The following is a 57,671-nucleotide window of genomic DNA, read 5'->3' as shown; positions in this document are numbered from 1 at the left end:
CTACGAAGGCCCGTGCTCGGAGCTGATGTCGGGTGGTGGCCCCGGCCCGTCGTGCACCAACGCCAATCCGAACGCGACCGAGGCGTCACAGGTGGAATCCCTGTGGGCCAACGGCTTCACCGGCGCCCGCAAGGCCGCGACCCGCGTCTACGAAGTGACGATGCCGGTCCGGTAGCACGTCCGGTCACCGCAGCGGGCCGACCACCGGCCGACGCCGGTGGCCGGACCCGCTCGGGCGCCGCCGAACCGGATAGGTTCGGCGGCATGCTCACCACGCTCGCCGTCGCGAACTACCGCTCACTGCGTGACCTGGTCCTGCCGCTGTCCGGGCTGACCGTCGTCACCGGGCCGAACGGCAGCGGCAAATCGAGCCTGTACCGGGCGCTGCGGCTGCTGGCGGACGCCTCCCGCAACGGTGCCGTGGCGGCACTGGCGCGGGAGGGCGGCCTGCCCTCGACGCTGTGGGCCGGCCCGGAGAACGGCGTCCGGCGGGGCACCACGCGGGTACAGGGCAAGGTGCACACGAAGGCCGTCGGGCTCCGGCTCGGCTTCGCGGGCGACGAGTTCGGCTACGCGCTCGACCTCGGGCTGCCGGTGCCGGGCGCGACGCTGTTCAACCTCGACCCGGAGTTCAAGCGGGAAGCGGTGTGGTCGGGGCCGGTCCTGCGGCCGTCGGCGTTGCTGGCGGACCGGGCCGGCCCGTCGGTGCGCACCCGCGTGGCCTCCGGGTCGTGGGGCGACGAGCGGTTCAAGATCCGGCTGACCGACAGCATGTTGAGCGAGTTCGCCGATCCACGGGCCTGCCCGGAACTGCTGGTGCTGCGCGAACGCATCCGGTCGTGGCGGTTCTACGACCACTTCCGCACCGACATCGACGCCCCGGCCCGCCAGTCCCGCATCGGCACCCGCACCCCGGTGCTGGCCCACGACGGCGCCGACCTGGCGGCGGCGCTGCAGACGATCATCGAGGTGGGCCGGGCCGCGGAGCTGGCGGAAGTGGTCGACGCGGCCTTCCCGGACTCGACGGTGGAGGTGCGGCGCTCCGAGGACGGCCTGCTGTCGGTCGAGTTCCGCCAGCACGGCCTGCTGCGGCCGCTCTCGGCGGCGGAGCTCTCGGACGGGACACTCCGGTTCCTGCTGTGGGTGGCGGCCCTGCTGACCCCGCGCCCGCCGGAGCTGCTGGTGCTGAACGAGCCCGAGACGAGCCTCCACCCGGACCTCCTCCCGGCACTGGCATCGCTGATCGCGACGGCGGCGAAGGAGACCCAGCTGGTGGTGGTGTCCCACGCCCAGCCCCTGATCCGCGCACTGGCGGCGGTGACGGACGTGGGCACGGTGGAGCTGGAGAAGGAGTACGGCGAGACGAAGGTGACCGGCCAGGGCCGCCTCGACCGCCCCTCCTGGCACTGGCCCTCCCGCTAGCCCGCCCGGAACGCCGCCCCGCGAACCCGAAGGGCCGCCCCGCGTACCCGGAGAGTCGGCCCGCGTACCCGAAGGGTCGGCCCGCGTACCTGGGGAGTCGGACCACGAGCCGACCGTCCAGGTACGCAGGCCGACCGTCCAGGTACGCGAGTCGTCCGGCTGGGTACGCGAGTCGTCTGGCTGGGTACGCGTGTCGTCCGGTGGGGTCAGCGGCCGCGGGTGCTTTCGCGGATCTCCAAGGCGAACGGGGTCTGGATGTCCTGCGGCGGGGACGTCTTGTCCCCGGTGATCCGCCGGTGCACGAGGTCCACCGCGGCCTCCGCCAGCGCCGTCTTGTCCGGCGCGATCGTCGTCAGCGAGGGCAGTGAGAATGCGCTCTCTTCGTTGTTGTCGAACCCGACGATCGCCACGTCCTCCGGCACGCGCAGCCCGAGTTCGGCCACCGCGCGCAGGGCGCCGATGGCCAGCAGGTCGTTGAAGCAGAACACCGCGTCCGGCGGCGAAGGCAGGGCCAGCAACGACTTCATCGCCGCCGCGCCCACCGAGCGGTGCCACTTCTCCGCCGGGGCCACCAGAGCGTCCGAATAGGACAAACCGGCCGCGTCCAGCGCGGCCCGGTAACCGGCCAGCCGCTGGGACGACGTCCCGCGGGACGGGTTCCGCCCGATCGCCGCGACGCGGGTGCGGCCCAGCGAGGCCAGGTGCGACACCGCCGTGCGCGCCGCCAGGACGTTGTCGATCGCCACGTGGTCGATCGGCACGTCCACCGCGTGCTCGCCCAGCATGACCAGTGGGATCCCGCCCGGGTCGGCCGGGAAGTCCGCCGCCTCCAAGGCTTCCGGGTGCACCAGCGCGCCGTCGACCAGGTGCGGCCCCAGCGACGAAAGCGTCTCCCGCTCCCGTGACCGCGTGCCCTGGGTCTGTTCGATCAGGACGCTCCAGCCGCGCTTCTGGGCCGCCGTGATGACCAGGCCGGCCAGCTCGCCGAAGTACGGGATCGACAGCTCCGGCACCATCAGCGCCAGGAACCCGGTCCGGCCGCGGCGGAGGTTGCGGGCCCCGACGTTCGGCCGGTACCCGGTCGCCGCCAGGGCTTCCTCGACGCGCCGCCGGTTTTCCGGCTTGACGAAGGCGTAGCCGTTCACGACGTTCGACACCGTCTTCACCGACACTCCGGCAAGCGTGGCGACGTCCTTGAGCGTCACGGTCACGGGCGGTCCCTTCAGAGAGTGAGCACGAAGTGTAGCGAGCCGCTGCCGGTTTACAACGTTGTTCCAACGATGTAAAAAGTACCCCAAGGCTCCCGTGGTGACTCCGATCACCCCGGCGAGCGGGCCACCGACGACGCTGCCCGAGGAGTCACCGTGCTCTTGTCCTCCCGCCCCCGACTGGTCTTGGTCACCGCAGCCGCCGCCGCGCTGACCCTCACCTCCTGCACGAGCAGGGAAGAAACCCCCGCGGCCCCCGCCAGTGGCGCCGGGCCTGCCGCCTCCGCCCAGTCCGCCGCGCCGTCCGCCGACGGCTGCACGCTCGAGAAGACCGGTTACCCCAAGGTCGACCTGAAGACCGCGGTGGTGGGTTTCTCCCAGTCCGAAAAGGAGGCCAACCCCTTCCGGATCACCGAGACGCAGTCCATCCGCGACGAAGCCGCCAAGCTCGGTATCGCGAGCGACAAGCTGCTCGTCACCAACGCCCAGAGCGACCTCAACCGGCAGATCAGCGACATCAAGTCGATGCTCGACCGCGGTGCCCAGCTGCTGATCGTCGCGCCGCTGAACTCCGACGGCCTCCAGCCCGCCCTCGACGCGGCGAAGGCCAAGAAGGTCCCCGTCGTCACCATCGACCGCAAGGTGACGTCGCAGCCGTGCAGCGACTACCTGACCTTCATCGGCTCGAACTTCGTCGAACAGGGCAAGCGCGCGGCGCAGGCGATGGTGAAGTCCACCGGTGGCACCGGCAAGGTCGCGATCCTGCTCGGCTCGTCGGGCAACAACGTGACCACCGACCGGACCAAGGGCTTCAAGGACGAGCTCGCGAAGACGCCCGGCCTGTCCGTGGTCGCCGAGCAGACCGGCGAGTTCGACCGGTCCAAGGGCCAGGCCGTGATGGAGCAGCTGATCCAGAGCCACCCGGACATCACCGCCGTCTACGCCGAAAACGACGAGATGGGCGTCGGCGCGGTCAACGCCCTCAAGACGGCGGGCAAGACGCCGGGCAAGGACGTCAAGATCGTCTCCATCGACGGCACCCGCAACGCCGTGCAGCTCATCGTCGACGGCAGCTACAACGCCGTGATCGAGTCGAACCCGCGCTTCGGCCCGCTGGCCTTCCAGACGCTGCAGAAGTTCGAGAACGGCGAGCCGATCCCGGCGAGCATCGTCATCACCGACGACCAGTACGACGAGACCAACGCGGCCCAGAAGGTGGGGAACTCCTACCAGTGACGGCCACCACCGAAGTGAGGACCGCACCGGTGCTCGAGGTGGCCGGGGTGACCAAGCGGTTCCCCGGCACCCTCGCGCTCGACGACGTCAGCTTCGCGCTGGCGCCGGGCGAGGTGCACGCCCTGGTCGGCGAGAACGGCGCCGGCAAGTCCACCCTGATCAAGGTGCTCACCGGCGTCTACCAGCCCGACGAGGGCGAGGTGCGCCACCTCGGCGAGCCGGTGGCGTTCAAGCGGCCGATCGACGCGCAGCGGGCCGGGATCTCCACGATCTACCAGGAGGTCAACCTCGTCCCGCTGATGAGCATCGCCGGCAACGTCTTCCTCGGCCGCGAGCCGCGCACCCGCGCGGGCCTGGTGGACTGGTCGAAGATGTACGCCGACGCCCGCGAGCTGCTCAAGGGCTACGGCATCGACGACGACGTCAAGCGGCCGCTGCACACCCTCGGTGTCGGCGCGCAGCAGATGGTCGCCCTCGCCCGCGCGGTCTCGACCGACGCCAAGGTCGTCATCATGGACGAACCGACGTCGTCGCTCGAGCCGCGCGAGGTCGAGACGCTCTTCGAGGTGCTGAACCGGCTGCACGCGCAGGGCATCGCGATCGTCTACGTCAGCCACCGGATGGACGAGCTGTACCGGGTGTGCGACAGCGTCACCGTGCTGCGCGACGGCCGGGTCGTCCACAGTGGACCGCTGAAGCCGCTGCCGCGCATCGAGCTCGTCTCGCTGATGCTCGGCCGGGAGATCAGGCAGATCCGCGAGGAAGGTGTCACGGCGTTCGGCGAGGAGCACGACGTCGAGCGCGAGCCGCTGCTCAAGGCGGAGCACCTCAGTGGCCTGCGGAAGCTGCACGACGTCTCGGTGAGCATCCGGCCCGGCGAGGTCGTCGGACTGGCCGGCCTCCTCGGCTCCGGCCGCAGCGAGACCGCGCGGGCCATCGTCGGCGCGTTCCCGCTCGACGGCGGCAGCGTGCTGCTGGCCGGGAAACCGCTCAAGAAGGGCAAGATCAAGGCCGCCATGCGGGCCGGGATCGCGCTGCTGGCCGAGGACCGCAAGACCGACGGGATCATCCCGAACCTGTCGGTCCGCGAGAACATCGTGCTCGCCGCGCTGCCGACGCTCTCGCCGTTCGGCCTGGTCAGCAAGGCCAAACAGGACAAGATCGTCAAGATCTTCATGGAGCGCCTGCGGATCAAGGCGGCCAGTCCCGAGCAGAAGGTGTCGGAGCTCTCCGGCGGCAACCAGCAGAAGGTGCTGCTGGCCCGCTGGCTCGCCACCGGCCCGAAGATCCTGCTGCTGGACGAGCCGACCCGCGGCATCGACGTCGGCGCGAAGGCCGAGGTGCAGGCGCTGATCGACGAACTGGCGCAGGAAGGGCTCGGCGTGCTGCTTATCTCGTCCGAACTCGAAGAGCTGATCGACGGCTCCGACCGCGTGGTCGTGCTGCGCGACGGCTCGGTCGTCGGCGAGCTGACCGGCGACCGGATCACCGAGGAGAACGTCCTGACCGCGATCGCCACCGAGGGTGACAACGATGTCTAGCGCCACCCTGACCAGAACCCCCGACCGCGCGAAGGTCACCGCGTGGCTGCAGAACTACGGCGTCTACCTGGCCGTCGTCGTGCTGCTGCTGTTCAACGTGGCCTTCACCGAGAACTTCCTGTCCGCGGCCAACTTCCGCACCCAGCTGGTGCAGGCGGCGCCGGTCTGCATCGTCGCGCTCGGCATGGCGCTGGTGATCGGCACCGAGGGCATCGACCTGTCGGTCGGCTCGGTGATGTCGATCGCCGCCGCGCTCATCCCGCTCTACCTCGGCGCCGGCCCGCTGATGGCGGTCATCGTCGCCGTCATCGCCGGGATCGTCTCCGGCCTGTTCAGCGGCTACCTGGTGGCCTACCTGGGGATCCAGCCGATCATCGCGACCTTGGCCTTGCTGGTCGGCGGCCGCGGGCTCGCGCTCGTGATCGCCCACGGCCAGCTCGTCCAGCTGCACAACCGGGACTTCCTGGAGCTGGGCACCGGCGACCTCTTCGGCGTGCCGATCATGGTCATCGTCGCGGGCGTGCTGTCCGTGCTCGCCGGGCTCGTCGTGCAGCGCACGACGTTCGGGCGGCACCTGGTCGCCATCGGCGGCAACCGCGCCGCGAGCACCCTGGCCGGACTGCCCGTGAAACGCGTGCTCGTCAGCGTCTACGTGATCTCCGGGGCACTGGCGGCGATCGCCGGCGTGCTGGCGACTTCGCGGCTGGCCGCCAGCGACCCGAGCGACGTCGGCCTGCTGATGGAGCTGTCGGCGATCACCGCGGTCGTCGTCGGCGGCACCCCGCTGACCGGCGGCCGGGTCCGCGTCCTCGGCACCGTGTTCGGCGCGCTGCTCATGCAGCTCGTCCAGGCCACCCTGATCAAGCACAACCTGCCCGACTCGACCGCGCAGATGGTCCAGGCGGCCATCATCGTCGTCGCGGTCTACGTCGCACGTGAGCGGAGCAGCAAATGACCGCGACCCAGACCCAGGCCTCGCGCGCCGCCTTCGCCGGGGTCCTGCAACGCCAGGGCGCGGCCGTCGTGCTCGTCCTCGGCATGGCCGTGGCGTGGTTCGCGTTCCCGCACTTCGGTACCGCGGACAACCTGCGCAACCTGGTGTTGCAGGGCTCGTTCCTCGCCGTGATCGCGCTCGGCATGACGTTCGTGATCATCTCCGGCGGCATCGACCTCTCGGTCGGCTCCAACTACGCGCTCGGCGGTGTCCTCGCCGCGTACGGCGCCCAGTACGGGCTGGTCGTCGCGATCCTGCTGCCGCTGGCGGTGTGCTCGCTGATCGGGTTCGTCAACGGCCTGCTCATCGCCCGCACCGGGATGGCGCCGTTCATCGTCACGCTGGCGTCGCTGCTGTTCGCCAGGGGACTGCTGCTGGCCCTGACCTCCGAGGGCGCGACGACGTACAAAGTGGACCCCGGCTCGGCGTTCCTCTGGCTGGGCCAGGGCACTATCTTCGGTGTCGGTGTCCCGGTGTACCTGACGCTCGTCCTGTTCGCCCTCGGCGGCCTGCTGCTGCGGCGCACCCGCTTCGGCCAGTCCGTGTTCGCCATCGGCGGTGCCGAGCAGTCGGCCGTGCTGATGGGCCTCCCGGTGGCCCGCACCAAGATCAGCCTCTACACGCTCAGCGGCGCCCTCGCCGGCTTCGCGGGCATCCTCACCGCCGCGTACCTGCAGTCCGGCGTCACGGTGATCGGCGTCGGCACCGAACTCGACGCGATCTCGGTCGTCGTCATCGGCGGCACGCTGCTCACCGGCGGGGCCGGCACCGTCATCGGCACGCTCGTCGGCGTGCTGCTGCGCACGCTGATCCAGAACGTCATCAACCAGATCGGCACCCTCGACTCCAACTACCAGACCGTGGTGAGCGGCGCCTTCCTGCTCGTCGTCGTGGTCATCCAGCGCCTGCTCGCGCGCTCCCGCACCCGCTGACCCCTGTCCCCTACCAGGAGGTTCGACGATGTTCCGCCCTGCCCGCCTGGCCGCCGTGCTGGCACTGGCCGTGACCGGACTCGCGGTCCCCGCCGCGCACGCCGCATCCCCGCCCCAGTGGCAGCGGCTCACCCCGCCGCTGTCCACCCCGTGGACGAACGACGTCTCCCCCGCCAACGCCCTACCGGACTACCCGAGACCGCAGCTGACCCGCGAGAAGTGGCAGAACCTCAACGGCGTCTGGGAGTTCGCCAAGGCGACCCCGGGTGAAGCCGCGCCCGTCGGCAAGACGCTGGGAGAGCGCATCCTCGTGCCCTACCCGGTCGAGTCCGCGCTGTCCGGGATCATGCGCCACGAAACGAACATGTGGTACCGCCGCACCTTCGAGGTGCCGAAGACCTGGCAGGTCGGCAAGAGCGGCCAGCGGCTGCTGCTGCACTTCCAGGCCGTCGACTACGACGCCACCGTGATCGTCAACGGCAAGACCGTCGGCCGCCACACCGGCGGCTACGACGCCTGGTCCGTCGACGTCACCGACGCACTGACCACCGCGAAGACCCAGGAGGTCGTGGTCGGCGTCGCCGACCCGAACGACCAGGGCGGGCAGCCGATCGGCAAGCAGCGCCAACCCGGGGACGGCATCTTCTACACACCGTCTTCGGGCATCTGGCAGACCGTCTGGATGGAACCGGTGGCGTCCGCGCGCATCGACCGGCTGGACGTCACGCCGGACCTCGGTTCGGTGACGGTGACCGCGGTGGTCGGCGGGCCGGTGAAGCAGCGCGTCGAAGCGGTCGCCTACGACCACGGCCGCCCGGTCGGGCGGGTGAGCGGTGACGCCAACCAGCCGTTGAAGCTCAAGGTGGACCGGCCGCACCTGTGGTCGCCGGACGACCCGTTCCTCTACGACCTGCGGGTCAAGCTCGTCCCGTCGGGCGACGAGGTCGGCTCGTACTTCGGGCTGCGCACGATCGGCCTCGGCAAGACCGCCGACGGCAAGCAGCGGATGCTGCTCAACGGCAAGTTCGTCATGCAGGTCGGCCCGCTCGACCAGGGCTTCTGGCCGGACGGCATCTACACCGCGCCGACCGACGCGGCCCTGAAGTTCGACCTCGAGCAGGAGAAGGCGCTCGGCTTCAACATGGTGCGCAAGCACATCAAGGTCGAGCCGGACCGCTGGTACTACTACGCCGACAAGCTCGGGCTCCTGGTCTGGCAGGACATGCCGGCGATGAAGGACGACGTCGAGCCGTCCGCGGCGTCGCGGGTCAACTACGAGTCCGAGATGAAGCGGATGATCGACCAGCACCGCAGCTTCCCGTCGATCGTCACGTGGGTGCCGTTCAACGAGGGCTGGGGCGACTACGAGGTCGGCCGTATCGCCGACGAGGTCAAGTCGTGGGACCCCTCGCGGCTGGTGAACGCGGAATCCGGCGTCAACTGCTGCCGGTCCGAACCGGACAGCGGCCGCGGTGACATCTACGACGACCACACCTACACCGGCCCCGGGACGCCGGCGCAGTCCGGGACCCGCGCGGCGGTCGACGGCGAGTACGGCGGCCTCGGCCTCAAGGTCGCCGGCCACGAGTTCGACGCGGCGGGCAGCTTCGCCTACGAGATGGAGCCCGACAGCGCGACCCTGACCCGGCGCTACGGCGAACTGCAGCAGCGCCTGCTGCTGGTCGCCCAGCGGTGCGGGGTGTCCGCGGGTGTCTACACGCAGACCACCGACGTCGAGAAGGAGGTCAACGGCTTCTTCACCTACGACCGGCAGGTGAAGAAGATGGACTTCGCGGCGGTCCGCGCGGCGAACCTCGCGGTGATCAAGGGCGCCACCGGCACCCCGGTTCCCGGGCCGTCCGTTCCCGCCGGAACACCCGGGATCGACGGGATCGCCGCGTACCCGTTCGACGAGAACGCGGGCACGGTGGCGAAGGACGTCGCCGGCAGCCACGACGCCACGCTCGTCGGCGGCGCGTCCTGGACCGCGGGCAAGAGCGGTTCGGCGTTGGCCACCAACGGTTCCGGCCAGTTCGCCGACACCGGCGCCGCACTGGTGAACACCGAAGGCAGCTACAGCGCGGCCGCGTGGGTCAAGTTCAACGCGGTCGGCGACGGCTTCCAGACGATCGTCAGCCAGGACGGCGACAGCAACAGCGCGTTCTTCCTGCAGTACTCGGGCCAGGACCACCGGCTGGCGATGAGCTTCGTCGGCACGCGGGCCCTGGCGCCCACCGCCCCGGAGGCGAACCGCTGGTACCACGTGGTCGGCGTCCGCGACGCGGCCGCGGGCACACTCAAGCTGTACGTCGACGGCCAGCCGGTGGCGACGAAGAGCGTCTGCCTCGGTGACGCCTCGACGGGCCACACGGTGATCGGCCGCGGCAAGTACGGCGGCGGCCCGGTCGACTTCCTCAACGGCGCGGTCGACCAGGTCCACGTCTACGACCGGGCACTGTCCGACGCGGACGTGAGCGCGCTGTACTCCAGCGGGAAGTAGGGCAACCGGGAACCTCGCCGGTGCGTGCTCGGCCCGGGGACCGCGATCGCGGTCCCCGGGCCCCACGTTTGCCGGGGGTGAGCCTCGCGGGCTCTCGAAGATCGGTTTTGCCCGCCAGAGCGGGCGTTCTCGCCGCCACCGCGGCGCTGCTGCCGGCCGGGACGGCGGTGCCGGCCTCGGCCACGCAGCTCACGTCGATCCAGCCGAAGTCGTGGTCGTAGGTCGACTCGGCGCAGCCGAAGAAGAGCTTTGCCGACCCGGCCGGCGACGCGCCCAATGGCGCGACAGCCGACCACGGCCGGAGGACCAGCCCCGCGAGCCGACCAAGCCGGCCGGGCCGGGCAGTCTCGACGTCTGCCCGTCGGACTACCTCGACCGGGACGCCGGACCGGCGCTGCAGCAGGCGATCGACGTCACGGTTCTCAGCTGTGACTGGCGGCCTCCCGCCGTCCCTTCACCCGCCGGTAGCTCCAGATCAGCAGCGCGAACAGGATCACCGACGACAGGATCAAGCTCGACCCGGTGCTCCAGCCGCTGAAGGGCAGCGACTTCACCGTGCCCCACACGATCCCCGCCGCCAGCAGGACCAGGCCGGCCAGCACCGAGCCGGCGATCCGCAGCGGTGAGGACACGCTGTCCTCGGCCGCCTTCATCGCGCGGTCGCGGACCGGGTCGACGTACCGCTCGAGCGCCGGGAACTCCGAGGCCAGCAGCAGGAGCCCGGCGAGCACCAACAGCAGCCCCGGGCCGGGGAGGACGAGCAGCACCACCCCGACCACCAGCAGGATCACACCCGCCACCGTGATCAGGATCCGCTTCGCCTGCTTGCCGATGCCCACTGGGCGTCTCCCCTCGTTTCACCCGATTCTTCCTGGTCCCGGCCTCGCGTGCCACTCACGAGGGCCCGCGCCCTGGCCACGGCCACGATCAGGCCCGCCAGCGCGACGACGCCGAGCGAGACCACGAGCCCCGGCCAGACGTAGAGCACCTGGGCGTAGGTACCCCGCCGTCCGGCGAATACCCATCCGAGCAGCTCGGGCAGGAACACCAGCGGGACGAGCGGCAGCAGCGGCGGCACGAGCCGCCACCAATGCCGCTTCCGGGCCCGGCGCACGCCGAGCACCGCCAGGCCCACCGCGGCCAGTGCCGGCGCGCCGAGTACCCGGTCGGCCACGACCCCGGCGGGCAGCGAAGGCTCCGGAGACCCGCCTTCCAGGACGCTCGCCAGGTCCTGGGCCAGCAGTTCCGCTTCGTTGTCCAAGGACAGGCCGGTGTTCGCCACCACGGCGACGGCGTACCCGCCGGGCAGCAGCACCTGCGCCGCGGTGTGGGAGAACCAGTCGCCGGTGTGGGACGCCCGCCCGTCCCGGACGCGCCAGCCGAGCGCGTAGTCGCGGCCGGGCGCGGGCGTGTGGGCGCTCCGGACCGACGCCGGGCTCAGCACCCCGCCGCCGTCCTGCTGCGCGCGCAGCCACTTCGCCAGGTCCTCCGCGGTGGTGAGCACGCCGTGGCTGCCCCCGGTGAACCAGTCCGGTTCGGACACCGGCAGCTCGATCCCGAAGGCCCGCACGTACCCCTCGGCCCCGGCGGGCGGGGTGTCCACCGTGGTGCTCGCCGTCATCCCGAGCGGGGCGAACAGCCGCGTCTTCAGGTACTCCGCGAACGGCTGCCCGGCCACGACCTCGACGATCCGCGCGGCCACCTCGTAGTTCGGGTTGTGGTAGCGGAACTCCGCGCCCGGCTCGCTGGCCAGCCGCGCGTCCTTCAGCCGGGTGACGGCCTCGGTGAGGCTGTGCGGCTGCGGCAGCCTCAGGTCGGGGAACGCCGAGTCGGCCATCCCGGACGTCTGGTCCAGCAGCATCCGGACGGTGATCTTCGCGCCGCGGGGGTCGGCGAGCCGGAAGTCCGGGAGGTACCGCGTCACCGGTTCGTCGAGGTCGAGCCGGTGGGTTTCGGCCAGCTGCAGGGCCGCGAAGGCGGTCATGGACTTGCTCAGCGACGCGATCGGGAGCCGGGTCGACGCGGTGATCGGGGCGCCCGCCGCGTCGTGGCCGTAGCCGGCGACGCGGACGACGTCACCGTTGTGGGTGATCGCTACCGCGGCGCCCGGGAGGCCGGTGTGGTCGAGGTGGGCGCGGACGTACCCGTCGATATCCGGCGGGGCCGCCGCGTGCGCCGGGGCCGGAGTGGCAGGCAGGAGGGCCGCGAGGACGAGGAGAAGCCTGATCATGACGGGAAAAGTAGGCGCGGGCCACCCCCAGCGGCTCCTGCCGGAGGGCGGGCACCGCCCCCTACTTTCGGCACCCGTCTTGACAGGCGGCCTATATTAAACTCGAAGGTTGATAAACCAGACGGTTGCAAGAGAGGTGCGGCTCATGCCGGGAGTGGTGGCGAGCTTCTGCATGTCGCTGGACGGGTTCGCGGCGCGGCCCGACGACAGCGTCGGACCGCTCTTCGACTGGTACCGGGCCGGGGACGTCGAGGTGCCGATGATCGGCTACCCGATGACGTTCCGCGTGGCCCCCGCCAGCGCGGAATACCTGAGCGACTTCCTCGATTCGATGCGCCACAGCGCGTTCGTCTGCGGCCGCCGCGTCTTCGAGTACACCCACGGCTGGGGCGGCAGGCCGCCGGGCGGCGGCGCGGCGTTCGTCGTGACGCACCGACCGCCGCCCACCGGCTGGCCCGCGGACCACTTGGCGGCCTTCACGTTCTGCGCGGACGTCGAGAGCGCGATCGACCGTGCCAAGGCGGCCGGCGACGGGACGGTCGGCGTGTCCGGGCCGTCGATCGCCCAGCAGTGCCTGCGCCTCGGGCTGCTCGACGAGCTGCGGATCGACCTGGTGCCGGTGCTGCTCGGCGAAGGCGTGCGCTACTTCGGGGATCCCGGCACCGGGAAGTTCGACCTGGAGCGGACCGAGATGGTGGCCGGGGCCGGCGTCACCCACCTGCGGTACCGCGTCCACCACCGCTGACGGGCGGCTACTGCGCCAAGAGCTGTTCGAACGGAACGAAGTCCGGCTCCTTCGGAGCGGCCACCCGCCCCTCGGCGGCCGAAGCCAGCTCCGCGCCCGCCTTCTCGATCCGCCGTTGCAACGCCCCCGAAGCCTCGCCACCGCCCCAGTCGGACGAAGCCGCGTACACGCCCGTCGCGACCGGATCCGCTTTCAGGTAACCGAACAGCGGCCGCAGCTGGTAGTCGAGCACCAGCGAATGCCGTTCCGTGCCACCGGTCGCCGCGAGCAGCACCGGCGTGCCCACCAGGGAATCGGTGTCCAGCACGTCGAAGAACGACTTGAACAGGCCGCTGTAGCCGGCCGTGAACACGGGTGTCACCGCGATCACCGCGTCCGCGCCGGTCACCGTCTCGATGGCCGTGCGCAGTTCCGGGCTCGGGAAGCCGGTCAGCAGGTTCTTCGTGATGTCGAGTGCGATGTCCCGCAGCTCCACCACGGAAACCTCGACCGGGGACCCGGCCGCGGCGACCGTCGCCGCGGCCAGGCGGTCCGCCAGCAGGCGGGTCGACGAGGGCACCGAAAGCCCCGCCGTCACCACTGCGAGCTTCATACTGTCGCCTCCACTGCGGCCGAAGCCGCCGCCTTCAGGGATTCGTGCGTCGGCGCGTCCGGGACGTGCGCCGGGCGCATCGCGTCCAGTTCCTTGCGCAGCACCGGGACCACCTGCTCGCCGAGCAGGTCGAGCTGCTCCAGCACGGTCTTCAGCGGCAGGCCGGCGTGGTCCAGCAGGAACAGCTGGCGCTGGTAGTCGCCGAAGTGCTCGCGGAAGGTCAGCGTCTTGTCGATGACCTCCTGCGGGCTGCCGACGGTCAGCGGGGTCTGGTCGGTGAACTCCTCCAGCGACGGGCCGTGCCCGTACACCGGGGCGTTGTCGAAGTACGGCCGGAACTCGTTCCACGCGTCCTGGGACTTGGGCCGGATGAACGCCTGGCCGCCGAGGCCGACGATCGCCTGGTCCGCCGAGCCGTGGCCGTAGTGCTCGAACCGCTGGCGGTAGAAGGCGATCAGCTGCTGGAAGTGCTCCTTCGGCCAGAAGATGTGGTTGGCGAAGAAGCCGTCACCGTAGTAGGCGGCCTGCTCGGCGATCTCCGGGCTGCGGATCGAGCCGTGCCAGACGAACGGCGGGACGTCGTCCAGCGGCCGCGGGGTCGAGGTGAAGCCCTGCAGCGGGGTGCGGAACTTGCCCTGCCAGTCGACGACGTCCTCGCGCCACAGCTTGCGCAGCAGCGCGTAGTTCTCGATGGCCAGCGGGATGCCCTGGCGGATGTCCTGGCCGAACCACGGGTAGACCGGGCCGGTGTTGCCGCGGCCCATCATCAGGTCGACGCGGCCGTCGGCGAGGTGCTGCAGCATCGCGAAGTCCTCGGCGATCTTCACCGGGTCGTTCGTGGTGATCAGGGTCGTCGACGTGGACAGGACGAGCTTGGACGTCTGCGCCGCGATGTAGCCGAGCATCGTCGTCGGGGACGACGGGACGAACGGCGGGTTGTGGTGCTCACCGGTCGCGAAGACGTCGAGGCCGACCTCCTCCGCCTTGAGCGCGATGCGGACCATCGCCTTGATCCGCTCGTGTTCCGTCGGCGTGGTTCCGTTCGTGGGATCGGTCGTGACGTCGCCCACCGTGAAGATTCCGAACTGCATGACCTGCTCCCTTCGCGAGCACCATCTTACATGCGCGTTCAACTACTTCCAAGCAAGAGATATTCCGGCCGACAAGCGCACTGGGGGCACCGGCTAAGGTCAAGGACATGGACGCGGAGCTCGCTCGGCTGGGTTTGGCAGAACGTTCGGTACGACTACTCGCCGGTCGCGACATCTGGGCCTCGATCACCCCCTTGCTCGCCCCGCGCCGGAACCTGGTGGCCGCCTTCGGTCACGTCGGGCCCGGCGCGGCGGCCCTGCTGCCCTTGCAACCCGGCGACACGCTGATCACGGACGCCAGCCTGGACACCGTGCTGTCCGGCGCGACGAGCCCGCACGCGCTGCTGCACTGGGTCAAGGCGGGTGTGATCGTGCACTCGCTGCGGGGGCTGAACGCCAAGCTGGTGATCGCGGAGGACGACCCGTCCTTCGTGGTGGTCGGCTCGGCCGACGTCACCGCGGCCGGCCCGCGGCAGCTGTTCGAGGCCGTCACCCTCTCCCACGAGCGGCACACCGTCGAGGAGGCCCAGGAGGCCTGGCTCGAGTGGTGCGACCTCGCCGGCCCGTCGCTGACCGCCGGTGACCTGGAGCCGCTCCTGGAGCAGTACGGCGCCGGCAAGCCGGTCACGGCCCGCCCGGCGACGCCCACCCGGTCCGCCGCCGCGCCCGCCCGGCCGGTGGTGACCAGCCGCCCGGCGACGCCGGTCCGGCCCGTGGCCGCGACGCCGCCGCCCTCGCCGGTGCGCCCGGCCACCCCGCCCGCTTCACCGGTCCGCCCCGGTGTGCCCGGCACCCCCGCCGCGGGCGCCACCACCGCGCCGGGCACCTCCGCAACCGGTTCCCCGGTGCCATCGCCCGCCGACCCCGCCCGCCCGGCGCAGCCGGGCGCGGAGCACGCGGCCGCCGAAGCCGGCTCGCCCGCGGCGCGGCCCGAAACCCCGGCCACCACCGAGCCCGCGGCGGCGGAACCGGTTGCGGCCGCGCCCGAAGCCGCGGCCCCCGAAGCTCCCGAGGCCACCGACGTGCCGCGGCCGGCCTGGCCGCGCCCGGCCGAGCTGTACCTGGTCAGCCTCGTCGAAGGCGGCGAGCCGTCCGCCGAGGCCGAGTACCGGCTCGAAGAGCTGCAGCGCGAGTACAACCACCCCGGCGAAAACGGCGAATCGCCGTTCCGGGTCGAGCTGCTCTGGGCCGACGACGGCCAGGGCCAAGACCCGCCGCGCACGCTCCGCGCGGGCGTGCACGTGATCCCCGTCTACAGCCAGAAGCAGGGCCGTCCCCTCGTCGGGTCCCGCATCGAGGCACCCGGTCTCGTCCTGCAGGCGCACATCGACGAGTTCGCCTACCCGCGGCGCACGTACTGCTACGTCCTGACCCGGCAGTCGGGCGCCAGGCCGGCCTTCGGCGACCTCCGCAAGGCCCTCGCCGCGATCGGCGAGAAGCCGAACTTCCGGAACAGCTTCCAGGTCCCGCGGAAGATCGAAGCCCTGCTGGGCCTGTGGCCCGACCTGGGCTACGACCCCCGCTAGGAGGCGGCGCCCGCCACTCCGGGGAGGGCAGCGCGCGAAAGTTGTCGGGGTCGGCGGATATCCTGCACTACGGTGCAGGCGAGTCCGCACCACCACCAGCACTTTCGCGAGCCACGATCCGGGAGAACGACCCTGTGACTGCCGAGACCTTGTACGGGGCCGACGACCTGACGCATCTCGAGGGTCTCGAAGCCGTCCGCAAACGACCCGGGATGTACATCGGCTCCACCGACAGCCGGGGCATCAACCACCTCTTCTCCGAGGTGGTGGACAACTCCACGGACGAGGGGGTCGCGGGCTACGCGACCAAGATCGTCGTCACACTGCACGCCGACGGCAGCGTCCAGGTCGACGACGACGGCCGCGGCATCCCGACCGGCACCCACGCCAAGTCCGGTTTGTCCGGCGTCGAGCTGGTGCTGACCCGGCTGCACGCCGGCGGCAAGTTCGGCGGCTCCGGCTACAAGACCTCCGGCGGCCTGCACGGCGTCGGCGCTTCGGCGGTCAACGCGCTGTCGCACCGCTTCGACGTCACGGTGAAGCAGGACGGCAAGGTCCACCAGATGTCGTTCAAGCACGGCGTGCCGGGCACGTTCGACGCGCCGGGCCCGAAGGCGAAGTTCACCCGCCGGTCCGGGCTGAACGTCGCCGGCAAGATGAAGCGCGGCGAGCGCAGCGGCACGTCGATCCGCTACTGGTACGACGCGCGCTACTTCGAGTCCGGCGCGGCGCTCGACGTCGAAGGCGTGCGCACGAAGCTGCGCAACACCGCGTTCCTCGTCCCAGGCGTCACGTACGTGCTGCGCACGGCGATCGAAGACACGATCAACGAAGAGACGTTCCACTTCCCGCACGGCCTGGCCGACATGGTCGACTTCCTCACCCCGTCGGGCGAGAAGCCGGTCTGCGGCACGCTGCTGATCACCGGCGAAGGCACGTACAAGGAGAACGCGGCCGACGCCGCGGGCGTCATGCAGTCCAATGTGGAGCGGCACGCCGAGGTCGAGGTGGCGCTGCGCTGGGGCACCGGCTACGAGCGCACGGTCGAGTGCTTCACCAACACGATCCGCAACGTGCACGGCGGCACCCACCGCCGCGGCTTCGACCGCGCGGTGACGAAGGCGTTGCAGGAGGCCATCTCCAAGACCCGCGGGCTGCTCAAGCCCAAGGAGGACATGCCGACCCTGGAGGACGTCCTCGAGGGCATGACAGCCGTGATCCACGTCCGGCTGCCGGAGCCGCAGTTCACCTCGCAGACCAAGGACGAGCTGTCCACCGCCGGGATCACCCGCGTGCTGCAGGGCATCGTCGACAAGCACGTCAAGGCCTGGACCGAGGATCGCAAGACGAAGTCCGAGGCCAAGGTCGTGCTGCAGAAGGTCGTCGACGCCTCGCGCGTGCGGCTCACCCAGAAGCAGCAGAAGGACGCCGCCCGGCGCAAGACCGCGCTGGAGGGCGCGGCGATGCCGCCGAAGCTGGTCGACTGCCGCACCACCGGCGTCTCCCGTTCCGAGCTGTTCCTGGTCGAGGGCGACAGCGCGCTGGGGTCGGCGCGGATGGCGCGCGTGTCGGAGTACCAGGCGCTGCTGCCGCTGCGCGGCAAGATCCTGAACGTGCAGAAGGCGTCGCTGGGCGACACGCTGAAGAACGCCGAGATCGCGTCGATCGTGCAGGTCCTCGGCGCGGGCACCGGCCGCACGTTCGACCTGTCGACCATGCGCTACGGCCGGGTGATCCTGATGGCCGACGCCGATGTCGACGGTTCGCACATCCGCACCCTGCTGATCACGCTGTTCGCGAAGTACATGCGCCCGGTGATCGAGGACGGCAGGCTGTATGCGGCCATGCCGCCGTTGCACAAGCTCGTCACGAAGGGCCGCAACCCGGAAACGCACTTCACGTACACCCAGCAGGAGATGGAGACGAAGTTCGCCGAGCTGGAGCGGGCGGGCAAGAGCATCGTCACCCCGGTGCCGCGGTTCAAGGGTCTCGGCGAGATGGACGCCGACGAGCTGTGGGAGACCACGATGAACCCGGCCACCCGCTCGGTCCGCCGGATCACCATGGACGACGTCGAAGCCGCCGAAGGCGCGCTGGAGCTGCTGATGGGCGAGAAGGTCGAGCCCCGGCGCAACTGGCTGGTCGCCTCATCGGACCGGATCGACCGCGAAGCCATCGACGCTTAATTTTCTCAGCTACCAAGGAGTTCTGCCGTGGCACGCCGCAAGGGCACCACCACCAAGGTCGATCCCAGCGCGTTCGACTCCCCGGGTGCGCACGTCTTCGACAACTCGCTGAAGACCGAGATCGAAGACTCCTACCTGGAGTACGCGTACTCGGTCATCCACTCGCGCGCCCTCCCGGACGCGCGGGACGGGCTGAAGCCGGTCCACCGCCGGATCCTGTACTCGATGAACGAGAACGGCTACCGCCCGACGCACGCGTACGTGAAGTCGTCCCGCGTGGTCGGTGACGTGATGGGCAAGTACCACCCGCACGGTGACGTCGCGATCTACGACGCGATGGTCCGGCTGGCCCAGGACTTCTCGCTGAACGTCCCGCTGATCGACGGCCACGGCAACTTCGGTTCACCCGACGACGGCCCGGCTGCCAGTCGCTACTGTGTGACCGGCGACACCCGGATCCGCCTGGCCGACGGCTCGAGCCCGCGTATCGCCGATGTCGTCAACCTGCCCGCCGATTCGGAGGCGGACGCCGACTTCGAGGTCCTCGACAAGGACGGCAAGGCCGTCCGGGTCGACAAGGTCTTCAACTCGGGTGTGCACCCGACGGTCCGGGTCACCACGAAATCGGGCTTCTCGATCCGAGGCAGCGAGAACCACCCTGTGCTGTGCCTCGAGGCGCCGATGGGTGTGCCGATGTTCCAGTGGAAGCAGCTGGACGAGGTGAAGCCGGGCACGATCGTGTGCCTCGCCCGCAACGCGTGGAAGAACGTGATCCCGACGGCCCGGGAGTACAACCTCGGCGTCCTTGCTGGCGCCTGGGCGTCCGAGGGCTTCGCCAGTGAGAACTCCGCAGGCTTCGCAAACTCGGACGAGCACTTCTTCGGAGAGGTGCTGCACGCCTACGACAAGGTCGTGCGCGGTGAACGGTATGTCCGCACCCGGCCCTCTCAGCCGAACCGGAAGCGTATCTTCGAGCTCGCCGTTCAGGGCCCAGCCCGCATGGAAGCCTTCCGCACGAGCCCCCTGGCCGAGTTGATCGGTCACCAAGCACGCGAGAAGTTCGTTCCCGCGTGTGTGTGGAACAGCGGCGCAGGGGTCAAGCGCGCCTTCCTGATGGCAGCGTTCGAAGGTGACGGCTGTTGTCGCAAGAATGGCGAGACCTACACGGTTGACTACACCACCTACAGCGAGCGGCTGGCCGCGGAGCTGCAGGAACTGCTCTCGGAGTTCGGCGTCATCGCAGTTCACCGGCGCTACACGCGGGCGAGCGGCTCGGTGGAACACCGGCTGGTCGTCTCCGGCTTGCGCAACGTGCGCGCGTTCGCCGAGCGGGTCGGGTTCCTGAAGACCAAGCAGGCGAGGCTGCAGGAGCTCGTCCAGCGGTCGGTCCGCCGCCCTCACCGACTCAGCTCGGATCACGTCCCGTTCGTGGCCGACTACGTCCGCGGAGCGCTCGAGTTCGACAAACGGGGCAGCGGGCGCAAGTGGCTGACCCAGCACAACTTCGATCGCATCGAGCGCTGGGAAACCGAGCGGCTGCGGATCATCGACCGGATCAAGGACACCGAGGTCTTGGCCACGATCCTGCCGATCATGGACTCGGGGTACCGGTTCGAAGAGGTCACCGAGGCGGTGGCCGCGGCTCCGGCCGAGGTCTATTCCGTGCGCGTCACGACGGATGACCACTCGTTCCTGGCCGGCGGGTTCGTCAACCACAACACCGAAGCGCGCATGTCGCCCGAGGCGATGCAGCTGGTCGGCGAGCTCGGCGAAGACACCGTCGACTTCCGGCCCAACTACGACGGCTCGCTCGAAGAGCCGTCCGTGCTGCCCGCCGCGTTCCCGAACCTGCTGGTCAACGGCACGTCCGGGATCGCGGTCGGGATGGCGACGAACATGATCCCGCACAACCTCGGCGAGGTCATCGCCGCGGCGCGGTGGCTGATCACGCACCCGTCGGCGACGCTCGACAAGCTGATGGAGTTCGTCCCCGGCCCGGATCTGCCCACCGGCGGCAAGCTGCTGGGCCTGGACGAGGTCCGCCGCGCCTACGAGACCGGCCGCGGCGTGGTCCGGATGCGCGCGAACGTCGAAACCGGGCCCCTGGAAGGCAGCCGCGGGCGGCAGGCGATCACCGTCACCGAGCTGCCCTACGGCGTCGGCCCGGAGAAGGTGATCGAGAAGATCACCGACGAGGTCAACAAGTCCAAGCGGCTCACCGGCATCGCCGACGTCAAGGACCTCACCGACCGCGAGAACGGCACCCGGCTGGTCATCGAGTGCAAGGTCGGCGTCAACCCGCAGGCCCTGCTGGCCGACCTCTACCGGCTGACGCCGCTGGAGCAGTCGTTCGGCATCAACAACCTGGTCCTCGTCGACGGCCAGCCGCAGACCCTGGGCCTGAAGGAACTCCTCGAGGTCTTCCTCCGGCACCGCTACGACGTCGTCACCCGGCGCACGAAGTACCGCCGCCGCAAGCGCGAGGAGCGGCTGCACCTGGTCGACGGCCTGCTGATCGCCCTGCTGAACATCGACAAGGTGATCCGGCTGATCCGCGAAAGCGAGAACGCGCAGGCGGCGAAGGACGGCCTGATGACGCGCTTCAAGCTCTCGGAAATCCAGGCGACCTACATCCTCGACACCCCGCTGCGCCGGCTCACGAAGTACGACCGCCTCGAACTCGAGTCGGAGCAGGAGCGGCTGCGCGAGGAGATCGCGGAGCTGTCCAAGATCCTCGACGACGAGTCGGTGCTGAAGAAGCTCGTTTCTGCGGAGCTGGCGAAGATCGCGAAGGACTTCCCGACCGAGCGCCGCACCGCCCTGATCGACGGCGACCTGAAGGAGGTCCTGGCCGCGTCGAAGCCGTCCGGGCCCCTCGAAGTCGCGGACGACCCCTGCCAGGTGATCCTCTCGGCGACCGGGCTGGTGGCGCGCACCGCTGCCGAGTCCGAAGAGGCGACCGAGACGCGCCGCCGCAACGGCCGCGTGAAGCACGACGCCGTGGCCGCCGTGGTCCACACGACCGCGCGCGGGCAGGTGCTGCTGGTGACCAGCCGCGGCCGCGCATTCAAGACGGACGTGCTGCCGCTGCCGGTGCTGCCCGAGCAGGCGGGCACGGTCTCGCTGCGCGGCGGGATGGCGGCTCGCGAGCTGGTGCCGTTGGAGAAGGGCGAGACGGTGATCGGCATCGCCCCGCTGGGCGAGCAGGCGGCGGGCTCCCCGGGCCTGGCGCTGGGCACCCGGGCGGGTGTCGTGAAGATCTGTTCGCCGGAGTGGCCGGTCCGCTCGGACGAGTTCGAAGTGATCTCGCTGAAGGACGGCGACGAGGTCGTCGGCGCCACGTGGCTGACGGACGGCTCGGAGACGCTGGCGTTCGTGTCGTCGGAGGCGTCACTGCTGAAGTACGCGGCCTCGCTGGTCCGCCCCCAGGGCCTCAAGGGCGGCGGCATGGCGGGCATGAACGTGGGCGCGGGCTCGGTGGTGTTCTTCGGAGCGGTCCGCACGGACGACGACGAGCACGGCGAGCCCCTGGTGATCACGGCGACGGGCCAGAGCGTGAAGGTGACCCCGTTCAGCGAGTACCCGGCCAAGGGCCGCGCGACGGGCGGCGTGCGGGCCCAGAGGTTCCTCAAGGGTGAGACGGCGTTGCGAGTGGCCTGGATCGGCCCCCGCCCGGCAGGCGCGGCCCGCAACGGCGACCCGGTGGAGCTCCCGGAGATCGACGTCCGCCGCGACGGCTCGGGCCACGCCCACCCGGGCCCGGACGTGGTGGGCCACCTCATCGAGCGCGACTGAGATCCGTGAGGGGCCACCCGGGAGGTGGCCCCTCACGGTTCCCGCTAGGCGACCTTGAACGACTGAGCGGCGCTGCCGTTGCAGGCCGCCTGGACCAGCTGGACGCTGTCCGCGGTGGACGAGCCCGGCACGGTCAGGCACTTGCCCGTGTGGCGGACGACGAAGTGGTAGTAACCGCTGCCTTCCGACACCGGCTGCCACTGCTGGTTGTTCCCGCCGCTGTAGGACCACAGCTGCAGGCCGGCGTTGTCGGCCGTCGACACGTCGGTCACGTCGATGACCTGGGCGGCGTTCGTCCGGTTGTTGATCCGGTCGTAGCCGCCGCTGGTCGGGGCGAACTGGTACTGCTGGGCCGTGGTGCCGTTGCACGTGTACTGCTGGATCACCGTGCCGTTCGCACTGCCCGCCGCGCGGGCGTCGACGCACTTGCCGGACGCCTTGTTCGTCACCGCGTACCAGGCCGCAGGGTCGATCGTGCCCGGGTCGGTCGGCCCGGTCGAACCGCCGCCGAGCCACTTCAGGCCGTCGAGCACGAACCGGTTCTGGTCGGCGCTCTCGAACGTCGACGACAGCGCGGTGTTCGTGTCGTAGTTCATCGCGTTGTGGCCGAAGTTGGCGTAGAGCATCTTGTAGTTCTTGTTCGTCCACGCGATCGGGTAGTAGCCGCTGTACCAGGTCTGGTTCGGGTCGGTGCCGATCGGGAACGTCGAGGAGTCCATCGACGCCAGGATCGAGATGTTGGCGTTCTGGCGCAGGTCGTTCTGCCAGGCGTACCACTCCGACGTCGACGACCGGATCGTCGCCGGCAGGTTCACCGTCGACGGGTGCGTGCGGTTCTCGATCTTCAGCGTCTCCGGCGTCGGGCCCCACGTGTTCGAGGTGAACCGGCCGGTGCCGAGGAAGTCGTTGTGGAACCAGTTCGCATACGACGGCGTCGAGCTGTCGTTGTAGGCGGTGACGTGGAAGCCGAAGAACCCGCCGCCGCCGGCCATGTAGTTCTGGAAACCCTGGAACTGGGCAGCCGACTGCGGCTGGTCGTCGAGGAACAGCACGACGTCGGCCGTGGACTTCGTCAGGCTCGTAAGCCGGTTCCAGTCGGTCGTCGCGGTGTAGGTGAAGCCGTTGGCCGACGCCTGCTGGGGGAACCAGACGTTGGCCTCCTTTTCGAAACTGATGTGCGCGGCGTCGTAGGTGCCGCTGTAGAAGGCCAGGACCTTGAACGGCGTCGCGGCCTGCACCGCCGGGGCACCGAGCGAAAGCCCCAGGCAGGCGGCGAAGAACGCCAGGATCCGGATCAGCGGACGGCGGGATCTCATGGGCGGACCTTTCCGGTGGGGGACGGAAATCACCAGGGGCGGTGCGGGTACCGCAGGCCGAACCCGAACGGGAACAGTGCGGGCTTGCCGTCACCGGCGTTGATCGGCTGCTGGTCGGCGCTGCGCATCCAGGTCACCGGCAGCTTGCCGGTCGGGTTGTAGTCGCCGAAGAGCACATCGGCGACGCCCTGCCCTTCGCTGCCCGGCAGCCACGACTCGACGAGCCCGGCCCAGTCCGGCAGCTGCGCGGCGATGTCGAGCGGGCGTCCGGAGACGAGCACGACCACGGTCGGCACGCCGGAGTCCTTGAGCTTCTGCAGCGTGGCGAGGTCGGTGGCGTCCAGCCCCATCCCCTGCGGCCGGTCGCCCTTGCCTTCGGCGTACGGCGTCTCCCCCACGACCGCGACGGCGACGTCGTAGCTGCGGTCGATCCCGGTGCCGTCCTTAGCGTAGGTCACCTGGCCCGAGCTGTTCCGGATGCCCTGCAGGATGGTGGTGCCGGGGATGACGGGCCCGCTGGTGCCCTGCCAGCCGACGGTCCAGCCGCCGGACTGGTTGCCGATGTCGTCCGCGCTCTTGCCGGCCACGAAGATCTTGCTGCGCCGCGAAAGCGGCAGCACGTGATTCTCGTTCTTGAGCAGCACCTGGGATTCGCACACGGCCTGCCGGGCGAGGTCGCGGTGCGGCTTGCTGCCGATGGTGGCCAGGAACCGCCGGTCGGTCAGCGGGTGCTCGAACAGGCCGAGCTCGAACTTCTTGGTCAGGATGCGCCGGTTGGCGTCGTCGATCCGGCTCAGCGGCACGCGGCCCTGCTCGACGAGCGTCCGCAGCGTGTCGATGAACTTCTGCCACTCGAAGGGCACCATCACCATGTCGATACCGGCGTTGATGGCGGCCTCGACCTCGTCGGGGGTGAACCCGCTCTTGCCGTCGATCTTGTCGACGCCGTTGTAGTCGGAGACGACGATCCCGGTGAAGCCGAGCTCCTTCTTGAGGACGTCGTTGATCAGGTACGAGCCGGCGTGCATCTTGACGCCGTTCCAGCTGCTGTAGGAGATCATCACCGACCCGACCCCGCGCCGGACGGCGGCCCGGAACGGCGGCAGGTGGATCGCGCGCAGTTCCTGCTCGCTGATTTCGGTGTTGCCTTCGTTGACGCCGCCGGTGGTGCCGCCGTCGCCGACGTAGTGCTTGGCGGTGGCGAGCACTGAGCCGGGCCGGTCGAGCTTGGTGCCCTGCAGCCCGGTGATGATCGACGTCATCTGCGTGGCGAGCTGCGGGACCTCGCCGAAGGACTCGTAGGTCCGGCCCCAGCGATCGTTGCGCGCGACGCACAGGCAGGGCGCGAAGTCCCAGTCGATCCCGGTGCCGGAGACCTCTTCGGCGGTGGCGCGGCCGATGCGTTGCACGAGTTCCGGGTCGCGGGTCGCGCCGAGGCCGATGTTGTGCGGGAAGACTGTGGCACCGTAGAGGCCGTTGTGCCCGTGGACGGCGTCGACGCCGTAGATGAGCGGAATGCCCAGAGGCGTGGCGAGCGCGGCCTTCTGGAAGCCGTCGTACATGTCGGCCCAGGTGACGGGCGTGTTCGGGGTGGGCTGCGAGCTGCCGCCGGAGAGCAGCGAGCCGAGCCGCCCGGTGGTGACGTCGGCCGGGCTTTCGACCCCGAGCCGTTCGGCCTGCATCATCTGGCCGAGCTTGTCGTCGAGCGACATCCGCGAGAGCAGATCGGCCACCCGCACCTTGACGGGGCGCCAGGAGTCCTTGTAGGCCGGGCCGTTCCCGGCGAGCGCGGGGGTTTCCGAGCCGAGCAGCAACCCGACGGCCAGCGCGCCGATGCCCAGCCTGCGTCCGAGGCGCATCCGGGTCCTCCTCGTCGAGAGACCAAAATTCACGCCTTGGATTAAGACACAGCGATACGCGGCTGGTCCAGACCTCTCAACGAACTCGGTTACCGCTCACCGGGACCGCCCGGACCGCGCTACCCCACCAGCCGGGCGCGAACGGCCCGCAGTTCGCCGCCGGTGACGCCGGCGGCCAGCAGGTACCGCTCGACGTCGAACTCCTCGAGCGTCGCCAGCACCGCCCCTTCGGCCGTGGTGCGGTGCTTCGCGAGCGCGGCCCGGATGACCGGCCCCTGGTCGTCGGCGCCCATCGCGGCGACAAGATCCCCGAGGGCTTCGGCCGACAGGGCGTAGTCGGCGGCGATCGCCCGGGGCTCGACGCCGGCCAGTGCGAGCAGCAGGAGCGCCACCAGGCCCGTGCGGTCCCGGCCCATGCCGCAGTGGAACAGCACGCCGGAATCGGCGTGGGCCATCGCCTTGACGACCGCGGCGCAGCGGCCGGCCTTCCGCCGGAGGAAGACCGGGTAGTAGAGCGGCGTGCCGTTGAGCCCGGCGCCGTTGATGTGCTGCCAGAACGCGAGGTCGTCGACGTCGTCGAGCGGGACTTCGAGCCGTTCGATCCCGGCCGGGGTGGCCGGCCCGGCGGTGTCCGCGGTGAACTGCGCCGAACCCGCCTGCGCGGTCCGGGGTTCGGCCGCGGGCCGGATCTCGTCGGCGTTCCGGAGGTCGACGACGGTGCGGACCCCCGCGGCACGCGCCTGCGCCCACCCCGCCTCGGTGACGAACCGCAGGTCCGCCGCCCGGAAGAAGGCACCGAACCGGGTCGTCTTCCCGGACGTCGCCGGCAGCCCGCCGAGGTCCCGGGTGTTGTGGAAACCCGGCCAGGACACCACCCTGCTCGCGCTCAAATCGTCGGCCCCCTCCGGTAGCGTGGAAAACGGGGGCTGCTCAGCGATCCGAGCGCAGCGAAGCCGGGTCGAAACTCTCCCAATAAGCGTCCTCGTCCTCAACGCTCGGGGCAGGAGAAGCAGCAGCGGGCGAAGCCCCCAGCCGTTCCTCCCGCAACCGCTGGAACTCCTCGACCGTCATCCCCGGGTCGTCGTCCTCCGCCCGGGCCGGCGCCGGCATCCCGGTCATCCGCTCGATCATGGCGGTCATGTCCTCGCCCACCAGCAAGGCCACCTTGTTGTACCCGTCCTGCGTCGCCTCGCGCATGGCCGCCTGGGCGATCTCCACCACCAGCGGCCCCAGCCCCTCGCCCAGCTCCACCGCCGACGGCGCCAGCCACAACCGCAGCAGCTTCCCGCGGGCATCGACCGTCACTTCGACCTGGCCGTCCCGGTCGTGAGCTGTCCCCGACGCCGACGCCAGCAGCTCCTCCACTCGCGCCATGGCCTCTTCGCGGGCCCGGGCCTGCGCGATCAGCTCGCGCGTCGTGATCACCGCCGCCCCCCTTCGTACGAATACGTCTCGGCGTCCGGGTCGTCGTCCGGGATCGGCTCGTAGCCCAGCGTTTCCAGCTGTTCCGGGGGAACCGCGGACGACAGGGCGTGGTACATCCGGTCGCCCGCCCGCCGGGTCGCGCGCTGGGCCAGCTCGAAGATCCGGTCGGCGAGCACGGCCGAGCCCTGCCGCAGCACCGAGCGGTGGATCGTCAGCCCGGTCAGCAGCCCGCCCGGCGCCACCTGGACCTCGATGCCGTCGGACGAAGCCTTGCCCACCACTGGACCCGAGCGGGCCAGGCGCGCGGACACCTCCTCGCCCGCCCGCGATGCCTGCTCGGCGATCCGCGCCGCCGCCAGGTCGACGTCGAAGTCAGACACAGCAAATCACCCCGTGGGCCGGTAGAAACCGATGAACGACTGTCCCGCGTTGGTGGTGCGGATCTTGCTGATCTGCACCGGGTCGCCCGCCTCGATCATCTGGCCGTCGCCGATCACCATCGCCACGTGGCCGGACCACACGACGAGGTCGCCCGGCAGCAGCTGGTCGATCGACGGCACCTCGGCCCCGACCGTCTGCTGCGCCGCCGTCCGCGGCAGCTGCAGGCCGGCGTCCTGGTAGGAGGTCATGGTCAGCCCGCTGCAGTCGAGGCCGACGCCGCGGGCGGTGCCGCCCCACACGTACGGCACGCCGAGCTGCGCGAGCGCGTTGCGCACCGCCTTGGCCGCCGTCTCGTTCGGCGCCATGACCTGCTTGCCGCCGGGGAGGTTGATCGCGACGCCGGAGCCGGGCTGCGGCGGGATCGCGACCGGCAGCCGCGGCTTGTGCACCGCGCCCCCGCCGCCGCCTCCCCCGCCACCGCCGCCCCCTCCGCCGCCGCCGTCCGAACCGCCGGAGTACCCGCTGTTGCTGTTGAACGACGACCCGACCTTGGTCGAGGGCGAGGCCGAAGAGGCCGACGTCGACTGCTCTTCGCCGCCGAGCCGGGTGCCGATCGCGGTCAGGTCGTTGATCGTCTGCTCGCTGAACGTGGCCGCCTGGCCGGTGAGCTGGCTGATCTTCGTCTGCAGCTTCATCAGGATGTCGCGCGAAGCGGCGCCGCGGCTCTCCGGCGGCTGGATGGTCTTCACCGCTTCCAGTGCCTTCATCGACGCCGCGATCTCCTTGATGATCTGGTCGCGGACCTGGTCGTTCTTGATCTCGCCGACGTGCAGCGTCTCGGCCGCCTCCGCGACGGCCGTCTCGATCTCGGCGCTTTCGTCGAGGAGGTCCTGGACCTCCTGTTCGAGGCTCTGCGACGTCGCCGTGGCGCGGTCGGTCGTCGAGCCCGAGCTGGCCGAAGCGAGGTTGACGCGCTGCTCCGACGCGACGTCGCGGGTGCGCCCCACCGACGTCTGCAGGGCGACGTGCGCGTCCCGCGCGCCGCTGATGGCGACCGGGTCGTGGCGCAGCTTCTGCGCGAACTGGTTCGTCGTGTCCAGGTGGTGGCGGACGAGCTGGTCGGTGTGCTCGGTCACGAATCGCCGCCCAGCCGCCGGATGACGTCGCCGTGCTCGCCCTCGACCGCCGCGTAGTTGCGGTCGGTCTGCCGGGCGGCTTCGCCGACCTGCCGCCAGCTGCCGCCGACGCGGTGCATCTTCTCCTGCAGCGCGCGCATCCGGCCGCTGTAGGCCCCGGAGAAGCCGGACTCGCCGCCCATCTCCGAGAAGCCGTGGCCGCCGAGCGTCACGTGCGGGCCGACGTGCTTCTCGGCCGCGCCTTTGACGTCTTCGCCGAGCGGGTCGACTTCGCGCGCATACCGCGTGTACGCGCCCTCATCGACGTGAAACCCCGAACCGTCCACTGGTCCTCCCTGTCACCGACAGGTGCGACGTGCGCGCTACACCCCCGGTTCCCCTGCTCAGGGATCCAGCCTAGTCGACGGTCCGTACCCGGGTGGGCGAATTGCCGGGAGTCAGCCGGTCACCTTCGCGAGCCAGCTCGGGTCCTGCCAGGACACGATCGCCCCGTTCGCGGTGACCGTCGGCGTGCCGAACCCGGACTGCCCGCCACCGAAGTCCTGCGCCAGCTTCGGGTCGTTCTCGATCTGCTGGAACGCCGAGTTCAGCTGCTCGTCGTAGGTGCCGGCGTTGACCGTCCGGGCGAACGCCGGGTCGGTGATGCCGACGTTCTTGCCGAGCTCGATCAGCTGCGCCTTGTCGTAGCCGCGCTTGCCCTCCTCGGGCTGGTTGGCGAACAGCGCGTCGTGGAACTGCAGGAACTTGCCCGCGTCGGCCGCGGCGAGCGCCGCGTTCGCCGAGTCGAGCGAGTAGCCCGGCGGGCTGGAGCGCTGGTTGAGCAGCGGCACCATGTGGTAGCGCACCTGCAGCTTGCCGTCGTTGATCGCCTGCTCGATCTGGCTCTTGTACTGCTTCTCGAACTCGCCGCAGATCGGGCAGAGGAAGTCGGCGTAGACGTCGATCGACGCCTTGGCACCCGCCTTGCCCACGGTGACGACGACGCCGTCGCGCTTCTGCGTGACGTCGCCCGCCAGCGAGCTCGTCTTGCCGGCGTCGATGATCTGGCCCTCGGTGCTGTTCCGGTCGGCGATCGTCCAGATCACGCCGCCGATCACGAGCGCGGCCACGACGACCACGGCACCGATCCCGATGATCCACTTGCGCCGGTCGCCGGAGGCTCCCCTGGCCTGCGCGACCACGTTCGAACCGGCCTGCGCCGCCTGACGGCGCTTCCGCGCGGTCCGTTCAGCTCCACCCACTGTGTATCAGTTCCCTTCCGCGATACCCGAGTAGTCGGGTTCGGGTTCGCCCGAGTTCCCGCGACCTCGCGCCAGCCAGCCGTCGAGCGACAGCCACGTGCGCGGCCGCACCACCAGCCAGACGGCGAGCAGCGCGAACCCCGTGTCGCGGAGGATCTCCTGCGGGTACTCGGTCTGCCCCGCCGCCACCTGACCGCCGCCGCCGAAACACCCGCAGTCGATGCTCAGCCCGCGGGCCCACGACTGGGCGATCCCCGCGATGAGCACCACGAGCAGCCCCAGCGCGGCCGCCGCGGCCCACCGGGTCGCCAGGCCCGCGAGCAGCAGCAGGCCGAGCACGAGTTCCACGAGCGGCAGCGCGATGGCCACCACGTTCGCGAGTGCGTCCGGCAGCACCTGGTACGCCTGCACGGCGATCAGCGTCTGGCCGGGATCCGCCAGCTTGAGCGCACCGGAAACGAGCCAGACGGCCGCCAGCCCGAGCCGGGCGAGCGTGCCGACGGTGTTCAGCACGGGTTGGGACGGTCGCACCACGCACTTAGGCTAACGGGGGGACCTGAGAACAACGTGAGGCGGAGGGAGCGGCCGGATGCGGTGGCGCATGCTCCTCGGCTCGGCGTTGCTGCTGGTCACGGTGTCGGCGTGCGGTCCGGCGCGGGTGTCGCCCACCGACTCGCTCGTCACCCGGGCGAGTGCCGCGGATCACCTGACCATCGGCATCCGGTTCGACGCACCGGGGCTCTCGGAACACACGATCGACGGCCGGTTCGTCGGGTTCGACGTCGATGTCGCGACTTTCGTCGCGAGCGAGCTCGGCGTCGCGGCGAAGGACATCACGTGGCGCGAGACGACGTCGGCCACGCGGGAGACGGACCTCACCTCCGGCGCCGTCGACCTGGTCGTGGCGAGCTATTCGATCACCGGCAAGCGCAAGGAGGTCGTGGCGTTCGCCGGCCCGTACTTCACCACCGGGCAGGACCTGCTGGTGCGGAAGACGTCGGCCGACATCTCCGGGCCGGAGGCGCTCAACGGGCGGCGGCTGTGCTCGGTCACCGGGTCGACGCCGGCGCAGCAGGTGAAGGACAAGTTCGCCCAGGCCGTCCAGCTGGTCGAGTACCCGCGGTACTCCGACTGCGTGACCGCGCTGCTCGCCGGGCAGATCGACGCGGTGACCACGGACGCGGCGATCCTGGCCGGCTACGTCGCCCGCGACCCGGAGCTGCTGAAGATCGTCGGGAAGCCGTTCTCGAAGGAGAACTACGGCGTCGGCCTGCGCAAGGGCGACACCCAGGGCGTCGCCGCGGTCGACGACGCGATCCGGAAGATGATCTCCTCGGGCGAATGGCTGCGCTCGCTCAACGCGAACATCGGCCCGTCCGGCTACCAGCTGCCCCCACCCCCCGAGGTCACCGAGAAGTGAAGCTGCCCGACCTGCCGGTCCGGTCCGTGCTGCCCGACGTCGTCGCCGCGCTGGAGAGGCGCGGCGCCGCGGTGCTCGTCGCGCCGCCCGGCACGGGGAAGACGACGCTGGTCCCGCTCGCCCTGGCGTCGGCGGCCGAGGGCCGGGTGGTGGTCGCCGAGCCGCGGCGGCTGGCGGCGCGCGCGGCGGCCGCGCGGATGGCGGCGATCCTCGGGGAACCGGTCGGCGAGACCGTCGGGTACGCCGTGCGCGGCGACCGGAAGGTGTCCGCGCGAACCCGCATCGAGGTGGTGACGTCCGGGCTGCTGGTGCGGCGCGTGCAGGGCGACCCCGAGCTGCCGGGCGTCTCGACGGTGCTGCTCGACGAGTGCCACGAGCGGCACCTGGACGCCGACCTGCTGCTGGCGCTGCTCCTGGACGTCCGCGCCGGGCTGCGCGAGGACCTGCGGCTGCTGGCGACGTCGGCGACGGTCGCGTCCGGACGCCTGGCGGCCCTGCTCGGCGACGCCCCGGTGGTGACGGCGACGGCGCGGACCTTCCCGGTCGAGTTCTCCTACGTCCCGCCGGCCCGCGGCGAGCGCGTCGAGGCGTGTGTCGCGCGGGCGGTGCGGACGGCGTTGTCTTCGGGCGACGGCGACGTGCTGGCCTTCCTCCCCGGCGCGGGCGAGATCGCCCGCACTTCGGGATTGCTGCGTCTGTCCGATGTGGACGTCCTCCCGTTGCACGGCCGGTTGTCGGCGGCGCACCAGGACGACGCGCTGCGGCCGCGTTCGCGGCGGCGGGTGGTGCTGGCGACGGCCGTGGCGGAGTCGAGCCTGACGGTGCCGGGGGTGCGCGCGGTGGTGGACTCGGGCCTGGCGCGCGTGCCGCGCGTCGACCACCGGCGCGGGCTGCCGGGCCTGGCGACGGTGCGCGTTTCGGCGGCGGTGGCCGCGCAGCGGTCCGGCCGCGCGGGCCGGGAGGCGCCGGGGCGGGCGTACCGCTGCTGGGCCGAGCACGAGCAGGCGACGCTGCCGGCGTACCCCGAGCCGGAGATCCGCACGGCCGAGCTCGCCCGGCTGGCACTGGAACTGGCGTGCTGGTCGACCCCGGACGGCAGCGGGCTGGCCTGGTGGGACCCGCCGGGCGAAGGCGCGCTGGCGGCCGGCCGGGCGTTGCTGGTGACGCTGGGCGCGACGGCCGCGGACGGCACGGTCACCCCGCGCGGACGGCGGATGGCGGAGCTCGGCCTACACCCGCGCCTGGCCCGCGCACTGCTGGACGGTTCTTCGGAGGTCGGCGCCCGCAACGCGGCGGAGGTAGTGGCGCTGCTGGACGCGGGCGCGACGCTGACGGACGTGGCCGCGGAGCTGCGCCGCCTCCGCTCGGCGGCGGACGAGGGTTCGCGGCGCTGGAAGCGCGAGGTCCAGCGACTGGAGGGTCTGGTGTCCCGCAACCGGACCACCCGCTCCCCGTCCACCGGCAGTTCCGCCCCCGATCACGCGAGATCCGCCCTCGGCCACGCGAGATCCGCACCCGATCACGCGAGCTCCGCCCTCGACCACACGACTTCCGGCTCCGATCACGCGAGTTCCGCCCCTGATCACAAGAGATCCGGCTCCGACCACGCGAGTTCCGTTCCCGCGTCCGGCGGCCACCGCCCCGATCCCGCGCTGGTCGTCGCCCTCGCGCACCCCGAGCGGCTCGCCCGGCGGCGGCCCGGTGGCGCGCCCGTCTACCTGATGGCCGGCGGCACCGCCGCCGAACTCCCGCCCGGCAGCGGCCTCGACGCCGAGTGGCTGGCCGTCGCCGAAGCCACCCGCGACCCCGGCCGCGTCCACGGCACCATCCGCCTCGCCGCGGCCGCCGACGAAGCCCTCGCCGTCAAGGCCGGCTCGGTGTCCGAAGTGGATGAAGTGAGCTGGGACGGCGACGTCGTCGCCCGGCGGGTGCGCAGGCTCGGCGCCATCGTCCTGTCCGAGAAGCCGCTCAAGAACGCGGACGTGCACGATGCCCTCGTCACCGGGTTGCGCACCGAGGGCCTCGGCCTCCTCAAGTGGAGCCAGGACGCGACCCGGCTGCGGGAGCGGATGGCGTTCCTGCACCGCGTCCTCGGGCCGCCGTGGCCGCCGGTGGACGACGCCGCGCTGCTGTCCGATGTGGACAGCTGGCTGGACCTCGGCACCGCGCGCCGGAAGGCCGACCTGGCGAACATCAACGCCGGCACCGCGCTGAAGGCGCTGCTCCCCTGGCCGGAGGCGGCGAAGCTGGACGACCTCGCCCCGGACCGGCTCGAAGTGCCGTCGGGCTCGCACATCCGCGTCGACTACCGCGGTGACCAGCCGGTGCTGGCCGTCAAGCTGCAGGAGACGTTCGGCTGGACCGAAACCCCGGTGCTCGCCGGCGTCCCGGTGGTGCTGCACCTGCTCTCCCCGGCCGGCCGCCCGGCCGCGATCACCGCCGACCTCGCGTCGTTCTGGACGTCCGGCTACCCGGCCGTGCGCGCCGACCTGCGCGGCCGCTACCCGAAGCACCCGTGGCCGGAGGACCCGGCGGCCGCGGTCCCGACCCGCCACACCCGCCGCCGCACCTGACGAAAGTCGGGGGCGGCTCGCGACCGTCGTCCGATGTCGGCGCTCACCCGCGGATCGCAGACTTCGAAGCATGATCAAACTTCGGGGACTCACGAAGCGCTACGGGGAGAAAACCGTCGTCGATGCCCTCACCTGCGACGTCGCGCCGGGCCAGGTGACCGGGTTCCTCGGCCCGAACGGCGCGGGAAAGTCGACGACCATGCGGATGACGGTCGGGCTCGACCACCCGCAGGAGGGCGAGGTCCTGGTCGGCGGCCGGCGCTACGCCGAGCTGCGGCACCCGCTGCGCGAGGTCGGCGCGCTGCTCGACGCCAAGGCCCTGCACCCCGGCCGCAGCGCCGGGAAGCACCTGCTGGCCATGGCGCGCAGCAACGGCATCGCGGCGAGCCGCGTGGAGGAGGTGCTGGCGACGGTCGGGCTGTCCGACGTCGCCGGCAAGCGGGCCGGGCAGTTCTCGCTGGGCATGGGCCAGCGGCTGGGCATCGCGGGCGCGCTGCTCGGCGACCCGGGGGTGCTGCTGTTCGACGAGCCGGTCAACGGCCTCGACCCGGACGGCGTCCGCTGGGTCAGGCAGCTCATGCGCGCACTGGCGGCCGAGGGGCGGACGGTGTTCGTGTCCAGCCACCTGATGAGTGAGATGCAGCTGACGGCGGACCACCTGGTGGTGATCGGCAAGGGCAGGCTGCTGGCCGACGCCCCGGTGCCGGAGTTCATCAAGGGCCATTCCCGCACCATGGTTTCCGTCCGCATCCCGGCCGAAGCCGAGCGCTCCACTTTGGACGCCCGGTTGCGCGCCGAAGGCGGGTTGACGCATCCGGGAGAGCCGGGCGCGCTGCTGGTGGAGGGCATCGACGTCACCCGCGTCGGTGATTTGGCGCACGAGCTGGGGATCCGCGTGCACGGGCTGGCGGAGCGGACGGCATCGCTCGAGCAGGCGTACATGGAGTTGACGGCTTCTTCGGTGGAATACGGGGTGTCGGCATGACTTCACCGGTCGCGCTGCACGGCGGCGGGCTGCCGGGAGCGGTGGCAGCGGAGTGGACGAAGCTCTGGTCGGTCCGGGCAACGTGGTGGTGCCTGGCGGCGGGGACGGCGTTGATGCTGGGCTACGGAACGTTGTCGGCCATCGCCCAGCACTACGAGACGGACCCGCAGAGCGCAAACACCATCACCCTGGGCGGCGCGGTGTACTTGACCCAGTTCGCGGTGATAGCGCTGGCGACGCTGTTCGTGACGAGCGAGTACGCGGGCGGCGGAATCCGCTCGACGTTGCTGTGGACCCCGGTACGCGCCAGGGTGGCGCTGGCAAAGGCGGCGGTGCTGCTGCCGGTGCTGTTCGTGTACGGAGTGCTGTTGTCGGGGGCGTCGATGGCCCTGGAGAGGGCGCTGATGGCGGGCCACGGCCTGCCCACCTCGGCTTCGGCGGCCTTCACGACGGCGGCGGGGATGGGCGGGTACTTCGCGTTGCTGGGGTTGCTGTGCACGGGGATCGGCTGGGCGTTGCGCAGCGCGGCGGGGACGTTGGTGTCGGTGATCGTGTTGCTGGTGCCGCTGCCGCTGATCGTGGCGTCGCTGGGCCTGCCGGAGGCGATGCCGTATTTCCCGGGGATAGCGGGGATCAACGCGATGGTGGAGTCGGGAAAGCCCAATCCGGTGACGATGGCGGTGGCACCGTACGCACCGTGGGTGGGGCTGGCGATCGACGCGGTGTGGGCGGGAGCGGCCTTGCTGGCGGGCACGGCGGTTTTGCGCCGCCGGGACGCCTGACTCGGCATTCCCCTGCCAGACGATCCGACCGATGCGCAGCAACCCGGCGACCTCACGCCCTGGCCGCCTGCAGCACCGAATCCGCGACCAGCTTGCCACTTGCGGACCGAGGCCGCCGGGGACGGCCCGATCGAGGGCCGAGCCCACCCGGCAATGGCCCGATCGAGGGCCGCGGGTGGCTGACCGGTCTCGCCAGGCCACTGGTTGCGGTCCAGTTCGCGGCATGGGTGCGGCAACCACCCAGCCCCGCCCCCTACAGAAACCCGCCCTCCCAAGGGGGCCACCCCAAGTCCAGTCTATCGGCCCCACCCGACAAAACCCGCCAAAAGCCGCGGCCCGAGGCCGGTTGTCCACACCCACGCAAGAATGTGGACAACCGGCCCGAGGTCACTCCACCCCAAGCCCCGCCAGGATCTCCCGCGCACTCTCCACCAGCGACTCCAACGAAGGCGGCGCCAGCGACCCCGTCCCCGCCAAAGCCCCGAAGATCGTCCCCTCCATCCAGTCCACCACCACCCGCGCGTGCCTCTCGGCGGACGAAGACCCCGCCGCCTCCAGTGCCGAAGTCGCGAGCCTGCGGATCTGCAACCCGCCCTCGTCGTACACCGCGCGCAGCTCCGGCCGCCGCGTGGCCTCCAGCGCGAACTCGTACCGCGCCAGCATCCGCGTCCGCCCCGCCGTGATTGCCTCGAACGCGTATCCCGCGATGAACTCCGCCAACGACCCGGCCGGCCGCGCCGAAGGCTGGTCCAGCGCCACGATCCGCGCGATCGTCAGCTCCAGCAGCGCCGCCCGCGTGCGCGCGTAGTACGACGTCGATCCCACCGGCAGGCCCGCCGCGCGGTCCACCGCCCGGTGCGTCAAGCCGCGCATGCCCTCCGCCGCGATCACCTCGATCGCTGCGTCGGCAATCACATCCAACCGATCCACGACGCCGCACTCTACAGGTGTAGAGTTCTCTACACCTGTAGAGGAGGCGCCATGCACGCGATAGTGGTCGGCGGCGGCATCGGCGGCCTGGCGGCGGCCTTGGGGCTGCACCGGGTCGGCTGGACGGTCACCGTCCTCGAGAAAGCCCCCGAATTCGGCGACGTCGGCGCCGGGATCTCGCTCTGGCCGAACGCCCTGCGCGCCCTCGACGAACTCGGCGTCGACCTCGGCGAGCGGCTGGCCCCGCAGCGGGACGGCGGCTTCCGCGACCGGCGCGGCCGCCGGATCACCCGCTTCGACGGCGCCGAGTTCGCCCGGCGGCACGGGCGGTCGCTCGGCGCGATCCACCGGCGTGACCTCGTCGCCGCCCTGCGGGACGCCGTCCCGGCCGGCAGCCTCCGGACCGGCGCCGAAGTCACCGAAGTCCGCGAAGACGGCACGGTCCGCGTAGGCAGCGAAGAACTGCGCGCCGACCTCGTCGTCGCGGCCGACGGCATCCACAGCCGGGTGCGTCACGCCCTCTTCCCCGACCACCCGGAGCCGGTGTACTCGGGCAGCACGGCGTTCCGCGGCGTCGCGCACCTTCCCGGCACCCCGCTGAGCACGAGCTTCGACCGCGGCACCGAGGTGGGCGTCCTGCCGCTCTCCGGCGGCGACGTCTACTGGTGGCTCTCGACCCTCGCGAAGCCGGGCACCGGCAAAGCCGACCTCGAGCCGGCCTTCGCGAACTGGCACGACCCGATCCCGGCCCTCATGGCTGCCACCCCGCCGGAAGCCGTGCTGCACCACGACCTCTACTACCTCGGCACCCCGCTGCCCGGCTACACCCGCGGCCGGATCGCGCTGCTCGGCGACGCCGCCCACGCCATGCCGCCGTTCCTCGGCCAGGGCGGCTGCCAGGCCATCGAAGACGCCGTCGTGCTCGCCCACGCGGTGTCCACACAGGACATGGAGAACGCGCTCGAAAGGTACGACCGGACCCGGCGGCCACGCAGCCAGCGCGTCGTCCGCGAGTCCGTCCGGATGGGCAAGCTCGGCCCGCAGCTGGCCAACCCGGTCGCGACGGCCCTGCGCACAGCCGTGCTGAAGTGCCTGCCCGGAACGGTGACGGCCCGCGTGGGCGCGGGGATCACGGGGTGGACGCCGCCGCGTCTCCCCCGACCAGCCCCGCCTCGTACGCCGTGATCGCCGCCTGGACCCGGTTCTTCGCGCCGAGCCGGGTCAGGATGGTGCTCACGTGCGCCTTCACCGTCCCCTCGACGACGAACATCTTCGCCGCGATGTCCGCATTGGACAGTCCGGAACCCAGCAGTGTCAGCACTTCCCGCTCGCGCGGGGTCAGCACGGCGATCCGCTCGCGGGCCGCGGCCGCCCGCGCCAGCTGCCCGCCGGACAGCCGCGCGATCACCCGCTGCGCCACCTTCGGCGAGAGGAACGCGGCCCCATCGGCGACGGCGTGGACACCGGCCAGCAGCTCACGCGGATCACCCGACTTCAGCAGGAACCCACCCGCGCCGAGGCTCAGCGCGCGCTCGATGTAGTCGTCTTCGCCGAATGTGGTCAGCATGATGACGCCGGTGGCGGGCAGCAGCCGGCGGATCTCGGCGGCCGCGCCCAGGCCGTCCAGAACCGGCATGCGGATGTCCAGCAGCACGACATCGGGATGCGTGGCGAGGACCTGCGAGACCGCCGAACGGCCGTCGCCCGCTTCGGCGACGACCTCGATTTCCGCATCGGCGGCGAGGATCGCCGCCACCCCCGCCCGCATCATCGCTTCGTCGTCGGCCAGCACGACCCTGATCACGGCGCCCCCTCGGTGAACCGGTCCTTGGCCACCAGTTTCCCACCGGCGAAACACAGCCGGTACGCGGCATAGTCGTCGACGAGCCACGATCGGCCGGTGCCGTAGTACTCGCACGCGACCCCGGGCACGGCCGGCTGCGGCGGCTCGGTTCGCCGCGGCCGGGCGCTGCGCTGGTTCGACGGCAGCTGCGACGCCACCTCTGCCCGCGACTGCCCGATCCGCAGCTGTTCGTAGACGCCGGCGGGCAGCTCCGAGGAGTTCCACTGGTAGAGGAACACGATCCCGGCGACCGCGAGCACCACGGCGAACAGGCCGACCGGGACGGCGACGGCCTGGATCAAGCTGCGCCGCACGTCACGCCGGGCCAGCTCGAGAGCCTTGGCCGACGTCGACAACTCGACCTCGTCATCCGGGACATCCGAAGCGGCCGGCTCACCCGGCGCGGCGCCGTGCGGCAGTGTCGCGGTGACGGCGAACCCACCGGCCCGCGGACCGGCCCGCAACGTCCCGCCGACGAGCCGCACGCGCTCCCGCAGGCCGATCAGCCCGACGTGCCCGGCCGCGGCCCCGGGCAACGGCCCGGCAGGCGGCGGCGCGTTGACCACGCTGACATCGGTCTGCGCACCGGCGCTGGTCACCCGGACCGTCACGGCGGCGCCCGGCGCGTGCTTCGCCACGTTGGTCAGGGCCTCCTGCACCACGCGGTAAGCGGCGCGGGCCACCATCGGCGGTGCGCCGTCTATGTCCACAGTGGACTCGATGAGCAGGCCCGACGCGCGCGCCCGGCCGATCAGCTCGCCGAGGTCGCCCTGCACCGGCTCGACCGGCGCGGCGTCCTCGCGCAGCACGCCGATGATCTCGCGCAGCCGCTCGGTCGCCGTCGCGGCGCTGGTCCTCAGCTGCGCGGCCGCGTCGCGCTGGGCGTCGCCGAGGCCGCTGGCGACCTCCAGCGCGGCGGCGCGGACGGCGATCAGGCTCAGCTCGTGCCCCAGCGAGTCGTGCATATCGCTGGCGATGCGGGCGCGCTCACGCAGCCGCGCCTGCTCGGCGACCAGCTGCTGCCGGCTTTCCATTTCCTCGGCCCGGCGCCAGCCCGTGCGGGCGAGCTCGCCGCGAACCCGCACGTACCGCCCGAGCAGCCACGGCGACAACCCGGCGAAGACGAGAATCGCCACCATCGCCGCCCAGTCCCCCGGCCCGTCCGGTCCGACCAGCAATGCAAGCGGCAGACCGACGATCGTCACGGCGACCCCGATCAGCACGCCCGGCCGGGCCCGTTCCATCCGCAGCCCGGCCTGGTAGGACATCGCGACCAGGACGAAGACCACCCAGACGGGCACGTGGTCGCCGAACGGGAAAGTCACCGCAAGCGCCCCGGCCAGCGCGATGCCCAGCGAGACGACGGGGTACCGCCGAGCCGTGGCCACCGAACCCGCCACGACGGCGAGGCCGCCGGCGATTTCCCACCAGGACCGGGCGTTCACGGTGTCCGAGATGACGCTGTAGGCGAGGAACAGTCCCAGGAGCACGTCGAGCACCACGCGCCACCTGCGCTTTGTCACTGTCCGCACGAATTCGAAGCTACAAGCCGTGACGAGGGCCGACCACTGCCGAAAGTCAACCCTTCGGCGCGCTCCGAGACCGGGTTCGCAGCCTCCGAGAGCACCGCTCTGCAATGTGGACGCCGCTCTCGAGAACGAGAGAGCACCGCTCTTGTTTCGGAGCGCCATGCCAGACACAAGAGAGCAGTGCTCTCGTTTCAGAGCATCGCGCCCGGCGGGACGGGCGAGCAGGACAAGGTCAGGTCGGGCAGGGCAGGGCCAGGCGGGACCGAGCGGAGCAGGGAAAGCCCGGGCGGCCGAACGAGAGCAGTGCTCTCGAATCGGAGCACCGACCCCATCATCAGCGAGAGCACCGCTCACAACTGCGAGCAGTGCTCCACATCGCCCCAAACCACCGGCCAAGCAGGCCCATCTCCGCGCGGCCGTGCCCGCCGTGTTGCATGATGATCCACCATGGCCGACCGCACACTCGCCGACCAGCTGGGCGGCTACCTCCCCGCAGGCATCGAGGCCCTCGACGAGCACGAGCGGCAGGACCTCGCCAACGCACTCCGCGACGCGCGCAGGCGGCAAGCGAAAGCGCTCGCCGAAGCCGGCGAAGAAGGCCTCCGATACGTCCCCGCCCTGCTCCGCGGCGCAGTCCGGAAAGCAGTGGGCCTGTGACACCCCAAAGCCCCGCCACAGCCGGCAACTACGCCGCCGAGGGCGAGATCCTCAAGCTGGCCCGCGTCCTCGGCGTCGCACCCTCCCGGCTCGAGTACCTCGCCCGCGTCGACGCCGGCGATCTGCAGGCCTTCCGCGAACAGGTCACCGACACCCTCTTCGACGCCAACGCGGCCGCCCTGCAGCGGATGGCGCTGGCCGCTCGGGTTGTGCCCGTCGGGGTGCTCGCCAAGATCGCCGAGAAGGTGTTCGGCCCGCTGCTGTGCGCCCGGATCGCCGGGCTGGTCGACGTCTCGCGCGGCGTCGACGTTGCCAAGCGGCTCAGTCCCCGCTTCCTCGCCGAGGTCGCCGCCGAGCTCGATCCGCGGCGGGCGAGCGCGATCATCAGCCGGATCCCGCTGGACACCGTCCTCGCGGTCGCCGGCGAGCTGGCGCGCAAGGAGGACTGGATCACCCTCGGCCGGTTCGTCGGGCACCTGCCCGACCCCACCGTGCGGCAAGCACTCGAGCGGATCGACGACCCGGCGCTGCTGCGGATCGCCTTCGTGCTCGACGACAAGGGCCGCATCGACCACGTCGTGGGCCTGCTCCCGGCGCACCGGCTCGGCCGGCTGGTCACCGCCGCGAGCGCCGACGAGGACCTCTGGACGCCGGCGCTCGACCTGCTGACCCACCTGGGCGAGGCGCGGCGCGCCACGCTGAAACCGATGCTGTCCGGGCTGCCCGCAGGGTTCCGGGACCGCGTTCAGGCGACGATCAAGTAGATCCCGTAGCCGACGATCGCCGCGCAGAGCGCGAAGCAGATGACCGCGCCGGCCAGCGGTCCGGAGCCCGAGCCGCCCGCGGCGCGGGCCGAGTCGCGCTGGGAGAGCCCGACCACGCCGAACGAGAACAGGCTCGTCAGCACGACGACCGCGCCCAGCGCGACGAGGAAGACGAGACCGAGGGAACCCCAATCGATGTGCACGGCGCTCCTCAGGCGTTGGCCGGCTGGGCGGCCGGCTCGGACTCGTTGACGGAGTTGGCGCTGACCGGGTTCCGCTTCGACGCGAGGTAGATGCCCAGCGCGACGACGACCCCGGCGAGGCCGACCAGCACGGTGCCCCAGGTCCCGAGCGTCGAGACCTCGGCGGCGAGCGCGCCGACGATCGCCGCGGCGGGCAGCGTCAGCGCCCAGGCGACGACCATCTTGCCCGCGACGCCCCAGCGGACCTCGGCGAGCTTGCGCCCGAGCCCGGAGCCGATGATGCCGCCCGAGCAGACGTGCGTGGTGGACAGCGCGAACCCGAGGTGCGCCGAGGTGAGGATGACCGCCGCGGCGCTCGTTTCCGCCGCAAACCCTTGCGGCGTCTGGATTTCGGTGAGCTTCTTGCCCATCGTCTGGATGATCCGCCAGCCACCGAGGTAGGTGCCGAGCGCGATGGCGAGGCCGGCGGTCAGGATCACCCAGACCGGCGGACCCGAGTTCGGCGCGAGCGAGCCGGAGGCGATCAGCGTCAGCGTGATGACGCCCATGGTCTTCTGCGCGTCATTCGTGCCGTGCGCGAGCGAAACCAGGGACGCCGAGGCGATCTGGCCTGCCTTGAACGTCCGCCCGACCGTGTCCTGCTTCGCCCGTGCGGTGATCCGGTAGACGAGGAAGGTGCCCAGCGTCGCGACGATCCCGGCGACCACCGGCGAGGCGAGCGCCGGGATCAGCACCTTCTCGACGACCTTCCCGAAGTGGACGGCGTCGGAGCCGGAGGCGATCCAGGTGGCGCCGATCAGCCCGCCGAACAGCGCGTGCGACGAGCTCGACGGCAGCCCGATCAGCCAGGTCACCAGGTTCCACACGATGGCGCCGACGAGGCCGGCGAAGATGATCACCGGGGTCACCTTGGTGTCGTCGACGATCCCGCCGGAGATCGTCTTCGCGACCTCGACCGAAAGGAACGCGCCGACGAGGTTCAGCACGGCCGAGACGGCGACCGCGACCTTCGGTTTGAGTGCGCCGGTGGCGATGGAGGTGGCCATCGCGTTGGCGGTGTCGTGGAAGCCGTTGGTGAAGTCGAAGGCCAGCGCGGCGACGATCACCACCAGCACGATCAGCGAAAAGTCCATGGACGGCCCACTCTCGTTGCTGTTCGTCAGCAACGCTACTGATCGACAGCGGCCGCTCCGATCCCGGCGGCGTGACGGCTTCCTGAACTCTCCGTGAACCGGGGTGGGGCAGACCCCACCCCGGCCCCGGGGGCGAAACCCAGTGCGCCCGCCCGCATCACCCGCAACACTCGAAATCGGGCGAAAGGGGACCGTGGTGAACAAGCTGGGGTGGGCGGTCGTCGCGACGGTGGCGTCGGCGGTGTTGTTCTTCTTCGGCACCGGGCTGGATCCGGTGCCCGAGCTCGCCTGGGTGGCGCCGCTGCCGATCCTGCTGCTCGCGCCGCGGGTCCCCGGTGCCGCCGCGATGGCGTGCGCGTTCGCCGCCTACCTGGCCGGCAGCGCGGGCAGCTGGAGCTACTTCCGGCATTCCCTGGCCGTTCCGCGGCCCGCGGCGATCGCGATCCTCGGCGGCAGCGCACTGCTGTTCGCCCTGTCCGCCGGGCTGTTCCGGGTGCTGGTCCGCCGCGGCCACGGCTTGCCGGCAGCGCTCGCCGCGCCCGCGCTGTGGACGGCCGTGCTGTACGGCGTTTCGCTGCTCAACCCGACCGGGATCATGGACACTCTGATGACGACCCAGGCGGACCGGCCGGCCGTGCTGCGGCTCGCCGCGGTCACCGGTGGCTGGGGTGTCGAATACCTGGTCCTGTTCGTCCCAGCCGCCGTCGCCGCCGCGCTCGCCCCGCGGGTTCGCGGCCTCGCGCGGGTGGCCGGACTGGTCGCCACGGCCGCAGCACTGACCGGGCTCGTCGTCTGGACCACGCCGCCGCCGTCCGGGCCGTCCGTGCGGGTCGCCCTGATCGCCATGGACAAGGGTCCGTGGGCGGCCGACGTCGACACGTTCGAGGGCCGGACCACCGTCCAGGCCTATGTGGACGAAATCGAGCGGCTGCCCGGCGGTGTCCAAGCCGTCGTGCTCCCCGAAGCCGCCTTCGCGGTGGACCGGACCAGCCGCCCGCGGCTCGTCGACACCGTCACCGAGGTCGCCCGGGCGCGCAACCTCGACGTCGTCACCGGTGTCATCGACACGACTCCGGACGGCCGGTTCAACGCCGCACTGGCGATCCCGCCGTCGGGTCCGCCGGTGGAATACCGCAAGTGGCACAACGGGGATTCGCCGAACCTCGGCTCCGGCACGCAGCTCGCGCACTTCGCCGGGATCGGGCTGATGGTGTGCATGGACGTCAACTTCGCCGACCCCGCCGGTGAGTACGGCAAGGCGGGCACGGGCTTGGTCCTCGTCCCGGCGTCCGACGAGGACGTCGACGGCTGGGCGCACAGCCGCACGGCGCTGATCCGCGGCGTCGAGAACGGCTTCTCGGTGGCGTGGAGCGCGGCCCGCGGGACGCCGATGCTGGCGGACGCACAAGGACACGTGCTGGCCGAGGCCCACACCGGCGGCAGTCCGTTCACGGTGGTCGTCGCCGACGTCCCGATCGGTCCCGGCAAGACGCCCTACGCGCGCTTCGGCGACTGGTTCGCGTGGCTGTGCGGACTGGTCGCGCTGACCGGCCTGGTGGTCGCCGCTCGTCGGCCGTCGTTGTCACCGGTCACAACGAACACCGGGCAACTCTGAGCGTTTTCCCAGGTGGCCTCCAGCGGTATGTGACCGATCATGATTCCCGTCACGTACTGACGGGTAACTGGAGGCAACGGAATGCGGGTCACCAACGGCGGTGTCAAGCGAACCCTGGCCGTGCTCGCCGCGGCGCTCACCCTCGGCGCGGTCGCGCCGCCGGCCGCGGAGGCGACACCGGACGGCGGCTGGAACGACTGGGGCTGCCGCCCGTCGGCCGCGCACCCGGAGCCGGTCGTGCTGGTGCACGGCCTCGGCGCGAACGACACCGTCAACTGGTTCTTCCACGCGCCGAAGATCGCCGAGCAGGGCTACTGCGTCTTCTCCCTGACGTACGGCACGGGCGTCCTCGGGCCGGGCGTCGGCGGGCTGGCGTCCATGCGCGACAGCGCGGCGCAGCTCGGCCGGTTCGTCGACAAGGTCCGGGCCGCGACCGGCGCGGCCAAGGTCGACATCGTCGGTCACTCCGAAGGCAGCACGATGCCGGCGTACTACCTCAAGTACGGCGGCGGCGCGGCCGAAGTCGCGAACTTCGTCGGCTTCGGCGCGAACTACCGCGGCACCACGCTCGGCGGCCTCGACGCGCTGGCCAAGGCCCTCCTGACGACGGTCCCCGGCCTCGGCCCGGTGCTGCGCACGGCGTGCGGCGCGTGCTCGGAGTACCTGGCCCCGTCGGCGTTCCTGGACGACCTGGCCCGCGGCGGCGTCCACGTGCCAGGGCCGGCGTACACGAGCATCGTGAGCAAGTACGACGAGGTGGTGACGCCGTACACGAGCGGGATCCTCGCCGAGCCGGGCACGAAGGACGTCGTCCTGCAGGACTTCTGCGCCTCGGACGCCTCGGGCCACCTGAGCCAGGCGGTCGACCCCAACGTCACCGAGCTGATCCTGCACGCACTGGACGCGTCCTACGTGCCGACGTGCACGCCGTTCACCCTGCCACTCTGACCCCGGCCCGCCACACCGCCCGGGTCAGCGGCACGCCCGGCCGGTAGGCCAGGTGGGTCACCGAAGGCGCGTCGAGGACGTGGACGTCCGCCCGCGAACCGGGCCGCAGGACGCCCACGTCCTCGCGCCGCAGCGCTTTCGCCCCGCCCGCCGTCGCGGCCCAGACCGCTTCCTCGACCGTCATGCGCATCTGGAGCACCGCGGTCGCGACGCAGAAGGCCATCGACGTCGTGTACGAGCTGCCCGGGTTGGCGTTGCTGGCCAGCGCCACCGTCGCGCCCGCGTCGAGCAGCCGGCGCGCCGGGGCGAGCGGCTGCCGGGTCGACAAATCGCACGCGGGCAGCAGGGTCGCGACCGTCTCGGACGCCGCCAAGGCTTCGACGTCCGCGTCCGAGAGGTGGGTGCAGTGGTCGACGCTCGCCGCGCCCAGCTCCACCGCCAGCCGGACTCCGGGGCCTTCGCCCAGCTGGTTGCCGTGCACACGCAGTCCCAGCCCGCGCTCGGCCGCGGCCTTCAGCACCCGGGCCGACTGGGCTTCGTCGAACGCGCCGGTCTCGCAGAACACGTCCGCCCAGCGCACGCTGCCCGCCACCGCGTCGAGCATCTCGCCGCAGACGAGGTCCACATAGGACTCCGCGTCGGCGCCGGGCGGGACGAGGTGCGCGCCGAGGAACGTCACCTCGTCGGCCACCTCTCCGGCGATCCGGGCGGACCGGGCTTCGTCCGCGACGGTCAGCCCGTAGCCCGTCTTCGTCTCCAGGCAGGTCGTCCCCTGCCGGGACGCTTCGTCGACGTGCCGGCGCAGGTTCGCCGCCAGTTGCTCGTCGGACGCCTCCCGCGTCGCGCCGACGGTGGTCGCGATGCCCCCCGCCGAGTAGGGCTTCCCGGCCATCCGCGCCTCGAACTCGGCGGTGCGGTCGCCGGCGAAGACGAGGTGGGTGTGGCTGTCCACCCAGCCGGGCAGCACCGCGCGGCCTTCGACGTCGACCCGCTCGTCGGCCGCCGGCTCGCGCGCCGCGGGGCCCACCCAGGCGACGCGCGAGCCGTCCAGCACCAGGGCCGCGTCGGAAAGACGGCCCAGCGCCGGGTCGTGGGTGGTGAGTTCGCCGATGCCCGTGATCAGGACCGCCACAGTGCCTCGATCTCCTTCGCCAGAACGGTTTCCGGCCGGTCGACGAGCCGGTGCGCGCCGTCGCGTACCACCTCGCGGCCGGCCACGACGACGTGCCGGACGTCCGCGCCGGACGCCGCGAACACCACCCCGGACGGCTCGATCCCGGCCGTCCGCACGGAATCCATGGTCACGGTGACGAAGTCCGCGCCCGCCCCCTCGGCGAGCGCGCCGACCTCGTCCCAGCCGATCGCCGCGTGGTCCGTGCCCGCTTCGAGCAGCTCTTCGGCGCTGAACCGGCCGCGTTGCTCGCTGGCCAGCCGGTCGTCCAGCTCCAGCGCGCGGGTCTCCTCGAAGGCGTCGACGACGGCGTTGCTGTCGCTGCCGACGCTCAGCCGCACCCCGGCGTCCCGCAGCGCGCGGGCGGGGCCGATGCCGTCGCCGAGGTCGCGTTCGGTGGTCGGGCAGAAGCACGCCCGCGCGCCGCCGAGCCGGTCGATGTCCGACGTCGTCAGGTGCGTGGCGTGCACGGCGACCAGCCGCTCGGTCAGCACCCCGTGATCGGCCAAGAGCTCGGTGGGCGTGCGGCCGTAGGCGGCCCGGCACTGCTCGTTTTCGGCCCGCTGCTCCGAAAGGTGGATGTGCACCACTCGCGGACTGTCCACAAGCGACATCTGGTCGGCCGGGACCGCGCGCACCGAGTGGATGGCCGCGCCCACCCGGAACAGCTCGTCTTCCTTCAGCCCGGCCACTCGGGAGGCCCACGCCGAGGCCGAGCCGTCGGAGAACCGCCGCTGGACCTCGTCGGGCGCGACGCCGATGCCGCCGGCGAGGTAGCAGGTGTCGAGCAGGGTCAGCCGGATCCCGGCGTCGGCCGCGGCCTGCCGCAGCGCGTGCCCCATGGCGTTCGGGTCGGCGTAGGGCTTCCCGCCGGGCGCGTGGTGCAGGTAGTGGAACTCCCCCACGCTCGTGTACCCGCCGAGCACCATCTCCGCGTAGACGCCGCGGGCCAGCCGGTAGTAGGTGTCCGGGTCGAGCCGGGACGCCAGCGCGTACATCCGCTCGCGCCAGGTCCAGAACGTGCCGCGCTCGTGGTGCGTCCGGCCCCGCAGCGCCCGGTGGAAGGCGTGCGAGTGCCCGTTCGCGAAGCCCGGCAGCGTGAGCCCGGCGAGCACGGTGCCGCCGCGCGGCGAACCCGGCGCCACACCGGTGATCCGGCCGTCGGTGACGTCGATCCGCACGCCGGCCGCGATCCCGCCGGGCAGCCAGGCCTGTTCGCACCAGAAAACTGTCGGTGCCGCGCGATAGGCTGGAAACGGGGGGCGCCCCCGCGGGCCGGGGGTCACTGCGCCAGCCGTTCCAGGGCCGTGGCCAGCGCTGCCGCACCGGCTTCGACGTCCTCGGCCTCGGCGAACTCCTCCGGCGAGTGGCTGATTCCCGTCGGGTTGCGCACGTAGAGCATCCCGGCCGGGACGAACCCGGCGAGGATGGCCGCGTCGTGGCCGGCCCCGGTCGGCAGCTCCGGCGGCGCGCCGAGCCAGCCGCCGAAGTCGCGCCGCAGGGCGTCGTCGAACACGACGTCGCCGGAGTAGGACTCGCGGGTCACCTCGACCCGGCAACCTTCCTCCGCAGCCGCCTCCGAAGCGGCCCGGCTGATCTCGGCGACCAGTCCCGGGGTGCCTTCGCCGGGCACCCGCGCGTCCAGCCAGAGGTCCACTGTGGACGCGATGACGTTGGTCCCGCCGGGGGTCGGCACGAGCCGGCCGACGGTCGCCCGCGCATCCGGCACCTTCGCGGCCAGCCGCCGGACGGCGGTGACGGTCGCCGCGGCAGGCAGCATCGGGTCCGCGCGGTCGGCCAGCAGCGTCGCGCCGGCGTGGTTGCCCTGCCCCGCGAAGGAGAACCGCCACCGCCCGTGCGCGATCACGGTGCTGCCGACGGCCACCGGCGAACCGAGGTCGATCAGCCCGCGGCCCTGCTCGACGTGCAGTTCGAGGAAGTGCCCGATCCGGTCGAGCCGCTCGGTGTCCGGCCCCATCCGCGCCGGGTCGACCCCCGCCTTCGCGGCCGCCTCGGCGAACGTCACGCCGTCGGCGTCCCGCAGGCCGCGTGCTTTGTCGGCGTCAATGGTGCCGGTGAGCAGGCGCGAACCCAGGCAGGGCACGCCGAACCGGCCGCCCTCCTCCTCGGCGAACACCACGACGGCGAGCGGACGGCGGGGCCGGAAACCCTTGCCCTGCAAGGCTTCGACCGCGGCCAGCGCGCTCACCACGCCGAGCGGGCCGTCGAACGCGCCGCCGCCGGGCACCGAGTCGAGGTGGCTGCCGGTGACCACGGCGTTGCGGCCCGGCGGCCCCCACCAGGCCCAGATGTTGCCGTTGCGGTCGGTCTCGACGTCCAGCCCGAGCCCCAGCGCGCGCTCGACGAACCACTCCCGCAGGTCGTGCTCGGGCCGGTCGAAGGCGTGCCGCGAGTAGCCGCCGCGCTTCGGGTCGCGCCCGACGCCGTCGATTTCGCCGAGGAGCCCGGAGGCGGTCACTCGGCCTCCCGCATGGGCACCCGCACACCGCGCTCGGCGGCGACGTCGGCCGCGCGGTCGTAACCGGCGTCGACGTGCCGGATGACCCCCATGCCCGGGTCGTTGGTGAGCACCCGCTCCAGCTTCTGCGCGGCCAGCGGCGTCCCGTCGGCCACGCTGACCTGGCCCGCGTGGATGGACCGGCCCATGCCGACGCCGCCGCCGTGGTGGATCGACACCCAGCTCGCGCCCGAGGACGTGTTGACCAGCGCGTTCAGCAGCGGCCAGTCGGCGATGGCGTCGGAGCCGTCGGCCATGCCCTCGGTCTCGCGGTACGGCGAAGCCACGCTGCCGGAGTCCAGGTGGTCGCGGCCGATGACGACCGGCGCCTTCAGCTCGCCGCTGGCCACCATCTCGTTGAACCGCAGGCCGGCCAGGTGCCGCTCGCCGTAGCCGAGCCAGCAGATCCGCGCCGGAAGCCCCTGGAAGGCGACACGTTCTCCGGCGAGGCGGATCCAGCGGGCGAGGGATTCGTTTTCCGGGAACAGGTCCAGCATCGCGCGGTCGGTCGCGGCGATGTCCTCGGGGTCACCGGAGAGCGCCGCCCAGCGGAACGGGCCGTTGCCCTCGCAGAACAACGGGCGGATGTAGGCGGGCACGAAGCCGGGGAAGTCGAACGCGCGCTCACAGCCGCCGAGCTTGGCTTCGCCGCGCAGGGAGTTGCCGTAGTCGAAGACCTCGGCGCCGCGGTCGAGGAAGCCGAGCATGGCCTCGACGTGGTCGGCCATCGACTCGCGCGAGCGGTCGGTGAACTCGTCGGGCTTCTTGGCCGCGTAGTCGTGCCAGTCGTCGACGCTGATCCCCTTGGGCAGGTAGGAAAGCGGGTCGTGCGCCGACGTCTGGTCGGTGACGATGTCGACCTCGACGTTGCGGCGCAGCAGCTCCGGCAGCACCTCGGCGGCGTTGCCGACGACACCGACCGACAGCGGCCGTTTCTCCTGCTTCGCCTTGGTGACGCGGGCGATGGCGTCGTCGAGGTCGTCGGCGACCTCGTCGAGGTAGCGGGTTTCGACGCGGCGGTGCGCGCGCTGCGGGTCACACTCGATGACCAGCGCGACGCCGTCGTTCATGGTCACGGCGAGGGGCTGCGCGCCACCCATGCCACCGAGACCCGCGGTCACGGTCAAGGTGCCTTTCAAAGACCCGCCGAACCTCTTCTTCGCGACAGCGGCGAACGTCTCGTACGTGCCCTGGAGGATGCCCTGGGTGCCGATGTAGATCCACGAACCCGCGGTCATCTGGCCGTACATCGTCAGGCCCTGCTGTTCCAGGCGGCGGAACTCCGGCCAGGTCGCCCAGTCGCCGACCAGGTTCGAGTTCGCGATCAGCACGCGCGGCGCCCACTCGTGCGTCCGGAACACCCCGACCGGCTTGCCCGACTGCACCAGCAGCGTCTCGTCGACGTCCAAAGTGGTCAGTTCACGGGTGATCGCGTCGAAGCTGGCCCAGTTGCGGGCGGCCTTGCCGGTGCCGCCGTAGACGACCAGGTCTTCGGGCCGCTCGGCGACGTCGGGGTCGAGGTTGTTGTGGAACATCCGCAGCGCGGCTTCGGTCTGCCACGACTTGGCGGTGAGCTGGGTGCCGCGGGCGGCACGGACGACGCGGGACATCAGACCTCCAGACGGGCGGCGTCGAGGACGGCGCCGGAGCGGACGAGTTCTTCGGCGGCCGCGATCTCGGGCGCCAGGTGGCGGTCGGGGCCGGGGCCCGCGACCTTCGTGCGGAGCAGGTCACGCACCGCGCCGGTGACCGGCGACGGCTCGAGCGGCGCGCGGAAGTCCAGCGCACGGGCAGCCGTGAGCAGCTCGATGGCCAGGACGGTGGTCAGGCCGTCGACGGCCTTGCGCAGCTTCCGCGCGGCCGACCAGCCCATGGAGACGTGGTCCTCCTGCATCGCGCTGCTCGGGATGGAGTCGACCGACGCCGGCACGGCGAGCCGCTTGAGCTCGCTGACCACGGCGGCCTGGGTGTACTGGGCGATCATGTGGCCGGAGTCGACGCCGGGGTCGTCGGCGAGGAACGGCGGCAGGCCGTGCGAACGCGCCTTGTCGAGCATCCGGTCGGTGCGGCGCTCGGCGATGCTGGCGACATCGGCGATCGGGATGGCCAGGAAGTCCAGCACGTAGGCGACCGGCGCGCCGTGGAAGTTGCCGTTGGACTCGACGCGGCCGTCGGCGAGGACGACCGGATTGTCCACAGCGGACATCAGCTCGCGCTCGCCGACGAGCTCGGCGTGGGTGAGGCTGTCGCGCGCGGCGCCGTGCACCTGCGGGGCACAGCGCAGCGAGTAGGCGTCCTGGACGCGGTTGCAGTCCGGGCCGCGGTGGCTTTCGACGATCTTCGAACCCTGCAGCGCCTGCCACATCCGGGCCGCGGACTTCGCCTGCCCGGGGTGCGGGCGCAGCGCCTGGAGGTCGGCGGCGAACGCGCGGTCGGTGCCCAGGAGAGCTTCGACGCTCATCGCGGCGGTGATGTCCGCGACATCGAACAGCCGGTGCAGGTCGGCGGCGGCAAGCAGGAGCATGCCGAGCATGCCGTCGGTGCCGTTGGTGAGCGCGAGGCCCTCCTTCTCGGCGAGCACGACCGGCTCGACCCCGGCGTGCTTCAGCGCTTCCGCCGCGGGCTTCAGCTGACCCGCGTGGATGACTTCGCCTTCGCCCATCAGCGCGAGCGCGACGGCGGCCAGCGGCGCGAGATCGCCGGAGCAGCCGAGCGAGCCGTACTCGTGGACGATCGGGGTGATGTCGGCGTTGAGCAGGGCCGCAAGCGTTTGCGCGGTGCCCGGGCGGACGCCGGTGTAACCGCTGGCGAGGGTCCGCAGCCGCAGCAGCATCAGCGCGCGGACGACCTCGGCCTCGACGGCGGGCCCGGCGCCGGCGGCGTGCGAGCGGATCAGGCTGCGCTGCAGCGCGGTCCGGCTCTCGACCGGGATGTGCCGGGTGGCGAGCGCCCCGAAGCCGGTCGAGACGCCGTAGGTGGGCGTGACCGCGTGCGCGAGGTTCTCGATGTGCTGGCGCGTCGCGGCGAGGTTCTTCTCGGCGGCGTCCGTGAGCCCGACCAGCGCGTGGCCGCGGACGACGTCGACGACCTGGGCGGCGGTCAGGGGTTCCGGGCCCAGGAGCACTTTTTCCGGCATGGGCTCATTGCACCCCCTCGGAACCGCTGGTGGGATGCCCCACGGAGTGGTTCTGTCTGGAATCCCAGACGTAGGCTCGGGGGCATGGGCGAGAGCAGTGAGGTCCCCGCGCTGCGCCGCGGCCTGGCGGTGCTGCGCCTCCTGGCCGCGAGGCCCGGCCCGGTCACCGCGGCCGCCATCGCGCGCGAAGCGGGTCTCCCGCGCTCGAGCACTTACCACCTGCTCAGCGAGCTCGAGGCCGCCGGGTTCGTCGTCCACCTGCCCGCGGAACGCCGCTACGGCCTGGGCATCGCGGCGTTCGAACTGGGCTCGGCCTACCTGCGCCACGACCCGCTGGAGCGGCTGGCCGGGCCGTTGCTGCGCAAGCTCGTCGACCGCGTCGGGCACACGGCCCACCTGGGCGTCCTGCACGGCAACGAGTCGCTGTACCTGATCAAGGAGCGCCCGGCCCGCCCCGAGACGCTGGTGACGGAGGTCGGTGTCCGGCTACCGGGCCAGCTGACCGCGTCCGGCCGGGCGATCCTGCGCCACCTGCCGCCCCCGCACGTCCGCGCGCTGTTCCCGTCGGCCGCGGCGTTCGTCCTCCGCACCGGCCGCGGCCCGCGCACGCTGGCCGAGCTGCGCCGCACCCTGACCGCGGAACGCCGCCTCGGCTGGTCGGTCGAGGACGGCCACGTCACGGCCGGCTTCGCCTCGGTGGCCAGCCCGGTCTTCGACCACGGCGCCCGCCCGCTGGCCGCGATCAGCGTGACCCTTCGCCACCACTGCGCGGCGCAGCCGTGCCCGGAGACCTGGCCGGACCTGGCGGCGGAAGTGGCCGCCACGGCCGCCGAGCTGACCACCCGCATCGGCGGCCACTCGGCGTGACGCTCAGCTCCCGGCCGCGTCTCGGATGCCCGCGCCCAGCGCAAGCATCGGTTGCGGCGCCCGGGGCGCCCGCGCGTCGGCGGCCAGCAGTCTCAACGTGTCCTCGTCCTCAGCGATCTGTAGCAGTACCCGGCGGCCTTCTCCGTCGAGCAGTGCAGTCATCTGCGACCCGAGCAGCCAGGCACCGGCAAGCGCCGGGTCGTATTCGTTCTTTTCCAGCACTTCGGGTTCTTCATAAAGACGGTCGAAGTAGGCGCCCGACGAGTACCACGAGATCATTTCGGCGAGGTCGTCCGCGTCCCGGGTGGTCGTATTGCGCCGATCCCGCCAAGTCAGCAGCTTGAGCAGAGCCAACGCCGGCACTGCGGGGACGCGGACAGTGACCCCCTGGGGCAGGACGGCGGTTTCGGCTGTCGGCGCTGCCTCGCTCAGACCGCGGACGTTCATCCGGTAGTCGTCCGGCCAGAGGATGGTGCGGTCTTCACGCTCGATTCCGCCGTAGGGCACCACGTCGACTTCCACCCCGTCGACGAGGAACTTGTGCACACCCCGGCCATGCCGTTCGAGCTGGCCGGTCAGCCGCTCGAAATCCTCCCAGCTGCATACCTCCACAGCGATGTCGACATCCCGGGTGGAGCGGCCGGGCGGCTGTCCGACCAACCCGATCGAGAGGATCGTGCGCGCCGTCGCGCCGACCACGAGGTAGTCCAAATGCGCCGCCCTGGCGGCCGCGTCGATGCGCACCAATGCACGAGCAGTAAGAGCGATCTCACGATCGGCCGAGGCTGACAAGTCGATCATCACTGCTCCGAATCCGATCTCCGTGTTCACGCTGGCGGGGGTCTCCGGAGGCCAGCAGATCGGCATAAATCAGCGGGGAAGGCACTATCCAGGAGTCATGATCCGGCAAGTGCCAGAACCTTTCCCGGATGTGTACGTTCCCGCCGCCCTCCGCTCGGGCCATGCGGTGCCGGCCGACGAACTGCGCCGGGAAACTTTCCACGTAGAGCGTGAGCGAGGCCGGCCGCAGGTGTGGGTCTATGAGACTGGCGCCGGCCTCGCCTCCCACCTGGATGCCCATCGACCGCATCTCGGTTTCCGAGTCCCGCCACCACGAGAGGTCGCCCACCGAGAATTCACCGAGCGCGAGCGGGCCGTGCAGGGTGATCGAGTACGCCTCCGACCAGCGGTCGAGCAATTCGCCACCGCGCGCCAACCGGCGGCCCTCCGCACCGGCGTACAGGTAACCCGCCCCGGTGAGCTCGTCGATGACCGCCTTCACGGTTCCCAGCGAGGCCCCGCTGGCCTCGGCCAGGACTCGGTACGGGCGGGACACCAGGTCCGGCCGGCTGAGGAGGACGAACACCACGCGAAGACCCGACCGGCCGAAGGCACCGGCTGCCCGGGGGGAGGTTCTCGAACGTGGAATGACCGGATTGCGCCGCCCGCGGACGTCGACCAGAACATCGTCCCAGGCCAGGTGCGCATTGCCCGCCGTGTCCAGATAGTCGATTCCCCGGGCGCGCAGCCGCTCGGCGACCGGCTCGGTGACATAGGTCGTGACCAGCAAGTCCGGGAGCTGCGTGGGCACGGTGATGCTGGTGGCCAGTTCCGGCGTCAATCGTTGCTTGACCTCGGTGCCGTAGGTCCGGGTGGCTCCTGACCGCGTCGTGAGGCGCAGCACTGCGTCGAGCCGGCGCGCATCGCCGGGCTCGCCGTACTCCACCGCGAGCACTTCGCCACGGAGGCCGAACTCGCTCACTTGATCCAGCGCCACCCGGATGAGGTTCTGCTCGTTCAGCGAGCGAGCATGTTCATTTTCATTGAACATGCTTTCATATTGAACGTCTTGCCTCTCCGCCGCAAGCGGACCCGCGGCCACCCGGCGTGACGGACTGGTGCGTTCGGGGCAACTGTCACCGAACGGCTCGATTCCACTCCGGTGGGTGATTACCTTGACTGAGGTTGCCGTTGCGAGGGGCACCGATGGATGACGCACGCGTGAAGAGGGCCGGCTTCGGTGCGGTGCTCGCCGTCGCCGAGTTCCGGGCGATGTGGACCGCCGAACTGCTGTCCGTCTGCGGTGACCAGCTCGCCAGGGTCGCGCTCGCGGTGCTCGTCTTCCAGCGGACGTCCTCGGCCGCACTCACCGGCCTCACCTACGCGCTGACGTACGTGCCCTCCCTGCTCGGCGGCATCCTGCTGGCCGGCGCGGGCGACCGCTGGCCGCGCCGGGACGTGATGGTCGCGGCCGACCTGGCGCGGGCGGCGCTGGTCGGGGTCATCGCGATCCCCGGCGTCCCGCTGTGGGTGCTGTGCGTGCTGGTCGCGGTGATGACCGCGCTCGGCGGGCCGTTCAAAGCCGCGCAGCAGGCGCTGCTGCCGTCGGTCCTCGAAGGCGAGCGGTACCTCGTCGGGATGGCCCTGCGGAACGTGACGATGCAGGGCGCGCAGCTGGCCGGGTTCGCCGGCGGCGGCGCGCTGATCGCCGCGCTGACCCCGTCCGCGGCACTGGCGCTGGACGCGGCGACGTTCCTGCTCTCGGGGTTGTTCCTGGTCACCGGCGTCCGGCGGCGGGCGCCGATCGCCAAGGCGGTCCGGCCCGCGTGGCTGACCACGACCGGCGCGGGCATCCGGCTGATCTGGCGCGACCCGGCGCTGCGGACGCTGGTGGCGCTCAACTGGCTGGCCGGGTTCTACGTCGTCCCGGAGGCGCTGGCCGCGCCGTACGCGGCGGGCATCGGCGCGGGCGCGACCCTGGTGGGCCTGCTGATGGCGGCGGACCCGGCGGGCAGCGTGCTCGGCGGCGTCGTGTTCGGCAAGTGGATCCCCGAGCGCATCCAGCTCCGGGTGCTCGGCCTGCTCGGGATCGCGGCCGGGCTGCCGCTGGTCGTGTTCGTCTTCCGGCCGGGCCTGGTCGCGTCGGTGGTGCTGCTCGCGGTGTCCGGGCTACTGGCGACCGGCTACAACATCCAGGGCACGGTCTCGTTCATGCGCCGGGTGCCGGACGAGCACCGCGCGCAGTGCGCCGGGGTCAATTCGACGGGCTTGATCACGGTTCAAGGTGTCGGCGCGGCCGCGGCGGGCGCGCTGGCCGACGTGCTGGGCCCGGCGCACACCATCGCCGCGGCCGGGGCGGCGGGTGCCGCGGTGGCCGTGCCGATCGCGAGGGCGTGGCGCCGGGTCGGGCTGGAGGATCGATGACCTCAGTTGTCGCGTCCGCACATGGTGCGCCTCCCTCCGCAACGTCGGGCCGGACCGGCTCCGTCACCGGCCGGACACCATGAGTATGCGGACCGGGGGCGGGATTCCGCGCACCGGGCTGCGTATTCGTGACGTCCTCGTGGCACCGCGGCACTGGGCGCTGTGGCGCCAGGGTCCGCGGGTGATCGCGTACTGCCTGGTGACCGAGGCGGCGGCGGTGGCGCTGACGCTACGCCCGTCACCGGTCGCGGTGGACCGCCGGACGCTGGCGATCCTGGTGGTGCTGCTGGTCCTCGGGGTGCTGCAGTCGGAGACGGGCCGGCGCGTGGAGCGCATCCGCCGTCGCGTGTCGGGGACACCGCACATCAACATGACGTCGGTCTGGACGTTCGCGGGCGTCCTCCTGCTGCCGCCGATCCTGCTGGCGGTGCTGGTCGGCGGCCTGTACGCGCACCTGGCGATCCGCAGCTGGTACCGGCTGCAGCGGGTACCGGCGTCCCGCACGGTCAGCAACGCGGCGATCATCGTGCTGTCGTGCTACACGGCCCAGTCGGTGCTGCGGCTGTCGGGCCTCCCCGACGTCCGCGCGGCGACGACCCACGGCTGGGCCGGGACGTTCGCGATCGCGGCGGCGGGCGTGACGTTCTTCGTGGTCAACGCCCTGCTGGTCCTCCCGGCCCGCCGCGAAGTCGGCCGGACGCCGGAGGCCCTCTTCGGCACCTGGGCGGACAACGGCCTCGAAGTGGCGACGCTGTGCCTGGGTGCGCTGAACGCGGTGGCGCTGGCGACGCTGCCCGGCCTGGTCGTGCTGGTCTTCCCGCCGTTGCTGCTGTTGCACCGGACGGTACTGGTGAAGCAGCTGGAGGTGGCGGCCCACCGCGACGAGAAGACGGGGTTGTACAACACGAGCGGCTGGCACGCGCTGGCGGAGCGGACGCTGGCGGCCGCGGCGCGCCAGCGGACGACGTTCGGGCTGCTGATGCTCGACCTGGACCACTTCAAGCAGGTGAACGACACCTACGGTCACCTGGCGGGTGACGCGGTGCTGAAGGCAGTGGCCCAGTCGATCATCTCGGCGGTCCGCGGCCGCGGCGACGCGGTCGGCCGCTTCGGTGGCGAAGAGTTCGTGGTGCTGTTGCCGGGCATCACGCAGCCGGACATCGGCGCGGTGGCCGAGCGCATCCGCCGGGCGATCAGCGCGTTGACGGTTCCGGCGGGCCAGTTGTCGATAACGGGCCTGACGGTCTCGATCGGGATCGCGGTGTACCCGAAGGCGGGGGCGTCACTGCAGCGTCTGCTGGACGCGGCGGACACGGCGCTCTACCACGCGAAGGCGACGGGCCGGAACAAGGTGGTCCACGTGGCGGACCTGGTGTAGCTCAGCCGCTCTTCTGCCACGTCCCGGCGTCGAGGCCGAGCATGGCGAGCAGTTCGGCGCACTCCTGCGAGTCGGACGAGTGCCCGGCAACGGTGAGGGCGGCTCGTTCGTGCGTCGCGGCGAGCCGAACGGCCTCCTCGGCCCGGATAACCCCCATCCGGCTGTCATCGTCGTGGGCGAGAGAGCTGCCACTAGGACGGGCCCAGGTCATCTGGCCACCTACTTCCGACCCCACGGGTGCGGAGCCATGGTCGGGCCCCCAGCATGACACTCACAAAAATTTCACCCACAAGTGGCCCCCACCACACCCACCCAACCGCCACCCAAGGCGAGGCCGACACTGCCGAGTGAGCCCCAACGAACCGACTACGCCAACCGGGCTACTCAACGCAGCTGGCTGTTGCGGCTACCTGCAGTTTGAGTGCGTGTCCACCGTCTGCCGCGATGGGGAACGAGGCGGTAAGCGAAAGGTCGGCAGCCCCACCAAGCCGAACCCGACTCCAAGCCCGGCAGAGAACCCAACTCCGCCCGCCCACCCAACGCAACCACGCCGGGGGTCCAGGGGCGCGCCACATCGCCGACCAGGTGGCGAAGGACTAGCCCGGCAGGTTCGCGGTCACCAGCGGCAGGCCCTGCTTCACCAGGTCGCAGGTCTTCGC

General features: G+C 71.5%; 49 protein-coding genes and 3 pseudogenes (1 of these 52 running past the window's edge). 25 read left to right on the top strand and 27 right to left on the bottom strand.

What is annotated here, in order from left to right:
* Positions 1 to 175, top strand: partial view of a snapalysin family zinc-dependent metalloprotease gene (locus ABZX11_RS35900; protein WP_176172752.1) — the 3' end only. Its footprint begins 380 nt before the window's first position; the window shows 175 of its 555 coding nt (coding positions 381-555); its start codon lies off the left edge, out of view; it ends in the stop codon at positions 173 to 175.
* 89 nt (positions 176 to 264) lie between these two features.
* On the top strand, positions 265 to 1,422 hold the full coding sequence (locus tag ABZX11_RS35895) for an AAA family ATPase (RefSeq protein WP_176172753.1): 1,158 nt from the start codon (positions 265 to 267) through the stop codon (positions 1,420 to 1,422).
* A gap of 206 nt (positions 1,423 to 1,628) precedes the next feature.
* Here the strand turns inward: ABZX11_RS35895 and ABZX11_RS35890 are convergent, their stop codons facing one another.
* Positions 1,629 to 2,633, bottom strand: coding sequence for a LacI family DNA-binding transcriptional regulator (locus ABZX11_RS35890; protein WP_176172754.1), 1,005 nt, complete (start codon positions 2,631 to 2,633; stop codon positions 1,629 to 1,631).
* Between the two features lie 153 nt (positions 2,634 to 2,786).
* Between ABZX11_RS35890 and ABZX11_RS35885 the strand changes: the two genes are divergently transcribed.
* Genes ABZX11_RS35885 through ABZX11_RS35865 form a run of 5 tightly spaced genes read left to right on the top strand, consistent with a single transcriptional unit; the run spans position 2,787 to position 9,833 of the window.
* On the top strand, positions 2,787 to 3,866 hold the full coding sequence (locus tag ABZX11_RS35885; protein WP_176172755.1) for an ABC transporter substrate-binding protein: 1,080 nt from the start codon (positions 2,787 to 2,789) through the stop codon (positions 3,864 to 3,866).
* Positions 3,863 to 5,407 carry a sugar ABC transporter ATP-binding protein gene (locus ABZX11_RS35880; protein ID WP_354921692.1) on the top strand — a complete coding sequence of 515 codons (1,545 nt, stop codon included), beginning with the start codon at positions 3,863 to 3,865 and terminating at the stop codon, positions 5,405 to 5,407. Before ABZX11_RS35885 ends, ABZX11_RS35880 begins: the two co-directional genes overlap by 4 nt.
* A complete protein-coding gene (locus tag ABZX11_RS35875) occupies positions 5,400 to 6,362 on the top strand; it encodes an ABC transporter permease (protein WP_354921689.1) in 963 nt (320 codons plus the stop codon). Before ABZX11_RS35880 ends, ABZX11_RS35875 begins: the two co-directional genes overlap by 8 nt.
* Positions 6,359 to 7,333 carry an ABC transporter permease gene (locus ABZX11_RS35870; RefSeq protein ID WP_354921686.1) on the top strand — a complete coding sequence of 325 codons (975 nt, stop codon included), beginning with the start codon at positions 6,359 to 6,361 and terminating at the stop codon, positions 7,331 to 7,333. Before ABZX11_RS35875 ends, ABZX11_RS35870 begins: the two co-directional genes overlap by 4 nt.
* Positions 7,334 to 7,361: 28 nt before the next feature.
* Positions 7,362 to 9,833: a LamG-like jellyroll fold domain-containing protein gene (locus ABZX11_RS35865; RefSeq protein WP_354921684.1), complete on the top strand. Its 2,472-nt coding sequence runs from the start codon at positions 7,362 to 7,364 to the stop codon at positions 9,831 to 9,833.
* Between the two features lie 422 nt (positions 9,834 to 10,255).
* Here ABZX11_RS35865 and ABZX11_RS35860 read toward each other — a convergent pair whose 3' ends face one another.
* Together ABZX11_RS35860 and ABZX11_RS35855 are read right to left on the bottom strand one after the other, a co-directional pair.
* Positions 10,256 to 10,672 carry a PGPGW domain-containing protein gene (locus ABZX11_RS35860; protein ID WP_354921681.1) on the bottom strand — a complete coding sequence of 139 codons (417 nt, stop codon included), beginning with the start codon at positions 10,670 to 10,672 and terminating at the stop codon, positions 10,256 to 10,258.
* Positions 10,639 to 12,063, bottom strand: a complete 1,425-nt coding sequence (locus ABZX11_RS35855) for a serine hydrolase domain-containing protein (protein ID WP_354921678.1) — start codon at positions 12,061 to 12,063, stop codon at positions 10,639 to 10,641. The genes ABZX11_RS35860 and ABZX11_RS35855 overlap by 34 nt, the downstream gene beginning before the upstream one ends.
* Before the next feature lie 145 nt (positions 12,064 to 12,208).
* Between ABZX11_RS35855 and ABZX11_RS35850 the strand changes: the two genes are divergently transcribed.
* Complete coding sequence (locus tag ABZX11_RS35850; RefSeq protein ID WP_354921676.1) at positions 12,209 to 12,808, top strand: dihydrofolate reductase family protein; 600 nt, start codon at positions 12,209 to 12,211, stop codon at positions 12,806 to 12,808.
* Between the two features lie 7 nt (positions 12,809 to 12,815).
* Here the strand turns inward: ABZX11_RS35850 and ABZX11_RS35845 are convergent, their stop codons facing one another.
* Entirely contained in the window at positions 12,816 to 13,400 is a 585-nt protein-coding gene (locus ABZX11_RS35845) for an FMN reductase (protein WP_354921673.1), read from the bottom strand.
* A complete protein-coding gene (locus tag ABZX11_RS35840; protein ID WP_354921670.1) occupies positions 13,397 to 14,491 on the bottom strand; it encodes an LLM class flavin-dependent oxidoreductase in 1,095 nt (364 codons plus the stop codon). The genes ABZX11_RS35845 and ABZX11_RS35840 overlap by 4 nt, the downstream gene beginning before the upstream one ends.
* A gap of 107 nt (positions 14,492 to 14,598) precedes the next feature.
* Here ABZX11_RS35840 and ABZX11_RS35835 point away from each other — a divergent pair, with 107 nt between their 5' ends.
* The 5 genes and pseudogenes from ABZX11_RS35835 to ABZX11_RS35815 all read left to right on the top strand — a co-directional run.
* On the top strand, positions 14,599 to 16,017 hold the full coding sequence (locus ABZX11_RS35835) for a hypothetical protein (protein WP_354921667.1): 1,419 nt from the start codon (positions 14,599 to 14,601) through the stop codon (positions 16,015 to 16,017).
* 134 nt (positions 16,018 to 16,151) lie between these two features.
* Positions 16,152 to 18,203, top strand: a complete 2,052-nt coding sequence (locus ABZX11_RS35830; RefSeq protein ID WP_176172766.1) for a DNA topoisomerase IV subunit B — start codon at positions 16,152 to 16,154, stop codon at positions 18,201 to 18,203.
* Between the two features lie 27 nt (positions 18,204 to 18,230).
* Positions 18,231 to 18,638 (top strand): annotated as a pseudogene (locus ABZX11_RS35825) (DNA gyrase subunit A); the annotation flags it as partial.
* 3 nt (positions 18,639 to 18,641) lie between these two features.
* Positions 18,642 to 19,529: pseudogene (locus ABZX11_RS35820) on the top strand (LAGLIDADG family homing endonuclease); the annotation flags it as partial.
* Between the two features lie 393 nt (positions 19,530 to 19,922).
* A pseudogene (locus ABZX11_RS35815) lies at positions 19,923 to 21,998 on the top strand (DNA gyrase subunit A); the annotation flags it as partial.
* A gap of 44 nt (positions 21,999 to 22,042) precedes the next feature.
* On the opposite strand, the gene ABZX11_RS35810 reads toward ABZX11_RS35815, so the two are convergent.
* From ABZX11_RS35810 to ABZX11_RS35770, 9 genes are all read right to left on the bottom strand, one after another.
* Entirely contained in the window at positions 22,043 to 23,314 is a 1,272-nt protein-coding gene (locus ABZX11_RS35810; RefSeq protein WP_354921664.1) for an RICIN domain-containing protein, read from the bottom strand.
* Positions 23,315 to 23,343: 29 nt separating this feature from the next.
* Positions 23,344 to 25,173: a glycoside hydrolase family 3 N-terminal domain-containing protein gene (locus ABZX11_RS35805; RefSeq protein ID WP_354921661.1), complete on the bottom strand. Its 1,830-nt coding sequence runs from the start codon at positions 25,171 to 25,173 to the stop codon at positions 23,344 to 23,346.
* Positions 25,174 to 25,292: 119 nt separating this feature from the next.
* Positions 25,293 to 26,045 carry a tyrosine-protein phosphatase gene (locus ABZX11_RS35800; protein WP_176172770.1) on the bottom strand — a complete coding sequence of 251 codons (753 nt, stop codon included), beginning with the start codon at positions 26,043 to 26,045 and terminating at the stop codon, positions 25,293 to 25,295.
* Between the two features lie 58 nt (positions 26,046 to 26,103).
* Positions 26,104 to 26,598 (bottom strand): YbaB/EbfC family nucleoid-associated protein, encoded by a 495-nt coding sequence (locus ABZX11_RS35795; protein ID WP_176172771.1) that lies wholly within the window; start codon positions 26,596 to 26,598, stop codon positions 26,104 to 26,106.
* Entirely contained in the window at positions 26,595 to 26,978 is a 384-nt protein-coding gene (locus tag ABZX11_RS35790; RefSeq protein WP_176172772.1) for a YbaB/EbfC family DNA-binding protein, read from the bottom strand. Before ABZX11_RS35790 ends, ABZX11_RS35795 begins: the two co-directional genes overlap by 4 nt.
* Before the next feature lie 6 nt (positions 26,979 to 26,984).
* Entirely contained in the window at positions 26,985 to 28,115 is a 1,131-nt protein-coding gene (locus ABZX11_RS35785) for an NlpC/P60 family protein (protein WP_354921656.1), read from the bottom strand.
* Positions 28,112 to 28,441: a hypothetical protein gene (locus ABZX11_RS35780; protein WP_354921653.1), complete on the bottom strand. Its 330-nt coding sequence runs from the start codon at positions 28,439 to 28,441 to the stop codon at positions 28,112 to 28,114. The genes ABZX11_RS35785 and ABZX11_RS35780 overlap by 4 nt, the downstream gene beginning before the upstream one ends.
* A gap of 111 nt (positions 28,442 to 28,552) precedes the next feature.
* Entirely contained in the window at positions 28,553 to 29,296 is a 744-nt protein-coding gene (locus tag ABZX11_RS35775) for a thioredoxin domain-containing protein (protein ID WP_354921802.1), read from the bottom strand.
* Positions 29,297 to 29,362: 66 nt separating this feature from the next.
* Positions 29,363 to 29,869, bottom strand: coding sequence for a MauE/DoxX family redox-associated membrane protein (locus tag ABZX11_RS35770; RefSeq protein WP_354921799.1), 507 nt, complete (start codon positions 29,867 to 29,869; stop codon positions 29,363 to 29,365).
* Positions 29,870 to 29,945: 76 nt separating this feature from the next.
* On the opposite strand from ABZX11_RS35770, the gene ABZX11_RS35765 reads away from it, so the two are divergent.
* From ABZX11_RS35765 to ABZX11_RS35750, 4 genes are all read left to right on the top strand, one after another.
* Positions 29,946 to 30,776, top strand: a complete 831-nt coding sequence (locus ABZX11_RS35765; RefSeq protein WP_354921651.1) for a glutamate ABC transporter substrate-binding protein — start codon at positions 29,946 to 29,948, stop codon at positions 30,774 to 30,776.
* The gene (locus tag ABZX11_RS35760) at positions 30,773 to 33,349 is read left to right on the top strand and encodes an ATP-dependent helicase C-terminal domain-containing protein (protein WP_354921648.1); all 2,577 of its coding nucleotides are present in this window, start codon (positions 30,773 to 30,775) and stop codon (positions 33,347 to 33,349) included. Before ABZX11_RS35765 ends, ABZX11_RS35760 begins: the two co-directional genes overlap by 4 nt.
* Before the next feature lie 70 nt (positions 33,350 to 33,419).
* Entirely contained in the window at positions 33,420 to 34,334 is a 915-nt protein-coding gene (locus ABZX11_RS35755) for an ATP-binding cassette domain-containing protein (protein WP_354921645.1), read from the top strand.
* Positions 34,331 to 35,116: an ABC transporter permease gene (locus ABZX11_RS35750; RefSeq protein WP_354921644.1), complete on the top strand. Its 786-nt coding sequence runs from the start codon at positions 34,331 to 34,333 to the stop codon at positions 35,114 to 35,116. The genes ABZX11_RS35755 and ABZX11_RS35750 overlap by 4 nt, the downstream gene beginning before the upstream one ends.
* Before the next feature lie 387 nt (positions 35,117 to 35,503).
* On the opposite strand, the gene ABZX11_RS35745 is transcribed toward ABZX11_RS35750, so the two are convergent.
* A complete protein-coding gene (locus tag ABZX11_RS35745) occupies positions 35,504 to 36,157 on the bottom strand; it encodes a TetR/AcrR family transcriptional regulator (RefSeq protein WP_354921642.1) in 654 nt (217 codons plus the stop codon).
* Here ABZX11_RS35745 and ABZX11_RS35740 point away from each other — a divergent pair.
* The gene (locus ABZX11_RS35740) at positions 36,098 to 37,231 is read left to right on the top strand and encodes an FAD-dependent monooxygenase (protein ID WP_354921639.1); all 1,134 of its coding nucleotides are present in this window, start codon (positions 36,098 to 36,100) and stop codon (positions 37,229 to 37,231) included. The two genes, ABZX11_RS35745 and ABZX11_RS35740, sit on opposite strands and share 60 nt — an antisense overlap.
* Here ABZX11_RS35740 and ABZX11_RS35735 read toward each other — a convergent pair.
* Together ABZX11_RS35735 and ABZX11_RS35730 are read right to left on the bottom strand one after the other, a co-directional pair.
* A complete protein-coding gene (locus ABZX11_RS35735; protein WP_354921636.1) occupies positions 37,176 to 37,850 on the bottom strand; it encodes a response regulator transcription factor in 675 nt (224 codons plus the stop codon). The two genes, ABZX11_RS35740 and ABZX11_RS35735, sit on opposite strands and share 56 nt — an antisense overlap.
* Positions 37,847 to 39,421 carry a histidine kinase gene (locus tag ABZX11_RS35730; protein ID WP_354921633.1) on the bottom strand — a complete coding sequence of 525 codons (1,575 nt, stop codon included), beginning with the start codon at positions 39,419 to 39,421 and terminating at the stop codon, positions 37,847 to 37,849. The genes ABZX11_RS35735 and ABZX11_RS35730 overlap by 4 nt, the downstream gene beginning before the upstream one ends.
* 444 nt (positions 39,422 to 39,865) lie before the next feature.
* Here ABZX11_RS35730 and ABZX11_RS35725 point away from each other — a divergent pair, with 444 nt between their 5' ends.
* Together ABZX11_RS35725 and ABZX11_RS35720 are read left to right on the top strand one after the other, a co-directional pair.
* Positions 39,866 to 40,075, top strand: a complete 210-nt coding sequence (locus tag ABZX11_RS35725) for a hypothetical protein (RefSeq protein ID WP_354921630.1) — start codon at positions 39,866 to 39,868, stop codon at positions 40,073 to 40,075.
* Positions 40,072 to 40,839 carry a hypothetical protein gene (locus tag ABZX11_RS35720; RefSeq protein ID WP_176172784.1) on the top strand — a complete coding sequence of 256 codons (768 nt, stop codon included), beginning with the start codon at positions 40,072 to 40,074 and terminating at the stop codon, positions 40,837 to 40,839. The genes ABZX11_RS35725 and ABZX11_RS35720 overlap by 4 nt, the downstream gene beginning before the upstream one ends.
* Here ABZX11_RS35720 and ABZX11_RS35715 read toward each other — a convergent pair.
* Entirely contained in the window at positions 40,821 to 41,042 is a 222-nt protein-coding gene (locus ABZX11_RS35715; protein WP_176172785.1) for a hypothetical protein, read from the bottom strand. The two genes, ABZX11_RS35720 and ABZX11_RS35715, sit on opposite strands and share 19 nt — an antisense overlap.
* 8 nt (positions 41,043 to 41,050) lie before the next feature.
* Positions 41,051 to 42,175 carry an inorganic phosphate transporter gene (locus ABZX11_RS35710; RefSeq protein ID WP_354921626.1) on the bottom strand — a complete coding sequence of 375 codons (1,125 nt, stop codon included), beginning with the start codon at positions 42,173 to 42,175 and terminating at the stop codon, positions 41,051 to 41,053.
* Between the two features lie 196 nt (positions 42,176 to 42,371).
* On the opposite strand from ABZX11_RS35710, the gene ABZX11_RS35705 reads away from it, so the two are divergent.
* Both ABZX11_RS35705 and ABZX11_RS35700 read left to right on the top strand, forming a co-directional pair.
* The gene (locus ABZX11_RS35705; protein WP_354921623.1) at positions 42,372 to 43,790 is read left to right on the top strand and encodes an acyltransferase; all 1,419 of its coding nucleotides are present in this window, start codon (positions 42,372 to 42,374) and stop codon (positions 43,788 to 43,790) included.
* 81 nt (positions 43,791 to 43,871) lie between these two features.
* Complete coding sequence (locus ABZX11_RS35700; RefSeq protein WP_354921620.1) at positions 43,872 to 44,738, top strand: alpha/beta fold hydrolase; 867 nt, start codon at positions 43,872 to 43,874, stop codon at positions 44,736 to 44,738.
* Here ABZX11_RS35700 and hutI read toward each other — a convergent pair.
* The 5 genes from hutI to hutH all read right to left on the bottom strand — a co-directional run bounded on the left by hutI (position 44,722) and on the right by hutH (position 51,563).
* Entirely contained in the window at positions 44,722 to 45,870 is a 1,149-nt protein-coding gene (gene hutI / locus ABZX11_RS35695; RefSeq protein ID WP_176172788.1) for an imidazolonepropionase, read from the bottom strand. The two genes, ABZX11_RS35700 and hutI, sit on opposite strands and share 17 nt — an antisense overlap.
* A complete protein-coding gene (locus ABZX11_RS35690) occupies positions 45,858 to 47,090 on the bottom strand; it encodes a formimidoylglutamate deiminase (protein ID WP_354921616.1) in 1,233 nt (410 codons plus the stop codon). The genes hutI and ABZX11_RS35690 overlap by 13 nt, the downstream gene beginning before the upstream one ends.
* Positions 47,091 to 47,191: 101 nt before the next feature.
* Entirely contained in the window at positions 47,192 to 48,388 is a 1,197-nt protein-coding gene (locus tag ABZX11_RS35685) for an allantoate amidohydrolase (protein ID WP_354921613.1), read from the bottom strand.
* Entirely contained in the window at positions 48,385 to 50,037 is a 1,653-nt protein-coding gene (hutU, locus tag ABZX11_RS35680) for a urocanate hydratase (protein ID WP_354921610.1), read from the bottom strand. The genes ABZX11_RS35685 and hutU overlap by 4 nt, the downstream gene beginning before the upstream one ends.
* Positions 50,037 to 51,563 carry a histidine ammonia-lyase gene (gene hutH, locus ABZX11_RS35675; protein WP_354921607.1) on the bottom strand — a complete coding sequence of 509 codons (1,527 nt, stop codon included), beginning with the start codon at positions 51,561 to 51,563 and terminating at the stop codon, positions 50,037 to 50,039. The genes hutU and hutH overlap by 1 nt, the downstream gene beginning before the upstream one ends.
* An 84-nt stretch (positions 51,564 to 51,647) precedes the next feature.
* On the opposite strand from hutH, the gene ABZX11_RS35670 reads away from it, so the two are divergent.
* Positions 51,648 to 52,430, top strand: a complete 783-nt coding sequence (locus ABZX11_RS35670; RefSeq protein WP_354921604.1) for an IclR family transcriptional regulator — start codon at positions 51,648 to 51,650, stop codon at positions 52,428 to 52,430.
* A gap of 3 nt (positions 52,431 to 52,433) precedes the next feature.
* Here the strand turns inward: ABZX11_RS35670 and ABZX11_RS35665 are convergent, their stop codons facing one another.
* Positions 52,434 to 53,231 (bottom strand): nucleotidyl transferase AbiEii/AbiGii toxin family protein, encoded by a 798-nt coding sequence (locus tag ABZX11_RS35665; RefSeq protein ID WP_354921601.1) that lies wholly within the window; start codon positions 53,229 to 53,231, stop codon positions 52,434 to 52,436.
* Positions 53,200 to 54,261, bottom strand: a complete 1,062-nt coding sequence (locus ABZX11_RS35660; protein WP_354921598.1) for a type IV toxin-antitoxin system AbiEi family antitoxin — start codon at positions 54,259 to 54,261, stop codon at positions 53,200 to 53,202. The genes ABZX11_RS35665 and ABZX11_RS35660 overlap by 32 nt, the downstream gene beginning before the upstream one ends.
* Before the next feature lie 155 nt (positions 54,262 to 54,416).
* On the opposite strand from ABZX11_RS35660, the gene ABZX11_RS35655 reads away from it, so the two are divergent.
* A complete protein-coding gene (locus ABZX11_RS35655; protein ID WP_354921595.1) occupies positions 54,417 to 55,634 on the top strand; it encodes an MFS transporter in 1,218 nt (405 codons plus the stop codon).
* A 139-nt stretch (positions 55,635 to 55,773) separates the two neighbouring features.
* Positions 55,774 to 57,012 (top strand): GGDEF domain-containing protein, encoded by a 1,239-nt coding sequence (locus ABZX11_RS35650; RefSeq protein WP_354921796.1) that lies wholly within the window; start codon positions 55,774 to 55,776, stop codon positions 57,010 to 57,012.
* A 1-nt stretch (position 57,013) separates the two neighbouring features.
* Here the strand turns inward: ABZX11_RS35650 and ABZX11_RS35645 are convergent, their stop codons facing one another.
* On the bottom strand, positions 57,014 to 57,169 hold the full coding sequence (locus tag ABZX11_RS35645) for a hypothetical protein (protein ID WP_176172797.1): 156 nt from the start codon (positions 57,167 to 57,169) through the stop codon (positions 57,014 to 57,016).
* Positions 57,170 to 57,671 lie beyond the last annotated feature (502 nt).

Source organism: Amycolatopsis sp. NPDC004169 (assembly GCF_040610315.1).
Classification (GTDB): Bacteria; Actinomycetota; Actinomycetes; order Mycobacteriales; family Pseudonocardiaceae; genus Amycolatopsis.
This window is presented reverse-complemented; position numbering and strand designations above follow the sequence as displayed.

Coding starts and splice junctions, on each gene's coding strand:
- ABZX11_RS35895 (WP_176172753.1), top strand. CDS start 265: ATGCTCACCACGCTCGCCGTCGCGAACTACCGCTCACTGCGTGACCTG.
- ABZX11_RS35875 (WP_354921689.1), top strand. CDS start 5,400: ATGTCTAGCGCCACCCTGACCAGAACCCCCGACCGCGCGAAGGTCACC.
- ABZX11_RS35870 (WP_354921686.1), top strand. CDS start 6,359: ATGACCGCGACCCAGACCCAGGCCTCGCGCGCCGCCTTCGCCGGGGTC.
- ABZX11_RS35865 (WP_354921684.1), top strand. CDS start 7,362: ATGTTCCGCCCTGCCCGCCTGGCCGCCGTGCTGGCACTGGCCGTGACC.
- ABZX11_RS35855 (WP_354921678.1), bottom strand. CDS start 12,063: ATGATCAGGCTTCTCCTCGTCCTCGCGGCCCTCCTGCCTGCCACTCCG.
- ABZX11_RS35850 (WP_354921676.1), top strand. CDS start 12,209: ATGCCGGGAGTGGTGGCGAGCTTCTGCATGTCGCTGGACGGGTTCGCG.
- ABZX11_RS35845 (WP_354921673.1), bottom strand. CDS start 13,400: ATGAAGCTCGCAGTGGTGACGGCGGGGCTTTCGGTGCCCTCGTCGACC.
- ABZX11_RS35840 (WP_354921670.1), bottom strand. CDS start 14,491: ATGCAGTTCGGAATCTTCACGGTGGGCGACGTCACGACCGATCCCACG.
- ABZX11_RS35835 (WP_354921667.1), top strand. CDS start 14,599: ATGGACGCGGAGCTCGCTCGGCTGGGTTTGGCAGAACGTTCGGTACGA.
- ABZX11_RS35810 (WP_354921664.1), bottom strand. CDS start 23,314: ATGAGATCCCGCCGTCCGCTGATCCGGATCCTGGCGTTCTTCGCCGCC.
- ABZX11_RS35805 (WP_354921661.1), bottom strand. CDS start 25,173: ATGCGCCTCGGACGCAGGCTGGGCATCGGCGCGCTGGCCGTCGGGTTG.
- ABZX11_RS35765 (WP_354921651.1), top strand. CDS start 29,946: ATGCGGTGGCGCATGCTCCTCGGCTCGGCGTTGCTGCTGGTCACGGTG.
- ABZX11_RS35755 (WP_354921645.1), top strand. CDS start 33,420: ATGATCAAACTTCGGGGACTCACGAAGCGCTACGGGGAGAAAACCGTC.
- ABZX11_RS35750 (WP_354921644.1), top strand. CDS start 34,331: ATGACTTCACCGGTCGCGCTGCACGGCGGCGGGCTGCCGGGAGCGGTG.
- ABZX11_RS35740 (WP_354921639.1), top strand. CDS start 36,098: ATGCACGCGATAGTGGTCGGCGGCGGCATCGGCGGCCTGGCGGCGGCC.
- ABZX11_RS35725 (WP_354921630.1), top strand. CDS start 39,866: ATGGCCGACCGCACACTCGCCGACCAGCTGGGCGGCTACCTCCCCGCA.
- ABZX11_RS35710 (WP_354921626.1), bottom strand. CDS start 42,175: ATGGACTTTTCGCTGATCGTGCTGGTGGTGATCGTCGCCGCGCTGGCC.
- ABZX11_RS35700 (WP_354921620.1), top strand. CDS start 43,872: ATGCGGGTCACCAACGGCGGTGTCAAGCGAACCCTGGCCGTGCTCGCC.
- hutU (WP_354921610.1), bottom strand. CDS start 50,037: ATGTCCCGCGTCGTCCGTGCCGCCCGCGGCACCCAGCTCACCGCCAAG.
- hutH (WP_354921607.1), bottom strand. CDS start 51,563: ATGCCGGAAAAAGTGCTCCTGGGCCCGGAACCCCTGACCGCCGCCCAG.
- ABZX11_RS35670 (WP_354921604.1), top strand. CDS start 51,648: ATGGGCGAGAGCAGTGAGGTCCCCGCGCTGCGCCGCGGCCTGGCGGTG.
- ABZX11_RS35665 (WP_354921601.1), bottom strand. CDS start 53,231: ATGATCGACTTGTCAGCCTCGGCCGATCGTGAGATCGCTCTTACTGCT.
- ABZX11_RS35660 (WP_354921598.1), bottom strand. CDS start 54,261: ATGTTCAATGAAAATGAACATGCTCGCTCGCTGAACGAGCAGAACCTC.
- ABZX11_RS35655 (WP_354921595.1), top strand. CDS start 54,417: ATGGATGACGCACGCGTGAAGAGGGCCGGCTTCGGTGCGGTGCTCGCC.
- ABZX11_RS35645 (WP_176172797.1), bottom strand. CDS start 57,169: ATGGGGGTTATCCGGGCCGAGGAGGCCGTTCGGCTCGCCGCGACGCAC.